This window comes from Pseudobacteriovorax antillogorgiicola (assembly GCF_900177345.1).
In the GTDB taxonomy this organism is placed as follows: Bacteria; Bdellovibrionota_B; Oligoflexia; order Oligoflexales; family Oligoflexaceae; genus Pseudobacteriovorax; species Pseudobacteriovorax antillogorgiicola.
In genome coordinates, this window is sequence record NZ_FWZT01000029.1 from 1 (window position 1) to 57671 (window position 57671).

Here is a 57671-nt window from a genome sequence, read left to right on the forward strand (position 1 = left end):
CATTGGTTAGCTTCATTGATGCCTCCTAGTTCTCGAGAGGCCTAGCATACACTAATGTTTGCCATAGTTTTTAGCATTATTGAGATCGGCTCTAGTAGCCAATTCTTAGTTTAAAATCCTATTCTTTTCTTAGATAAACGTTCCTTACTTCAGGAATCTTTTGCAAAGTTTGAAGATAAAAATACGGCATCCTCAGATTGTTATATGAGACCTACCGTATCGTATTTCTACAGTAATTCACTAGCGGATAATCGAACATGCTCGGTGTCAAATCTCTTGCTCCCATCAATTGATACTGCTAACAGCCTTCTTAAGGCACTCTTTCAGGCTAAGAAAAGTCTCGTACCAATAGAATTCAGCGTGGACTATCAGGCGCGAATGATCATCAATGATGGCAAAGAGATAGGTTTTCCTGAACCCTTTCTCTTCGTGTCGAACTGATGGTCCATGCATGACATCGCATTGCCAGATGGCATTTGGGTGATCAGCCTCATAGCGACGACGATCATTAGGATCTACCTGCCTCTGATTGAGCCCCTGATCGCGAATAAAACGATAGATCGTAGCAAAGTTCATCTTATCGTCTTTTTTGATAGTCCCTGCTGCCTCATGATATTGATCATTGCTGGAACGGTGTAGATAGGATTTTCTTCCTTGAGCGCGCGAAGGGCTAGCCTCAATCTGGCATCCAGCTTTCGGTAGTGACCCCTGTCACTGCGGGTCTTGGGTATCAAGGATTCTATCCTACAACTTGACTGCTGATAGACATTGATCCATTTGCGGATGGTCCCTGCTGATATGCGAGTTTTGGTAGAGCCTGGAATCTTATAACTGGTAGCAACTTTCTCATGAATCAGCTTCTCCTTATGCCTCGGGGCATTAGAGGGAAACGGGGCTAATTGAGCTATGACTCGTGATTTGGCTACCGCGCCCTCTCCTGACCCGAGCTAAACTCATCTTTGAGCCGGTATAGGCTTCCTTCACTGATTTTGAAGCGTCTAGCTATAGCTGAAGCTGACTCACCTCGTGTCAATAGTGCCATCACAGCTTCAACCCTTTGCGCATTGCTAATCTGCAGCTTCTTACCCATGATACCTCCTTGTAACTCGTTAAGTTTACGACAGGAAGTGAATTTTCTCACTGTAGTGAGTCCAATTAACCCCGAGCAAGACACCATACTTTCGGTTTTATAATTCTTTTGAATAATGGTGTAGACCAAGTAAATATTTAGAAATAGACTGACAGAAACTAAATAGTTTCTGTCAGTCTATTTCTAAATATTTGAGGGTGCCATGCCTGAGAGTAGTATTCTTGTTACGGGTGGTTGCGGATACATAGGAAGTCACGTTGTTCGTCAACTGTCCGAATGCGGATATCAAGTGGTTATCATAGATAATCTAAGTACAGGCTCAAAAGAAAATTTGATCTATGATGAAAAACTAGTCGTTGGCGATATATCTGATAGTAAACTGGTGGAGTCAGTATTCTCTCAGTATAGATTTGATGCTGTATTTCACTTTGCAGCATCAATTATTGTGCCTGAGTCGGTTAAAATGCCATTAAAATACTATAGAAATAATACAGTCAATAGTATCAATATTTTTGACGCTTGCATAAGGTATGGAGTAAACAAAATTGTATTTTCTTCTACTGCTGCAGTTTATGGGGAAAATGAGTTGCTTCAAGTCACTGAGGACAGCCCTTTGAACCCAACGAACCCTTATGCAAGATCGAAGCTGATGGATGAATATGTACTCTCTGATATGAGAGCTGCTTTACCAAACTTAAGTTACGTTATATTAAGGTACTTTAACGTTGCTGGTTCTGATTTACTTGGCCGTATTGGTCCAAGAAATCCAAATGCGACACATCTGATTAAAGTAGCGTGTGAAGCGGCCTTAGGCATCAGGGATAAAGTTACGATTTTTGGTACAGACTACCCTACTCATGATGGAACTTGCATTAGAGACTATATTCATGTCGAAGATTTGGCCAAGGCGCATTTGGAGTCTTACAGATACCTCAGAGATGGCGGGGATTCTATAGTACTGAATTGTGGGTATGGCCGTGGCCTTTCTGTACGAGAAGTCCTTAAAGCTGTTGAATTAGCGCACAGAAAACCTATTAAGGTGTCTGAAGGATATAGGCGAATTGGCGATGTGAGTTCAGTCATTGCAAATTCAAATAGAATTAAGAAGCTTCTTAATTGGAGACCAGTGTATGAAGACATAAGCTCTATAGTTGAATCTGCTTATCACTGGGAAAAAAAACTAATTAGGAACTCAAATAGCGAGCGAAGAATATTTTCGGTTAACCAAAGTCTAGGTAGAGAAGTTACTTGACACCCTGACTCATAAAGAGGGCATTCATCAATTGGGATAATATCAAGAAAAAATATTTGGCAGGATAAAAGGTTGGGACTATTTCCTTACTGTTTTCTCGTCCTACCACTATACCTATTTTTTTCAGACATATATAGAGTAAATGAATTTTTCGATTCTCCATTTTGGGTCATCAATAATAATCGAGTATCGTCCTCAAAGCTAGTTGAAATAGGTACGTTCAATAAAAAGATTGGATCTCTGTCACAACCCCGAGGGATGGCTGCAAATAGAAGTATTTCGTCGATTCCAAGAAGCGATATTGAAAGATATAACTTTCGAAAAAATTTTGAAGAGAGCTTCTTGGAACAAGAGTTTCGTTTTCCAAAGACATTGAACTTAAAGTACTTTAGAGAAGATAATGTTCAGTTCGCTACTCTAATTCTTGACGATAGAATTTATTCAAAGCCAACGGATCGAAGGCAATTTTTCTCGGATACCATTCAATTTCGATTCAATAAACCCATACTTCCTGGGGTATACCGAGCAAGTCTTCTAGTCCAGCCTAACAATTCAACAATTGACATAGAAACCAAAATTGACTCGGAGGGTACTGTTTGGGCAGTAACAACTAGTGGAAGATATAAAGTTGGCTATATGGACTTTCTAGCATCATTATCAAAAAAAAGCATTGAGAGATTCTTAAGTGCAGTGTTAGGGATAGTATTTCTTGCAATTAGTATCGCTTTTGTTAGAACAAAATATTTCTTCATACTATTGACTATCAGCCTTGTAATCTCAGTTTTGGCAACTACAGACTCAATGAGCGGCCATGATGAGACAGCTCACTTAGATATGATGTACAGATCATTCCATGTTGAAGGTAAGGCTCCTGTTCAACTAGGGAGTTTCTACAATCAAAGCTATGACTTTATGGAGCAGAATGATTTTTATTACCTTCATAAGCTTCACCCAGTGAGGAATACCTGTATTCATCGTATTGTTGGTCATTGTGGTATATCCAGTCAGCCGATGAATTGGTATCAAGATATTTCTCTATTCAGCAATCCCTTGACTAGCCCCCATCAGTTCGTTTTTTATCATCAGGTAATCACTTTATTGCTGTTAATTATATGTATTACTTCGGCTTATTTTTTCCTGGAAAACGGATACTTCCAGGGATTTTTGGTTGGACTGATACTGTGCGGAGGATTTTGGAGCGCTATTCCCAGTATCACCAACGATATTCCATTATTCATTGGTGGATTTATGAGTCTCATTGCATTCTCTACGGGGAGTGAAAGGTGGAAAAAGTTCTGTCGACCAATTCTATCATTTGTTCTAGTAACAATATTTATTTTAATATTGAAATATTACGATAGATCCTGGATTACTATCTTTCTTATTATTCCGTTTCTTACTATCAATGAAATGGCTAATAATAATCAATCTAGATCGGTAGGATTCGGTAGAGCTGCTTTAGAACTGGTTTCAATTGTAATCTTATCAATCTTTCTAGCATTTTTGTTGGTTAAATTTTCAGATCGCTTCGTATTTTTTGACAGAAATATCTGGGATCTAATATCCAGCAATATCGATCACAAAATTTTATCGATTCTAGATGGTCCCCAAATTCTAAGTCTAAGCTTCTTCGGAGCAATTTTGAACGGTCATATAAAGTCTGTTTTTGGGACATTCGTGTGGGGACATTCTCAGTTTTCTGAGTGGATGTATATTTTCTGTGGCATAGTAGTCACGTTTTTGTCCACCCAAGGTTGGAAGAGCTATCGAGAAAGTACCACTGTCCTTAAAGCAAGCTTCATTGGGGTTGCAATGGTCGTTTCATATACTGCTTGTATATTGATAATAACATCGATCTCTCTTCCGTATGTTGATCATAGCAAGATCCTACTGGAATCATATACTAAAATTAGGTTGGTTGGCCCCTTGATATTTCTATACTTTATGTTTGTGGTAAGAGGGTTTGGCTCACTGAAAACAGACACACACGAAGTATTTGGACTGCGATTAGGAATTTTTTGTTATGTTGCATTGGTTAATATGTACTTTTTACCCAAATTCTTTTATTATGACAAGTTTTGGTAATCTCTAGCTATGATGTTGTAACACGTGAAATATGATTTTCTATTATTGGTATGAGACTTTTTCCTTCATTTGGAATAAAATCTCTCCAGTATTTAACCGACTGACTGTTGAATCGATTTTTCTTTAGAACCTCAGTCTTTAGAAACGGGTAGTCAAAATCCTTGAGAAGTAGATCCCATGCAAAGATTGTTGAGTTAAATGGTCCTCGCTGTACCCAGTCTTGATATTGAAACTTATCACCCATCATTTTGCAATGTTCGGCAATGTGAATGAAGGGAAAGAGGGGGTTGAGAGATATAGAGTGTCTTGCTGTTCGTCCACTTAAGCCCACCTCATATCTTACGATTATCTCTTCTTTGTCATCTAGAATTCCAATTTGGTCTATAAACTTTCTAAAGTATGGGTGCATAACAATTTGTGGTGTAAAACACAGAAAGAAGGACTGGATATGACGGCAGTTTTTTTCAAAGCTATCGTTCATTCCCCATAGTCCGGAAGTTTGTTTAAGTAGGAAGTTGTAAGTATTAGATATATCCCGAAAGGGCCCGTATACACTATCATTTAGAAAGAACAAGTGATTTCTCTCTAGGGCTTCAGGGCAGCTGATCAGGGCTTGCTTCCAAGAAGCAAAGTCTAGTCCAGTATTTTTTCGACTAATAATTTTGTGGGTATACTTTTTTGCTCTATCGATCTCATAAGGGCTAAGCTTGTCTGAAGTTGATATTAGGATAGGAGCAACTCCTATTTCACAGAGGAATTTAAGGTGGTGGATGACATAATTATCAATTAGGCCGTGAGGGTCCCAGTGAGCAAATAGTGCAAAATTTCTTTCCCCTGTATTTGCAATATTTCCGTCGACAGAGAAGTTGATACTTCTTTTAATTGAGTATTGGTTAACTATTGCTAGTTTTGCTGTCTGCCGCTCAAGAAATCGACCGATCTTTTCCATCATAAATTCTCATTGTTTTGCAGTAGTTGATTGACCAATCGCTTCGTTTGGATTGCAGTACCTTCTTCGTGTTGATCGGCGATATATCTGCTAATTCCTCGTCTAATGTTATCCCACAAGTGCTTAGAGTTATAGAGCCTAATACAGTCCTCAGCAAACTTGCCAGGGTTGTCGATGGCTGCAGTAAGGCAATTGATATTATCGGACCACCCCATCTGCTTTTCTATGATAGGTGTAACTACACAAGGTAGGCCGTAGCTACATGCATCGTAGGCTTTTTGAGGAATTCCGGCGGCGAAACGCGTGGGGACTACCATAACTCGATACTTTGAAAGCTCAACTTTTAAGTTATCCACTCTCCCTGCGAATACTAGGTTTGATTCGTACTTGCGGAAAACCGAGTTTTTTACAAGTCTATTGTATCCTACAAGTACCAGTTTTATTTCCGGAAGCTCTCTTTTTATTAAGGGAAATACCTTTTCCATAAACCAGATTATGGAATCCGAGTTTGGTGTAGGATGGCCATGTATGCTCCCAAGAAAAACAAGGTGTTTCCGGTTCTCAAATGTGTTGGAAGAGAAGTTATTCACAAGGTCATGACCTATAACAAACGCGCTGTTCTGATTCGGGTTGCTCAATTGCTTCAACTCGTTTTTTGAGACCGCTGTGACAAAATCGGCAAGTTTAGCTAGCTCAAACTCGCTATACTTTCTACTCCGGTAAACACTTTTTTCTGCTTTCCCTCGAACTTTTCGCTCAAGCAACTCTCTATTTGTAAAAATTGCCTCTGCGTCATAAATAACTTTAAGGGAACTGCTTCTGATACTTGAAAGACAATGATCTGCAAAGTATGACATATTGTGGGGGCGAGACACCCAAATATACTGATAAAAGTTACTTCGATCTTCTATGAAGGACCGAAGCTTAAACATCTTTCCTGAGGAGATAATTTCTACGCAACGTGGTAATTCACTGTATATCTCATGCCATCCGCAATCATTGCCGATTGTTGGATAGATGGTGACAAAGAAATCGTTGGAAAGTTGTTTTAGAATCTGAAGAGAGCGAGGAAAACCAGCACCTAAGAACGGTACGGGAGGACTATCGTCTATAAAAAGCAGTCTTGGCTTCATCTTAGTTGGAGTTCTATTCCAAAAAGAAGGCACTCCAGGTAGAGGCTTTGATTTCAGGAAATCTTTGTGTTTATTAAGAAACTTTACCCTGTTCCTATTCATCATACTTAATGCAAAATTTGAGAGTTGCGCGCTTCCAAACTCAAAGTGGGTGATCACTGCACGAGGTTGATATACCACTTTGTAACCTTGCTTTTGAAGCTCTATGCAATAGTCAGTTTCTTCGTAATATGCGGGAGCAAACTGTTCATCAAACATTCCTAGATTGCTAAAAAGCGAACTTCGAGTAAGTAGAAAAGCCCCAGAACAGTAGTCTGTATCTCGCTCAAACATGAATTCGCCGGAGTGAGGGTGACATCCTCGACCATAAGCGTGGCAAGTACCATCTCTCCAGATGACATTGCCAGCTTCTTGCAAGGAGCCATCTGTGAGAACAACACGACCACCAACGGCTCCAATTTTTCCGTCGCTTTGAATTGTTTTGAGAGCAGCAAAGAGTGTTCCTGGATAGACAACTGTATCGTTATTAAGAAACAAGATATTTGGGGCCCGAACATGCTTAAAGGCCTGATTACATCCTTTCAAGAATCCGATGTTTTCTCTATTCCTGATTACTGTACAGTTCTTAATTCTCTTCAGAATTTCGTTGGTCGAATCTATTGAACAGTTGTCGATTATTATGATCTCAGCATTTACTTCTCCTACACATCCTAATAGAGATTGAAGGCAAAGGAAAGATAGCTCAGCTTTGTTATAGAGGATAATGACTATGGATAGACTTGGTGTCTCAAATAGTGGGAACTTCAATGTGGAATCTGAAAATAGAAATCGAGAATATTCCTTCTGTGCTTGTTTGCTAAAATGGTCTTTGGAGATTCTAGTAAAGCTTACTTTCTCTGGCCTTGAAGTAATATGACTTGGAATAAACCTAGTGAAGCCATACTTGGCAAGGCGTAGGCCAAGTCCGGACCAATCCCTTTTGATAAGAAGTCTACTTGTAGTCAATGATTTTTTTAATAGACCCACACTAAATCCTAATTTGTAATTGTATTGGCAATATTTAGTGATTGTACTGATTGGTAGGAGGATATTAGATCTTGATCGTAGTTGTCTTTGTCAAATTGATCAATGACTTCAAATATTCTTATATCATGACGAATATCTATAGTCTGGGTTAAATCGTTATTGTGTATTGCGGCAGTTACTTTATAGGTGCCGCTGGCAAGGTCCAGCCTTTCAAATTCAAATCTAACGACTTTATTTCCGGTGGATAGCCCATCGTTCGAAGAAATTTTGTCAGCGAAGATCTTTGTATTTCCTCCGAATAACCTGATGTTATGGCAATTATTGATTGCGAATCCAATTATTGGTTCTAGCTTGTGTTTTCGTGGAATTTCAACTTGAATTTCTAAAAACCAGCCTTCTCCGGTAACTAAGCTTGAGTTCTTGGTTAAGGGGCCAATTTGAACCTTAGAAATTTTTCCATCTTTACCAAGATTTTGATCTTTTTCTTTTTGAAGTTTTTCTACACGAAGAGTTTCTAGCCTTAATGCTTCTGGCATCGCATCAAGTTCACGTTTTCTTAGTAGGCTCTTATAAAATGAAATCGCACTGGATGGGTGTCCTTCATAAGCAATCTTACCTTCATCGAAAACATAGATTTTATCGGCCATCTGTTTTACTGTATCTAGGTCGTGTGATACAAGTATCAACGTCGCTCCGGAGTTTCTAATATCTTCCATGCGTTTTAGACACTTCTTCTGAAAGCTGTCATCTCCAACAGCAAGAATTTCGTCGATTAGAACGACTTGAGCGTTAATGGAGGTCGTGCACGCGAAAGCAAGCCTCATATACATACCACTACTAAAAGTCTTCACTGGTAAGTCAAAATATCCTCCTATATCAGCAAATTTGATAATCGACTCAATGATTAAGTCGACTTCAGCTGGAAGTAAACCCATGAGTGTCGAAGATAAATAGACATTTTCACGTCCCGTTAGCTCAGGGTCGAAGCCTGCTCCTAGCTCGATTAGAGGAGCCACTTTTCCACTGATTGAAATTGATCCTGTCCGTGGTTTAATGATTCCAGCGAGGCACTTTAGGAGAGTAGACTTTCCCGAACCGTTATGGCCTATAAAGGCAATACAGTCTCCATTTCTTGCTTCTATAGAGACTCCTCTAAGCGCTCTTCGTATATAAGTTCTATGTTTACCATTGATCTTGTTTATCATGAACTCTTTAAAGGTATTTGTTCTAATATTCGGCAGTTTATACTCAACTGATACACCTACACAAGAAACTGCGAGTGATTCTTTAGATATCATAGACAAACTCATCTTTTAGCTTATTAAATGTAAGGTATCCAACAACTATAGACAGCATAGAGAACGCTGTAGCAGTTAACAATGCTTCAATTTCAGGTACTACTCCTGTGAACATTACATCTCGAGTTATATCTAAATAGTAGGTTAGTGGATTTAAGTCGAGAATCATCCGAAATTTCTCAGGAATGGCAGACTTGGGGTAGATGATCGGAGTAGAGTAAAAAAGAATCGTTAGAATAGGATCTAGAAGGTGGCCAATATCACGAAAACGAACATTGAGACTGGCTAATGTCAACGAAACACCGAATATGAAAGTTGCAAAAATTCCGATACATAGGGGAAGAAATAGTATAGTCAGGGGTAGATTGCCTTTTATTGCTATAGAGATTGCTGCAAAAGGTACCAACGATAGTAAGAAGTTAATCAGAACAGAAGATACACTAGCAAAAGGAAATAGCGATGCTGGAACTTTCACTTTTTTCAATAGGGAGCCGTTAAATAGAATACTATTGACACCAATACTCAAGCTTTGTTGGAAGAAGTTCCAAATTAGAATACCCGTCAATAGAAATAGAGAGTAATTTTTTACCTCAAAACGAATTATATATGAAAACACTGCAGACAAAACAGCCATATAGAGGAGTGGATTAAGCATACTCCAAAAGTATCCTAGGAGCGATCCACGGTATCGCAGTCTTAGGTCTCTTTTAATCAGTTGGACGATTAGTGAACGAGCGATCCTAATCTTTCTCAATTTGTAGTTAATTGAGCTAGAGATGGCCAGTTTTTTTCCGATCATTCAAGAATCCTTATTGGTATATTTTTTATATGCAGAAAGAATAAACTCTTTGCTGAAATTCTATGTTTATGCCACATTTCCACGACAAATAGCCTTGACCATTGACGATCTACTGGACGTTCATAGCAGAGTGAAGGTAAGATTATCTAACTCTAAAAACTTAGTGAACACATTATTATGGAAAATATTAGCTCTCTTGGTAGCTTCAATGTTAGATACAAAACAAAAAGTTGGATATTTAATATAACTGATTTGTTATTTTCTACAAATAGGACCCTACTTTTTCTTGCTGACTACTCGATTATAGTAATTGCATATATTCTATCAACTAGTCAAAGTCCCTTTGCCTCAGTAGCTCAAAAGACTGACTTTCATATTTACATAGGGTCATTTGTATTCGCTTCAATTTTCTGTCTCTCTGCATTGGGGTTAGGTTACTACGAAAGAACTAGACGATACTCATTTTATAAAGTCATAACAAATGGCGCTCTTTCTAGCTTGATAGCCCTTATTGCAACAATTTCTATCATGTACTTTGTTTTCTATGACGTGTTCGGACGTAAAACATTCCTCTGGGGTACGTGTGGTGGATATTTAGCAGTAACCGCTTTTAGATTGCTACTTTCTGTGGTTTACCGGCGAAACCCTTACAAATTTACAATTGTTGGTGACTCACCTATTCTAAGTGAGATGAAGGCTTTTTGCAGTGATCCTAATAATAGAGAAGTCAAGTACTTTCGTTATGTAGAGTGGCCATTTAGTGGTAATCAACCTAACTTAGAGTGCCTCAGTGAAAGGTTTTGTGACATAGTTTTTAGTAAAGAAGCTTTAAGTGCAGCTCATGCAGAGAATATAGCAGTATGGGCAGTAAAGAATGGATACAGAGTTTTTAATGAGAATGACATGTACTCCAGTCTCTTTGAAAAAGTTCAGTTGGATGCGATATCTAAGTCTTGGCTGATTGAGAAAGGCTTAAATGCAAGAAATTTCTCTACGGAGATATGTATGCGCTTGATTGATATATTATTGTCGCTTGTTTCTATCGTCTTCCTCTCTCCTATTTTTCTAGTGATTGCTCTATCCATATTTATTACGGACAGAGGGCCTGTACTTTTTAATCAGACCCGTATGGGTAGATACGGTAGACCATTTAAGATGTTCAAATTTAGAACTATGTATGTAGATAGGAGTTGTATCGAGGCTAGTGAAGGTTTTACGCGAAATGGAGATAATAGAGTAACGTCAATAGGAAAGCTACTACGCCCACTTCATTTAGACGAGCTGCCGCAGTTGATTAATATATTCTTGGGTCATATGTCTATTGTCGGGCCTCGTCCTGAAGCTGTAGGATTCGCGCAAAAGATGTCGAAGGAGATTGATCTGTACGAGATGAGATATTTGGTCAGGCCAGGCTTGACAGGTCATGCTCAACTTATGGCCGGATATGCTATGGATACAGTCGACGATACCAAAGTTAAGCTTTCCTTCGATTTTTTCTTTTTAATAAACTATAATATTTTCTTTTACCTTCGAATTGTTTTACGAACTGTCTTTGTGGTGCTCAGATCTGCTCTTGGTAGGAGGTCCTTAGAATAAAGTCAAGCCTACGCTTCTCTATTATCTCACTATGAACTAAATTAGCGACGTCTTCTTTAGGAACGACAATGCCCCGATTTGCTCTACAGAAATTGATCATCTGTATATGATTGTTGTTGATAGATTGTTCCGTATTCTCAATCTGGAGTATCCAAGGTTTTAGGTCATGTGAAAGGAATATGGATTCCTGATACCCTAAGATAGTTGGAAAGCCCCACGCTAAATAGTCACGCGTTTTAAGGGGGCATGCCTCTTTAAGCCCACAGCGATGAATCGCAAGACTGGAAACAGCGATATCACATGACTCCACAGCTGCTTCTAGTGCGAGATTGGACAGAAATCCCGCATAATTTACATTGTGGAGCGTACTCTTAGCTAGAAAATTTCCAATCATCAGTAATTCGATCTCATCTTTGTAGTATTCAGCAAAATTGTAAAGCTTGTCTACGCCGTGCCATGGGTATTCTTTTGAAACCATGAATAGCAAACGGATTTTTCTACCGACATTGCCCTTTTTCCGGATGGTTGTTTGATGTATGTCAATGCTGTTATATGCAACATGAGTTGGTTTGTTGAATTTCGATATTGAAGTGTCTGATGCAATTTCGTGAGTAACAGTTACGAATTTTTCGGCCATCCTAAAGACATACGATCTAGTCATCCGGTTGTATCGTTCTACCAGGTGGGAGAGAAGGCTCCTACTTGTCAAAGATTCCCGCTCTTTCAGATCGAGCATGTTTATCTCAACGGTAACGTCAGCTTGCTTCTTTAGCTTGTATATTGCAATCATGAACGGTTTTAGAAGTTCATATCGCATGTAGATATTCGTTGGACTATATTCGGAAACCGAATCTAGTAGTTTAGGAAAGTTTAAAAACTTCGCGAACTTATATTCCGAATCAATAAACTTGACTCCACTAGGCGATGCAAAAATGTATTCATATTGAAAATCGAATTGAGGTAGCTGATTACCCTCAATGTAGGGTGGAATTAAGAAAAAAGCTTTAGTTTGTACTCCTAAGTCATTCCATGAACGGATCTGATCAATAATTTTTTTAGACAGACCATCATATTTCCATATCTCTACGGTGACTATGTAGGCAACTTTCACGTTTAGGTATCCCTTAAATTTATATTTATCTTGATGATTCCATTTTGCTTGGTCATAGTATGAACTAAGCAAACAAAATCGACAATGCGGTCGACTCTAAAGCTCTGGGAGGGTGTCTTTGTATAATGCTCTTGAAATGCGTTATATGAGCCCCATGACTATATTTCTAATAATAGGTTATTTACTGGTATTGCTACGGGGACCATTGTCATTTTGGTTCGGAGGTCTTTCGAACTTTATAGTTCTTTTAGGGTTTTTGGTACCTGCACTAGTCTTTACTATTAGAAAGCTAAATTGGAAGGTTTCACTTAATGGAACGGTTGTATCAGCATTTTTGTTCAATTTGTACATTTTGATATTAGCAGCCCTGGGAGACGAACCTATAAGATCGTTTCTTGGTTTAATGCTATTTAACTACTACTTTATTCTCTTCTACTTCATTCACCTTGCTCAGTGCAACAACCTATCAAGATTGTCAGATATCAAATACGTTATTTGGTTTATCCTAGTAGTTCTAGCAGCATTTTCCTCCGTCGAAATTATATTCGATTTTCCCTTGTCGACTTTTAGGCAATACAGGAATCCACCGCCCCTTGATCGCATATATGCCCCTTTTCGGATCTCATCTAGCATAGGATCTACTCTACCGTTTGGTGTAGTTATGTCATATGTTTGTATCTACTTTTTCAACAGGCTTTTGTATCGTTATAGTAGTGCGAATACCATAGCTCTGATCATTTCTATTTTCTTAGTCCTTGGAACATATAGCAGAGGTGCACAAGGGACTGTAATCACAGGACTAATAATAGCTTCATTTATTAGATTCATAATTGGTGTAAATTCACCTGGTCTGCTGAAATTGAAGTTGTCTGGCTTTTACCTATTTGGTGTAACTATTGGAAGTCTGTCTTTACTGGGGCATGCTTTTCTTCCAAAGGCGCTCACCCAGAGAATTTATAACATATTCAACTGGACTACTGAAACCTCTAACGTAAATCGATTTGGCTCGTGGAAAGGAGTTATTGGAACATTAGAAAATTGGCAGGATTGGCTTTTTGGAAGGTCTTTAGGAACCTATGGTAATGCACTAAGTTACTTTGATTTACCGGTTGGGGTTACGCTCAAAACCGTCACTGAATCTTACTACCTTAAAATTCTGGCTGAGACTGGTTTACTAGGTCTATTCCTTTTCATGTGTATAATTATATCTGCCGGCTATCATACTTATCGTTCATATTGCCTTTCCAACAACATAGAGACAAAAGTTCTTGCTTCATTTTGTTTCTCTGCATTATTTGCTCACGGAATAGAGTTGTTGTTCCTTCAGTCTCTTGAGTCAACAAGCGTAGGGTTCATATTTATGTATACACTTGCTATTTCTAGTTCGATTTCTTCCAAAGCTGAATATGAGGCTAAATACGGTGGATAGCTACTTAGATCTAAGGGTTCTTTTGAAATTAGCTTGGGCTAATATATTATACATAGTTTGGATAGTTCCTCTTATTTTGATCATAAGTTATAGCTATCATCTTAATAACCCTCCCCGCATTGAAAGAATCTATGACATAAAAATTATCTCATATTCACAAGAGGTGTTTAGAAAATTTCAATCTACAGAATCTGAAATTGTATCGCAGGTAGAAACTACTGTTGGGAAAAATATTTGTTCTGGAAGGTTCTGTGAGAACATGAGGTTAGATATAGTATATTCGACGAACTATGTTAGACTGAAGACATCGCACATGAGTGAATCTGAATCGGAGATTATTGCCTTTCATTTTAAGGAATTTTTAGAAAATAGAGTGCAATTCTCCGGAGTCAACGCTGTTCCTAAGCGTGATGAAAAAATCATCGAATTGGTTGGTGAATCAATCAATCTGATTTATGACCTGCAAGTAATTTACAACACACTAGTTCAAGAATTCTTGAATCGCAAGTTTTCCAATACAGATGGATTAGACTCGAAATTCTATAATAATAACTACTCTAGTATAGTCAATAAGGTTCTCTATGAGATGGAATCTGCTTCTCAAAGAGCAGCTAGAGCCTTTAGGGATTATTCACTCCACATGCCAAGTTCTTCTGTGGAGAACAAGAGATTGGAACTAAATAGTCTTCTAGAAAGAAAATACAATCTAGAAAAGGAGTTTCTCATTAAAAAAGAAAAGATAGAGAACTACTATCTATATTTCGACTCTCTGCAGGAATCACAATTAATCACTCCTGTAATGTTGAGTGATCCTAAACTTCAAAGTAAGAACGAGAGCGTCTATCAAACAATCTCGATAAGAGGTGGGATAGTTGCAACCTTAAGTTGCATTTTGCTAATTCTTACTTACCTGATATTCCTGATAGTTAAGTATAAGAGTCAGGTCTTCATATCGGTAACGAAAGTATGAATGAAAGATTCACTGTACTTTTGCCAGTATATGCTCTTGACCATCCAGAAAGGCTATCTGTCTGTCTTGAGTCAATCACAAGGCAAGTTCCAAAACCTCAAGAAATCGTAATAGTAATAGATGGTCCAATTGGCGGCAAACTTAAACAAGTTATTCACGACTATGCTTATAAAAAAAATTTGGAGATAGCTTTTAGAATAATATTGAATGAAATTAATTTAGGTCTTGGACGATCCCTGTCTAAGGGGGTTTTAGAATGTTCGAATGATCTAATTGCTCGAATGGATGCTGATGATGAAGTTGTTGATGGGAGATTCACCCGGCAAACCATGGAATTCGAGGCAAACCCTGATCTAGTCTTGGTGGGAGGACATATTTGTGAGGTTGAAGACACAATGCACAAGAATTCTACTGAACAATGTGTTCGACGCGGTATTTTGGGAGTCGAAAGAATACGGAATCAGGCACCATTCAGAAATCCTTTCAATCATATGACGGTGATGTTTCGAAAAAGTGCTGTGCTCAAAGTTGGCAACTATAGGCCAGTACCTTGCTTTGAAGATTATTACTTATGGATGAGAATGCTTAAAGCTGGTTACCATATGGATAATATAGACTCAATACTTGTCCGCGCTACAATTGGTAATGGAATGATAAAGCGCAGAAGTGGTTTTGACTATGTAGTAAACGAAATCAAATTCTTCAAGAGATTACTAGAAGAGAATCTGATTTCAAGTAGTACATATATGAAAATTGTCGCGGTGAGATTACCCTTGCGTTTACTGCCAGAACGTTTATTGAGATTTGTGTATCAGGATATATTAAGGGACAGATATGCTAGTGGAATGCCGCAATCTAGATGATGAAACATGGACTGACATTTGTATTATTGGTTCAGGGCTTGGAGGGGGGACTCTCGCGTTGCAGCTTGCAAATACTGACAGCAGAATCTTCCTAATCGAAGCTGGCAACTCTATTAGAAGCAGCTGTTCAGCTGTTCAGCATCGTAGTGTGGGCAGAGCATTTAAACTTAATCCAACCCGAGCTATTGAAGTCGGTGGAACTTCGAACCTTTGGCATGGAGTCCTTGCGCCGCTCGATGAAATAGATTTTCAATATAGAGAATGGATTCCCCACAGTGGGTGGCCGATTAAGCTCTCAGATCTAAAGCCATGGTACGACAAAGCAGGCATGTTTTTAGGTATTAAGTCGTCTCATTTGTTTGATGTGGATATACTAGAAAAAGAGCTCGGTATTAGTCGGTATGACTTGCCTATAGTGCGAGATGTCATTGATAACAAGGTTTTTCAGCAGCCACAGCCGGTGACTGATCTTAAATCTAAGTTAATGTGGGCTTCAAAAAAATATAGCAACTTCACTATAGTTTCAAATGCGGTAGCCCTAGAATTGAAATCATCTAGTGCAATAAGGGATAGGATAGACAACCTTGAAGTTGGTTGTTTATCGACCCGAATAACAAAGAAGATCAGAGCAAATATCTTTATAGTGTGTGCAGGGGCCTTAGAGTCGCCGCGTCTTCTACTAAATTCTTGCAAGTTTAAGCCTGGTTCAAAATACAATAAGTATAACAATATAGGCGCGTTCTTGATGGATCACCCTATGGGAAATCTAGTTCAGGTGAAGTTTCGTCGTCCTACGGTCGCGAGAATGTATAGTGACTTTAAAGGGGAGTCAAGTGTCAAAGTTAAATCCGGAATTGTATTCAGAGATTCGATACAGCGACTAGAGCGGCTTCCTAACCACAATTTTTATGTACGACCAAGTTTTAAGGAGGGAATCAACAATGAGACAGAGACTCTGAAATTGTACCTGTTGACTCTTAAAAGAGGAAAGCTAAGTCTATCCAAAATACTGAAAGTGATTTTTAGCATAAACTTGGTTTTACAAATCTTAGTATATAAGTTAAGTCTTCGTGTTAAGTACAGATTTGCAGATCTTTTTTTTGTTACAGAACAGGTTCCGAGCCGCGATAGTTATGTGTCTCTATCTCATGAAAAAGATGACTTTGGCTATCCTATTGCTTCCGTAAACTGGAATGTTTCTGATATTGACTTAGTATCTATGGAAAAGTCTTTAGGTTACGTAAGGCAAATATTCTCTGATAGGTATTTTGAATTTGTACACGAAGATAAAGATATTGATTGGAAAAACTCTTTTACCTCTGCTGCCCATCATGTTGGTACTCTAAGGATGGCTAAAGGACCGGAGGATGGAGTCGTCGATAAGAATCTGAAGGTTTTTGGATTAGATAACCTTTATGTCTGTGATGGTTCTGTTTTTCCTACATCAGGTAATGTTAACTCAGGTCTGACTATTGTAGCTTTGGCTTTTCGTCTGGCTCGATATCTGAGAGGTTTGAAATGACAAAGTTGTTATCTATCGGATTAACTGGTTTTATAGGAACAAACTTTCTAAGATCGTATGTGAACAATTTTGAGAAGATTCATATCTTAACTAGACATAGTAGGCCACAAGTTTTAGCTCCCAATATAGACGCTAGTACCTTGGATGAAGTGGCTTCAATCAATGACGAATTTGATTGGGGCTTGTATATGGCTCATGATCATACAGATTTATATGCAAACATTGATTTGTTCAGAAGTTTTCTTCAGGTGTGCGAGAGACTAAGTGTCAAAAGATTGATTGTGTTGAGTTCTTTTGTAGTTTACGACTTTCTTCATGAGGAACGAATATCGATAAACTCTTCATATATCAAGATTGGTGAACCGTATATTCAAGTAAAACAGAAACTGGAATTTATTGCGGAAAGATACAGCTTGGAAAAAGACGCTCAAGTTTATGTCCTTCAACCTGCAGTCGTTCTGGGGGAAGGGGGGGCATGGGATAGATTGATTAGATCTCTATCAGAATGTCATAAGATTGGTTTATATGGAAATGGTTCATATCGGTGTAACTGGGTTCATGTAGAGCAGGTTTCTGAAAAAATTATAGATATTATTATATCCCAAAGTGCAAGTACAGATACAGATAAGTTTAAGAAATATATAGTCAGTAATGGTAGTACTGATGAAACGTGGAAGGATTTACTTGTTGTTGGGGGAGAATTGGAAAAGATTGAATCTCCCAATAATAGGCGTTATCACAATAATATGATGATGAATCTGGCTTTGATTATCATCTTCGCAATACCTTCCTTGCGAATAAAATCCTATATCCTAAAAAAAGTAAGAGCAAAAGGCTCTAATTCTAAATTTCCATCAATTTGGTTTCCTATAGGTCTAACAAGAATTGTAATGAGTCGCAACTATAGTCTTAATTAGAAATCTCGATGTTTAGTTTAATGTAGAAAACTTATTATTCTTTGGCTGGTATCGCCGGCGCCAAATAAGTTAGAGCGATGCACTACATCAGAGTTAATAGCTTTTCTGTACTTGGATAAGATCATATCTAAATCAGAACCACATAAAAATGCCGAATTTTGTTCGATGAGCTCTAGCCATTCAGTTTGTTCTCTCAGAATTATCGCGGGTTTTTTTAAGAAGTAGGCTTCTTTTTGAAGTCCTCCTGAGTCTGTCATGACTAAATCACACCTTTTAACTATCTGAAGAAGCTCTATATATCCCAAAGGATTGCTAACTTGAATATTAGGGTGAAGGTTAAGCTTGAATTTCTTCAAGCTGTTTTTAGTTCGTGGGTGAATCGGAAATATCACGTTTGCTTCCTGAGCTATGCTTCCAATAGCATTGATCATAGAAGTTAGTTTGTCAGGCGAGTCGACGTTTTCTTGGCGATGTAAAGTAACGAATATATTTTTTTTGTCGCTTCGGAGTCTATTCAGAATTGTTTTGTCAAATGATTCTGAGTTACCGAACATCTTAACAGCATCATACATAATGTCGCCAGTATTTTCGACAATACATGGAATATTTTTAGATAGATTTACGCTAGGAATGCCCTCATTGGCTAGATTATAAACGGCTGTTTTAGTTGGACAGAATAGAAATTTGGATACTCTATCGGTTAAGATTCTATTGATTTCCTCAGGCATGGACATGTTGAATGATCTTAAACCGGCTTCTATATGGGCAATTGGAATACCTATTTTTGAAGCAGCGATTGCTGCTGACAACGTAGAGTTTGTATCTCCAAATACAACAACACAGTCAGGATTTTCGATTAGAAGTATATGCTCAATATGCTGGATCATTTTACCTGTCATAGAGCCATGAGAACCACCATTTATAGCAAGGTTGTATACTGGCCTTGGAATCGACATTTGTTCGAAAAATACGTCAGACATTTGAGGGTCGTAGTGTTGTCCAGTATGCACAATTACTTCGTTGATACCGTTGAAATTTTTTATTTGTTGAGATAGTGCCGCAGCTTTAATGAACTGAGGTCGTGCCCCTACGACAGTGCAGATTTTCATAGGTAAAAATTCCTAACTGTTTCACAAATTAGATTTTGGTCTTTGGTCCTGAGATAGGGGCTCATAGGCAGGCTAAGAACACTTATTATAGCTTGTTCGGCGTTTTTTAGTTCTCCACTAGTTTTCATGAAGGGCTCCATTGCTACTTGATTATGCAGAAGTATTGGGTAGTACACCATCGAGGGTATGCCGTGTTCTTTGAGATGAGAGAGTAGAAGATCTCTTCTTTCTGCAGCAATCGTATATTGACCAAATACATGTGTTTGACCAAAAGGTGTATGTGGTATGCCCACAATACCTTCTAGATAGGAATTGTATCGGTTCGCTACCTCTTGTCTGAGTTCAATTTCCTCTTTGAAGATGTCTAGCTTTTTTAAAAGGATTGCTGCTTGAATCGAATCGAGACGGCTATTTATTCCTATCTCTCTTTGGAAGTACCTTTTAGACTGTCCGTGAGTTCGTAGAATCTTTATCTTCTCAGCTATTTCGTTGTCACTTGTGAAAATAGCTCCACCGTCACCATAGCACCCCAGAGGCTTCGAAGGAAAAAAGGAAGTTGTAGCAATATGGGACAGATTGCAAGACCATCTGTTGAAATACGTTGCGCCGAAGCTCTGAGCCGCGTCTTCTATTACGACTATTTTGTATTTGGCTGCGATCTTATTGATGGCTTGAAAATTGGAGCACAATCCATAAAGGCTCACAGGGATGATCGCTTTGGTTCGATTGCTTATGGCACCCTCGATAGCTTTATGGTCGATTTGATAAGTGCGTAGATCAATATCCACAAATACAGCTGTAGCACCTAATAGAGCAATAACTTCTGAAGTAGATATGAATGAAAAAGTACTTGTAATAACTTCATCACCGGGTCCTATCCCCAATGCCATGAGCGCAAGCAATAGCGCATCAGTCCCATTTCCACAACTGACACAGTGTTGTGCTCCAGTGAACTCGGCTAATTTGAACTCTAGTTCCTGAACTTCCGGACCCATGATGTACTTTCCGTGGTTCAAAACATCGTTAATAGCTCCCTGAATCGAATCTCTGATTTTCTGTTGTTGCAAGGATAAATCAATAAATTCCATTGCGCCTTTAGGACTCCAATACTAGTGTTTCGTCGTTTTTTAGAGTATATTTTAATCCACACCGACAAAAAGCAGTGAGTTTATTGTTAAGACTCAGACGTAGTCCGCACGCGCACATCCACCCAACCTGTTTTCCAGGGTTGCCGAGTACCAGGGCAAATGGTTTGACGTTTTTTGTTATCACTGTACCGGCACCAATAAAGGCGTATTGACCAATTTCGACCCCACAGACAATAGTCGCATTTGCTCCAATCGTGGCGTGTTTGCGAACTACGGTATCACGGTATTCTGATTTACGATCAATATGGCTTCTAGGATTGATTACATTTGTGAAAACCATGCTTGGTCCACAGAAAACTCCATCCTCTAAAAAGACATTATCGTAGAGTGAAACGTTGTTCTGAACTTTAACATTGTCACCAATTCTGACATTATTGCCAACAAATACATTTTGACCTAGAGAGCAAGAAGATCCTATTTTAGCTCCACTACAGATGTGAACCCAGTGCCAGATACGTGTTCCCTCACCTATTCTTGCCCCTTTGTCTACTATTGCAGTCTCATGCTGAGTATATTCCGTCATAATCTAAGCCTTCACCAAATTACTGAATGATTTTTGATAGATTCCTCTAGTGTCTATTATTGTATTGCTATGTTTCTTAATGAGATCATAGTCGAATTTATCATGATCAGTGGCCAAGATTACTACATCGAATGAAGCAAGGGAGTCTTTCGTTATAGTGACACTTCTCAGGTTAAATTGGTGGTCTCGCATTCTGGGGAAAGTGTCAACGTGCGGATCAGAATATGAGATTAGAACACCCTTATCACGTAGCTTTTCCATGATATACACGCTTGGCGACTCTCTCATGTCATCTACATTTTTTTTGTATGCTATTCCAAGAATTAGTATTTTGCTGCCTTTTAGGGACTTACCTAGGTTGTTAAGTGCATCGGTGGTTTTTGAAACGACATAGTCAGGCATGCCATTATTTATTTCTCCAGCTAACTCTATAAATCTTGTGTGGAGTCCATATTCTCTAGCTTTCCAGGTCAGATAGAATGGGTCTATCGGTATACAGTGGCCTCCTAATCCAGGGCCGGGGTAGTAAGCGGTAAAGCCAAAAGGCTTTGTAGCAGCGGCCGCAATTACTTCGTGTATGTCTATGCTCATTCTATCAGCGAGTATCTTCATCTCATTTACTAGACCGATGTTCACTGCTCTATGAATGTTTTCTATGAGCTTTGTCATCTCAGCAGTTCTAGTCGAGCTAACTGGGACTACTTGATCAATGATTTGCTGATATAGCGTCATACCAGCTTCTAAACAATTTGGTGTTACTCCGCCACAGATTTTTGGAATTGTTTTTGTCGTAAACTTGGTGTTGCCCGGGTCTTCTCTTTCGGGGGAGAAAACGAGATGGATATCTCTGCCAACGATTAATCCTTGCTTTTCAATTCTAGGTGCGAGCTCTTCCTCAGTTGTTCCTGGGTATGTTGTACTCTCGAGGGATACTAATTGCCCCTCCCTAAGGTACGGTTGAATGCTTTCGATAGTCCCAATAACAAATCTTAAGTCAGGTTCCCTATACTTGTTTAGAGGAGTAGGAACACAAATAATGAGAACGTCACAATCTCTTGCTTTGCTAAAATCTGAAGTTGCTGTGAATCCTGATTTCTGAGCTTTTTGAATCGACTCATCTGATATATGCTCGATGTAGGACTTTCCGCTATTCAGGTTTTCTAGCTTGACGATATCAATGTCAAAACCTATTACTTTAAATCCAACCTCTGAAAATCTTATCATCAAAGGGAGGCCTACATATCCCATGCCGAAAATCCCAATAGCTGACTCTCTACTCTCGATACGGTCAATAATATTTGTAGTCATTATTATTCTCCTTGTTATAGATACCTAAGATAGCTATGGGAGCAAGGAGAAATGCCAATACTTTGTTTCTTGTATAGGTTTTCTACTATTTTGATAGCTTTCGAGGCATCTGCTAAATTGTGTCCATGACCTTTCAAGATGGAACTATATACTTTTGTATGAAGGTTGTTAAATCCAGAGGAGAATTCAATTTCGTGGTCATTGATCAATAAAGATCTATAGGTTGAAAGCCCATTTTTTACTGCTATATCTGGTAGGTGGTTTTCATTGATAGATAGAAACCAGCGTACTCTAGCTTTTTCGAGTTCAAAGTAACCCGACATTACATCTGCTTGATTCACATGAAGCTCGCTTTTTTGTACATCGCCAAATAGCCAGTAGAGTATGTCGAAAAAGTGTATTCCAATGTTAAATCCTAATCCACCAGATTTTCGATATTCAGCCTTCCAAGTGGTCTGATACCAAGGGCCACGAGATGTAATATACGTTAGGGTCACTTCGTGTTTTTCTTTTTCTGTCTCATTATTGATTTTTGTTTTTAGGTTTTGAATAGCATCGTGTTCTCTAAGTTGCAGTATCGTGTAAACCTTCTTTCCTGAGCGATGTTCACGATCTCTTAGAAGATAGATATCTTGAGAACTGAGTACTAGGGGTTTTTCACAAATTACGTTGGAACCCATCTCTAGGGAAAGTAGTATATGAGGTTTATGAAGAAAGTTTGGGGAGCAAATCGTAGTAAAATTAAGTGAGTCTTTCAGCTCTGTTGAGACATAGCAGTGATACTCCTCGAATGTCTTGAAAAAGCAGATACTTTTCGAAAAGCTATCTAGAATTCCGACAGAGTCATTTTTGTCATACGCAGCGACAACTTTGTTTCCAGTATCATATATTGCTTTGATGTGGCGTGGTGCGATATATCCCGCAGCGCCAATTATTGCAAAGTTCATAATCGTCTCGTTCTAGTAAGATTTGGATTCTCAAATAATTTTGCACAGTATACCGTATAAATAAATTAGTTTGTTCAAATAGATATATTAAGGTGGAGTGAGAGAGTTACAAGGATAAAGAGTTCCGATAGTCATATAGAAAATATGCGATTTAGCTTGAAGTAAGTTTCTATATACAGCAAGGAAATATAGTGAAATGTGTGGGATTTTTGGAGTTATTACTAAGTGTGCTTTATCAGAGCATTTTTCGCAGTTAGGCTTTAACTCGCTAGTTCATCGAGGACCCGATGGAAAGGGTTATTCGCAAAGAAGAGTTAGCTCCTTTTGGGTAGGCTTGGGTCATCTTCGTCTTGCGATAATTGACATAGATGAGAGAGCCTCACAGCCATTTAAGTCTGACGATGGAAGATATGAATTGGTATTTAATGGCGAGATTTATAATTATGTTGAACTAAAGAAGGAACTGCAATGTAAGGGCTATACATTCAAAACAGACTCAGACACTGAAGTTCTTTTGTACGCATACGTTGAATGGGGTACTGAAGTCTTTGATAAGCTTACTGGAATGTTCGCATTTGTCATTCTTGATGTCATTGAACATCGACTTGTTCTGGCTCGGGATCCAGTGGGAATAAAGCCACTGTATTATACGCTCTCTTCTGACTCCATAACATTTTCTTCGGAACTGCCCTCTCTATTAGAAATTGCCAGTGACCACTCTGTATCCATTAACGAAAAACGACTCATAGAATTTTTAGGTCGGGGCATAAGTGACGATCGGCAAGAAACTCTCATAAATGGTGTATATCAGGTAGATCCTGGCAGTTTTATTGATGTTGATATGAAAGGTGAGAGGTTACAATTTATTAAGAAGAATTACTGGCAACCTGAACCAACTATTGCCAGGTCAAGCTCCTTCAGTGAGAGGAAAAAAATACTTAGGGACCTTCTTTTTGAGACTGTTGATCTACATATGAGGTGTGATGTTCCCTATGGTATTGCGAATTCGGGAGGAATAGACTCCTCGGCTATAGTTTGTATCGCCAGGCACCTCTATCCTAGCCGGGACTTACACACATTTAGTTTCGTATCGTCAGACCCTAAACTTACTGAGGAGCGGTGGATAGATGAGATAAATTGTTTAACAGGGGCGATTTCTCATAAGGTAGTGATAGAAGCAGAAGAGCTTAACTATAGTGTTGAAAATATTGCACTTCATCAAGGTGAGCCCTTCTTATCGCCAAGTATTATTGCTCAAAATAAGGTATTTGAGCGGGCTCAGAAATCCGGTATCAAAGTTTTACTTGAGGGGCAAGGTGCCGATGAAATTTTTGGGGGGTATTCAGGGTTTCCAGGGGACATTATTGCTGAGCTTGTTGTCCACGGAAAATTGGTCGATGCTGTTAAGTTTCTTTACAATAGTTCGAAGTGGCCAGACAGATCTCTCGCATATTGTATCGCAAAAGCTGTCGAGCAATTCACGCCGGATTTTCTCTATCGACTTATGAGGCTTTTAAGTAAACGACCTGTTTTACCCAAATGGGTTGCTAGCTTCGGCGTAGAGCTGGGAGGTCATTTTCTGAATTCGAATCACCAGAATCTTACAAGATCGAAACATGGAATTGGGTTGAAGGCTAGACTTGCGCACTCGATTACCACTGATCGACTGCCACAACTTCTGAGACACGGTGATCGGAATGCAATGATGTATTCGATCGAAAATAGAACTCCATTCATCACAACTAAAATCATCGATTTTGCACTTAGTCTACCAACCCATGATCTAGTCTCCAAAGAAGGGCAAACTAAATATATATTGCGCGAGTCAATGAGAGGAGTTGTTCCAGACTCTATCTTAGACAGACGGGATAAAATTGGGTTTGAAGCATCAGAGCGTGGACTAATATCTAGTAATAGGGACTACCTGTTGAATGCTGTTCTACTCGCAGGCAAATCAAAAGTGTTAGATGAAGATTTCTTGACTCGTTCAGTGATGGATCCTAACACTGGAAGTATACCAATTTGGAGGGCTCTGTCATATTTAGCTTGGTGTAAATCTCTAAAAATTGAACCCATGTGATATCCAAGTGAGTTGTATGTATTATGAAGACGCTCTATGTTCTGACAAATAACTTTCCTTTTACCTTTAACAAGGGCGAATGCACTTTTCTTGAGAAAGAACACAAGTTTCTTGAAGAGTCATTCGACAGAGTCATCTATGTGCCCTTACACCCATTCGGAGAAAAAGCGTACGATGTTTGTTGCGACCTTAGACTTTCGAAGCTCTATCAGCGACCAAAGCTGATTGCAGCGGTTTTAGGTCTATTCAGTGGAACTGTAGCTGATTTTAAAAAATCGGTTGGTGCGCCATATGAGTATCTGAAGCTTTATCTTAACTGGTCTTGGCAGGCCAATGTAGCAGAGTTGTGGACGAACGAAATCATTTCAGCTGAGAAAGGAGAGCAACCTTTCTTTTACAGCTGGTGGTTCGTCGGAACTACTCTTGGTTGTGCCAGAGCGCTAAAGAAGATGAATCACCAAAGCCCGATTGTGACAAGAGCACATGGCTATGACTTGTATCCAGAGGACTATGGGTTGCCTGACCTTCCATTTAGAAGGCAGTCCATTGAGCTAGTAGATTTTATATCCCCTGACTCATTAGCGGGGTCCAAATATCTGATCTCAAAGTTCCCTGAATTTCGTCATAAGATTGGCGAGCATCTACTGGGAATAGAACAAAATATAGAGCGCTACTATGATCTTAGGAAAGGCAGATTTACCATTTGTTCCTGTTCTTCGATGATTGATTTAAAAAGAGTTGACTTGATAGCAGAGTCAGTAGTGAAAGTCTGCAAATCGAATTCTGAAACAAATTTCTATTGGAGGCATTTTGGGGATGGTCCGGATAGATACAAAGTGGAGAGTATTCTTAAAAAATCTACCATTAGTAATCTTGAGTGGGAACTCCAAGGGCATGTACCTTCTTCAGAAATCTTGGAATTTTACAAATCAAATGATATAGATCTATTTCTTCACTTGTCTAGAACTGAAGGTACTCCTGTGGCGTTGATCGAGGCGATTGCTCATAGTATTCCTGTTCTTTCGACCTCGGCTGGTGGGTGCCAAGAGATAGTTAATAATAAAAATGGAAAAATCATTCCAATTAATTGTTCAGCGGATCGAGTGGCGAGTGAGATATCTTCACTTCTCAGTAGGCCTGGCTATTTGCAAATGAGAATAAATGCTCATAGAACGTGGAGAACTAGTTACAACGCAGAGATAAACTATCGCAAATTTTGTTCGCTTATCCTTGGGCTATATAGACCTTCGATATAGAGGTTAATCTGTAGTAAGTATTTCGCTTATAACGGGCCTGAAGTATGGATCTCTAATCAACTGCTTAAGTCTTGAGATATCAGCCACCGAGGAGGGTATCTCATCCCTGATGACATGTATGATTTCAAAGTCATTAATTTCTTTGTATGCTTGAACTATCTGAATAAGAGAGGTAGGGGACCCACTTCCAATGTTCAGAATATCAAATTGGTGACTGTTTAGTAGACTATCTATGATAGTTGCTGCATCCTCTACATGGATGAAATCTCTTTGCGATTTTCCACTATTTGCCAAGGTGAAACCGATTTGGTTTTTGATGCAATGGTTTAACTTTGATAATACAGAAAACCTATCCTCGCCTCCAAATAAATTAAAAACTCTATAGACTTCACACTTAATTCCATTTTTTTCGCAGAAGTCGGCTATTATTTTTTCACAGAATAGCTTAGTTCTACCGTAATGATTGATGGGGCGGCAGTGTTGACTTTCGTTAGTGATGCTGGCTTTTCCATATACCGCCGACGAGCTAATATATGCAAAAAAATCAATATTTGAAGATAATGCTGCATTTAATAGTTTGCATGTTAGGCCCACGTTCGATTCGTAGTATTGATAAGGATCTACCTTTGGATCTAATTTTAAGTCGAAGGCCGCATGGAGAATCCCACTTGTATTGCTAGGTACAGCAACGGAATTCGTATCGAGATCCGTACGTCGAATCGAGATATACCTGTTTTTTCCACAGTGTCTTAGGTGGCGCCCCAAATTTCCACTTGATCCTGTCAATAGAACATTCATAATAATCTACCAATATGATTAGTTCCGTATAATTCCTTGTCGTATGTATTTAGCTAGATACTGCTCCAGTGTTATGGGTAGAAACAACAGCAAGCTTAGTTACAGAAAGTAACAGAAAAATGAAATTAAAGTTACGCAGAAATCAAATCTATGATTTGATCGTGTCTTCTTTTTCTTTACCTATGGCCACGCTGTTGTGTGGCGCGTATGAAGATTTTGATAACTACAGCGGTGTCCTGGCATTCTCTATAGCTGGTTTATGCAAACTATGCTTACTTCGATTTTACTTTATTTCAGATTCGATATGGCGATTTGTAGCCATTTTAGATATCAAAGTAATTCTGAAATTTTCAATATCCTCATCAATTGCTTGTTCTATAGTGTTGGTGTCATTCTTTTCATATTCACAAATAATTTTGCGTTTATTAGTGACAGACGGTTTATTGATTTCGTTTCTTCTCATGACAGCGAGGCTATTTTTTACTCGAAACTACAGAAATCTTCAAAGCAGCAAAGAAACATCGAAACAGCAGAGTTGTGTGATTATCGGAGCAGGTAATGCGGGACAGCAATTATATCGTGAGATAAAAAATTTTGCGCCCAAAGTCTACAATATAGTCTACTTTATTGATGACAACAAAACCCTATTTAATCGCCTGATATTCAGAACTAAGGTAATAGGTCCCATATCGAACCTTGAATCAATTATAAAAGAAAATAGGATCGATGTGGCATTTATTGCTATACCTTCTATGAGCAAAAAGAGAAGGAGTAAAATAATCCATGAGTGTATTTCACTTAATATTCAAGTTAAGACTCTTCCATCATTAAGCGATATCATCGATGATAGAGTTCATTTTAGTGAAGTAAGGCCAATAAATATTGAAGATATTTTACTGAGGGATGAAGTTTGTCTGAATAAGAATCTGGTTGAAAAAGATATAAAAGATAAAGTAATCTTGGTTACCGGTGCCGGAGGATCAATTGGTTCTCAACTTTGTCGTCAAATAGTTAAATTCAAGCCAAAGACTGTCCTATTATTTGAAATTTGCGAGTATTTTGCATACAAGCTGGAGCAAGAGCTCACTGACCTAGAAATATCGACACCATTTATTACTATTGTGGGTGATGTTAGGAATGATAGTCGAGTTAGAGACTTAATTCGGACTTACAGACCCAGTATTATATTTCATGCTGCGGCTTACAAGCATGTGCCACTTATGGAAACGAACGTTTCAGAGGCAATAAGCAATAATATTTGTGGGACTAGAGTAGTGGCTAGGGCGGCAAGTGACTACAAAGTTGAAAAGTTCATCTTAATTTCTTCTGATAAAGCTGTAAACCCAACTAATGTCATGGGTGCAAGTAAAAGAATTGCGGAAATTGTTTGCCAGCAGATAAATGAAATTAGTCAAACGAAGTTCATTGTTCTGAGATTTGGAAATGTAATTGGCAGTAATGGGTCAGTAGTCCCACTTTTTCTGAAGCAAATCAAATTAGGGGGTCCAGTTACTGTCACTCATCCAGAAGTAACGCGATATTTCATGTCTATTTCAGAAGCATGTCAATTAGTTCTGCAAGCCGCTTCTCAGGGGAATGGAGGAGAAATCTTCGTTTTGGATATGGGTGATCCGATTAAAGTGCGAGATTTAGCTTCGAAGTTGATAGAGCTTGCTGGACTCGTACCAAATGATGATATTGATATTGTCTACACAGGCCTGAGAAAAGGAGAAAAGTTGTACGAAGAACTATTAGCAGATAAAGAAACTACACTTCCTACCATTCATCCAAAAGTAAAAGTTGCTAAGGCTAGAAGTTTAGACCCATCATTGACTCCTCTTATCGATAACATCCTGAATAGTATTACAGAATCTTGCAACCGCGATGATGTCAGAGTGCAATTGCAGTCTATTGTTCCGGAATATGACTATCGCAACTTGGGAGGGGCTCTAAGGCCGACTGAAGGCTATACCGGGCCATTGACCAACCTCAACTAGTTGACGGGAGCAAGAGACTTCAATTCTATTGCATCGATGGCTTTTGGTGTCGTCTCCAGTACCACCCAAAGGCTATACCTAGGGCCGATTTGCATTTAATTTTGAGATTTCGCGAAAATATCAAGCTTAAAAGATATTTTGACATAATGTCAAGTTGATCAAGTTCCGAATCACACCGAGCTTGCTTATATGCTAAGCTGCCACGGATAAATTTTTTTTCGAACGAATTTAGGTAGGGCTCATGTAGCTTGTATAGATAGTTAATCTTGTTGAAGTCACTTTCAGTGGTGTGACTGATATTATTTGAGTCGGTCCAATATACTCCAAGTGCTTCTTTAATAGCTAAGATTTTGGCTCCACTTCGAGCGACGCGTAGCCAAAGATCGAAGTCTTCAATTGCAAAGAGCTTAGGATCTTCGTTTAGATACCTGAGGTCGACGAGAAGATCTCGTCTCATAACTACCGATGAGTTTGCGATGCAGTTGCCGTACTCTAAGAGATCAATGTAAGGTCGTTTTCCTAGCTTACGTGGCATGATCTTACCTAATCTGCCGGAGTTCGAGTTGTGATCCATTGCATGGTATATGAAATCATATTCATTACAGTAATTTAGCAGTGCACTAAGTTTGTTAGGGTACCAATAGTCATCAGAATCTAGAAAGGCAACAAACTTGCCAGATGAATTTTTGATGCCGTGATTTCGACTTGCAGCAATCACCCCGTTATTTCTGAAATTGAGTAGCTTTATCCTAGAATCTTTAAATGTCTCTACAACTGCTACTGTATTATCTGATGAATAATTATTTACAATTACAATTTCGAAGTCTTGAAAGGTTTGATTAAGAACCGATTTTATCGCTCTAGGTAGACAATACCCATGATTAAATGTCGGAATAATAATGCTGAAATGACTCATGGTAAACAAACTCATCTATACTTGTGAGCAGAACTCTAGCGTTTCACGAATACTTTTTCTGAAATCTTTTTTTAGAGAGTGTCCGGACAACTCAAGCTTTCTATTGGATAGTTGCAGGGTGAATTGATCTTTCTGTATGTCATTAGTCGTTATAGAGGGCCTAAATCCAATGTGTTTTTCACATTCATTCTGAATTAGATTTGCCAACTCTAGAATCGAGAACGAGGTAGAGCTGCAAAGATTGTAAGTCCCATTTAGAGCTGCCTCATCTTTTAAAACTTTAAGTAGCGTTAGTTCAATGTCATCAATAGGAATAAAATCACGCTGTGAGCCTGGTGACTTCAATACCATATTTTTGTTTCTAATTGCTTGTAGACATAGATCATTCGCCACTAGTGACCACCGTCCCATGTCGGAAGATACTGGAGCTCCTATAGCGTTGGATAGTCGAAATATCGTACAATTTGCGCCAGTTTGTTTTCGGATTGAATTAACAATGTCCTCAGCAGATCTCTTTGAGTATCCATATGGGTGGGTAGGGAAAGTTGGTGTGTTTTCATCGTAAAAGCCTCTTAGGGGTGAATCGTAGACATGTACCGTAGAAAAGTAAACGATTCTTGGTATATTTCTCATTGATGCGGCTTGAAGGAGCTCATAGGTGTAGAGCACGTTTGTTTTAATAGCGTCTGAGGGAGATTCAGCACATTTCAACTCATCAAGGCCCGCTAAGTGAATTAGGCAGTCAAAGCTATGATTCGAGAATAATCTAAGATAGTCAGATTCGTTCTTCGGATAGCCCAAGTTTAGGCTGTGACTCTTAAGTCTTTGGCGAGACGTAAAAAGAACATCTACGCCACTCAGTAATAGAAACCTCGTAAAGCGTTGGCCAAGATAGCCAGATCCTCCAGTGATAAGGACTTTAGTCACTAAACTTCTCTCTTATCCAAGGTGCTTTGGAATTTTTGTACATGTTATTCAGAAGCAAAAACTCCCTGTGTGTATCCATAGGTTGCCAAAATCCGTTATGTGGAAAAACTTTCATTTGATTGTCTCTTACCAAGTCGTTGATAGGATCCTTTTCAAAAACTAGGCTTTCACGATCATCAAGGTACTCAAAAATTTCTCTTTTGCAAACGAAGAAGCCGCCGGATATTCTTCCACCCGAAGACTGTGGCTTCTCATTGAAACCAATCACAGAATGGTCAGGCGTTGAAGCGATCTCTCCGAATCGGCCTGGAGGGTGGACTCCTGTCACAGTAAGAATTTTTCCATGGTATTTATGAAACTGAAGTAGCTCATCCAAATCGATATCTCCAACACCATCTCCATAGGTAAGCATGAAGTTATCGTCTTGCCCAATATACTTAGCAACCTTTTTAACACGTCCTCCTGTCATTGTGTTCAAGCCAGTTTCTGCAAGAGTAACTTTCCAGTCAATAGGTAGATTACTACCTAGATACTTAATCGCACGATTATCATCAAAATCAATCTGAAAATCGGATGTGTACACCCGATAGTTTAAAAAGAAATCTTTGATAACATGTGATTTATAGCCAAGGCATAGTACGAATTCTTTATGGGAAAAATATGAGTAGTATTTCATAATATGAAAAAGGATTGGATAAGGGCCGATGTTTATCATGGGCTTGGGGAGAGATTCCGATACGTCTCGAATTCTTGTCCCAAAACCTCCGCAAAGAATAACGGTTTTCACAATTAATTCCTTCTTAGCCGATTTCAATTTGGAATGTCTCATTATTATTGTAATCGTAGAGATATAAATCAACAATTAACTAGCTTTATCAAAATGGAGCATTATGTTTGACCACAGATATAGAGGAACAAGTGTACTTGTCACAGGACATACTGGATTTAAAGGAAGTTGGTTAAGTCAATGGTTACTGGACCTTTCAGCGCGGGTCACGGGATTTTCGCTTTATATACCAAGTCAACCATCAAATTATGAAGTACTTAATCTGCAAAATCGTATGGAAAGTGTTGAAGGGGATATTCGAAACTATAGAGACCTACTCCAGGTAGTCGAGAATACCAAGCCTGATATCATATTTCACTTAGCCGCTCAGCCAATAGTGAGTGCTTCGATTTCTGAGCCGCTGTCAACGTTCGAAACAAACATTGTCGGATCCGCTAATGTTCTTCAAGTAGCTAGAATGAGCGACTCCGTAAAGGCTGTTGTAATGGTAACAAGTGACAAATGCTATGACAATGTTGAGTGGGAGTTCGGTTATCGAGAGACAGATCGCCTTGGAGGAAAAGATCCATACTCTGCGTCAAAGGGAGCAGCTGAACTTGTTATTCACTCGATGATAAAAACTTACTTTCGCGGAGAGAGTGCGACTCGAATCGCTACTGGGCGTGCAGGAAATGTAATTGGTGGAGGAGATTGGGCTCTAGATCGAATTGTACCAGATTCAATTAGGGCTTGGAGTCAAGGATTAGAGCCAACAATTAGATCGCCAAACGCCACAAGACCTTGGCAACACGTATTAGAGCCATTGAGCGGCTATCTATGGTTAGGGGCTCAACTGCTTTCTCAAGAATGTAGAGTGCACGGTGAGTCCTTTAACTTCGGTCCGAACGCCAAAACTATTCAATCAGTTAAAGACCTGATTAAAGAAATGACCAGACATTGGGAGGGTAAATCTTGGAAAGTTAAGAGGTCTGAAGGCTTGACAGGAAAGGAAGCAGGATTGCTTAAATTATGCTGCGATAAAGCCCTAGCTAGACTAGACTGGGCTCCCGTACTGTCTTTTGGTCAGACTGTAGAGTATACCAGTAGATGGTATAAAAATTTCTATGATGCAAATTTCTGTATGGCTGAGGTGACAGAAAGTCAGATTCATGGTTACTGTGATTTGGCTAAGGAACAGAAACTGAGATGGGCTTTATAGATGATTTGGGGGGCAGATGATTGAAGGTGTAAAAATTGTTGACAAACGTGTTATTCGTGACGAGCGAGGAGCGGTCTTGCATATGCTCAGAAGAGATTCCGAAGATTATCATAGTGACTTCGGAGAGATATATTTTTCAAAAATTAGACAAGGAATAGTCAAAGGTTGGAAAAAGCATCTCATAAACATACAAAGGCTTGTTGTTCCCGTAGGTGAAGTTAAGTTTGTCTTGTTTGATACCAGGAAGGAGTCAAAGACCTTCAATGAAGTACTTACAATTTGTTTGTCTGAAGATAACTACAAGATGTTGGTCATACCCCCCAATATTACTTATGCCTTTCAAGGCATCTCGACAGGTGAATCACTGGTTGCGAATTGCTCAAATAAGGTCTTTGAGCAGGGAGAATCAGAAACGATCCCGGTTGAGTCCAATCTAATTCCATATAGATGGAAAGGGATTTAATGAAATCTTTGCCTAATCCGACCCTAGTTGGACTTCGATAACACTTTTGATTTGTAGTGGTTTGTGAAAAAAATGCGCCATATCTTCGTTGTTTTTGCGAAAGCTCTTTCTCAGAGTCTGGTAATTGTGTGCCACTTCTAGAGCACCCTCAAGACTCTTTCGATGTCGAACAGTAAAACAGTTCTCACATTGGATTGCTACCTCTAGGTTATCAAGGGAGTTGTCTAAAAGGATAACTGGAACCCCTTTTGACAAACATTCAAACATTAATGTGGTTCTTAGTGTACCAAATACAATGTAGAGATCTTGATTGAGAATTGTTGTAGGCGATATATCAGTAAATCTGTACTCTGGATACTGACGCTGGAGAATATCAGCAGTCAGCGGGTGAGCTTTAATTGCTATATTTGTCAGGCTAAGAATATTGGATTCTTTGGCTTGCTCTAAGATCAATCTAGATTCTTCAATGTAGTACGGCAAAACTAGGATGTACTCTACTTCCTTTCTCTCGCTTGTGATTGGTAAATTGTCCTCCCATAAATAGTGAAACCGATATGCTGGTATGATGGATACTTGAAGGTATGGGCAGATATTCTGAAGGTTGTCTTTAAAATACTTACCGATTGCAGCATATCGTCGTGGGCAGAGTTGAGCTTTGACTTCTTCAAAACTAGGTGCGAAGTGAAAGTCCCGACCATATACAGTTGCACCACCGTGATAACCAATGACTTTCTTCGTGATTTTGAGAGTCTTCGCTGCGATCATAAGAGATCTGTCTATGGGCTGGTTTTCAAACCAGTCGATGATAAGGTCAATTCTATCTCGATGATCAGAAAATATATTATAGTATGCTTTTTGAGCTAGTAATGCATTCCAAGTATCGAAAGATGCTGCTTCACTTATACAATATTTCCACGTTGAATTGGGGATATGTTGCGATTTGCAGAATCTGACTTCAAAAAAAAGAAACATAAATGCTTTGAAATAGTCAGATATTGAGAGAAATTGCTCTTTGTAAATAACAGTGAAAGGAGTTCTAGGGTTTTTGATATGCCTGAGAATCTTGGGCAGGTCTTTGAATCGAATTGCAGATAAATTAGCTATATAGATAATTCTATGGTCGTAGTCGTCGTGAAACCCTTCGAAGAAGTTATAATATCGATCTTCTATCTTCGATTGGTTTTTTATCATCATTGGTAGTAGAAACCAATCGACCATTATAATATTTTTAGATTGATTAATGTATCGCGGCTTAAGTTTATTAGCGAGATATAGAATTGCCAGAATAATGACTGTTTTTGCACCTATATATAGTCTTTTTACGGCATTAGAGATAAAATGGGGGTTTGTCAAACTTCTAGCTAGCTTTTCAATCTCGATATCATTGAGGTGTTGCTGCGCATTTACAAGGCTTTCGATATCTCTATAGTGAGGCGAAAGGTATCGACTTCTAGACATTGCGTTGAAGCAAGCATACCTACTATCATTTTTGACTACAGGTATTAATTTGCTGTAGTAGGCTTCGAAAATTGATTGAGCTCGAGTGACGCTATCAGTCGCCTTCTTTTGATTGTTCCTATCGATATGTACGTCTCTCTATCTAATTAAGCCCTCAATTGCAGCCAATCCCATTGCGAGGATTGCTTCTTCAGAGCTTCCCCCTATATGGGGGGTGCCAATGAAGTTGTCAAGTTTGATCAAGGGCGAATCAGTCGGTTCTATGCTAAAAACGTCACTAGCAGCACCGCGAAGCTTTCCTTCAACAAGGTGCTTATAGAGAGCATCCTCGTCGACTATCCCACCTCTTGATGTGTTGATTATATAGGAAGATTCGCAGACATAACTTAGAATACTACTTGACACCAGGTTTTTTGTCGACGAGTCTAGTGGAACATGAATAGTGATGATGTCAGATGATTTAAATAGATCTACTAAAGAAACATTCTGTATATTATATTTCTTACAGAAATCAAGATCTGGATCAATATCGTGTGCCAGGATCTTACCTGCAATCGGTTGAACTAAACGACTGACCTCTTTGCCCACATTCCCTAGGCCAAGTATTCCAATAGTTTTTCCAGAAACAAGGTTACCCGGAAGAATTTTCCAAGTTCCACTTTTTAGAAGCGAAGCATTAGAGAAAGTTTTGTTGCACAGATTTAGCATTAGTGAAAGTGTAAGCTCCGCAACACTCCTTTTATTGACGCCTTTTGTATATTGAATTGTTACATTATTTTTTTTGAGAGCTTGAAGATCTATTTTGTCTAGCCCTACTCCATATTTAGATATATGCTTTAAATTTGGGACTTTCTGTAAAAGTGTATCGTTTATTTCTTCAAGTGCGATGATTGCTTGATCTGCTTCTTTCAAGTAGTAAGCGAGGTTCTCACCTCTAAGCTTCTCACCTTGTTCGTTGTATATAATATTCGCCATAGGAAAATGCGATTCTAAATAATCCCGAAGTTTTTGATTTGCCGAGAAGGAGCGAGATGTTACTGCAATTGTATCCGTTATCATATGGATCCATACTCTTTTGATTGTTTGAGTCGCTCAATAAGGTAAGAACCCAATAAATGATCGAATATCATATGGACATCTTCAACAGGTCCATATTCGCCGGTGTTTGAGGGAACATGTAAGGAATGATTAGCAAATTTCTTCAGCTCACCACCATCGAATCCCGTTAATCCAACGGTAGTACCACCATTGATATTAGCCCAATCTATTGCCTTCAATACATTATTTGAGTTCCCGGAAGCACTTATAGCAATAACCAAATCGCCTTGGTTCATATGATTTCTTAGCTGATAAAGAAAAATATCATCATAAGTGTCATCATTTGCAATTGCTGTCATCACAGCTGCATTGTCAGTTAGTGCCAGGGCTTTGTAAGGCTTCTTATACGATCGAGTGCCTATGCTTAGATCATTCGCGAAGTGACTGGCAGTTGCAGCGCTACCACCGTTCCCAAAGAAAAAAATCTGATTGCCGCTATCTCGAGCACTATCTATTAATGCGAGAAAATTCTCCAGTTGCTTGCCATCGACAGATTCTAGAAGTGTCCCAATATAGTTGAAGTACTTTCTAGAGTAAGCATGAAAACTTTCGGATTCGCAATAAAACTTCTGCATCATAGTCATAATGACTCACCTATGGTTTCTTCATTAAGTTTATATTGATTCTTCCATTTGGGGTCTGAGCAATAAATTCGATAGACAAGCTTCATTGTTTGCATTGCTTCGAATGCTGATCCGTTGAGAATAGGTTTGTCAAAGTCAATACAATCTTGAAATTCATCGATTTCTCGTTTCCAAGATAGGTCTTTGTTATATCGAATAGTCTCTTCTAGTGGATCTCCCATGTCATCGTCATTTTTCCGTACTATTGTAATCGTTTCTGCTCCATAACTTTTTGAGCCAGAAAGGATTCCGGAAAGGATTACTGCTCCTTCAGAGAGAGAAATTTCTAGGTTAAACCTGTGCCTCCACTGAGTTGCTGAAGAATTTAGCATTCCTATAATGCCATTATTTGTTTTCATAATAGCGTAGGCATTATCTTCGACGTCATGATTCCAATACCTATTTGAGATGAATGAGTGTACTTCAGAAAATTCTCCGGCAAATAATCGGAATAAATCAACCATATGAATTCCTTGGTCTAATAGTATTCCACCTCCTGCTATAGATCTTTGTGTTCGCCAGTTACTTTTGTAATTTAATATTTTTGATTTCCCATAAACACCACGCAAGTTGATAACTTCACCAAGATCGTGCGTTGAAATAATTTCCATTGCTCTCATTATGGAGTCATGGTAGCGATGGTTGAATCCATACTTTAGTTTCTGCGACGGATGTTGATTAGAAACCTTTATGACACTGGTAATGTCTTCAACAGTTCTGCCAGGTGGTTTTTCACAAAATACGTGGCAACCTGCTTGCAAACCGAGAATCGTCGCATCTGGAGCTACATCGTTAGTTAAGCAGACGAACAGAGCATCTAGAGGCTCTTTTTCTATCATCGATTGGTAGCTAGTGTAGTGGCGAGCGCCACACTGAAGCCGTCCTTCCTCTTGGAATTTTTGGTCGCAAACACTTACCACTTCAAATCTAGGATTTAGATTTAAATAATCATGTCTACGTTTGCCAACGATCCCGTAGCCAGCGATGCCGACTCTGATCTTCATTTCCCATCCATGGTAGATTCTTGGTTACTTGGTATACTATCACTAATTGGCTGTTGAAGTATATGAGAATGTCTCTATATATTGCATATGTATTGCTCAACAATATCGCATTTTTCCATGACTTTGGATACAAATTTTAGGTCGTTGGGAGTATCAACTGGCCAGCTTTGGTCTTCAGTTAGAGGGCAGTGAATCTTATATCCATGCTGAAGAATACGATTCATGTCTATGGACTCTATTTCCTCTAGAGGGGTGGGATCCATAGATTGATAAGCTTTTAGAAACGAAGTTCGCATTGGTATTATAGCTACTTGTTTATATGACTCAGGAAGATAGTCTTTATTCATACCTAGTGCCACAGGAATAGAAGCGCGGGAGTAGTACAGAGCATAGTCATTCTTGTCACTGACAACTTTTACACAGTTTTTAGATCTATAGTCTTCTATAGTCGTTATTCTGTTTCTTAAATTCCAGATTGAAGTAGTTTTATCGTGCAAGTACGCAACGGCATCCTGAAGCATCTTGGGAGTTACTAGTGGCTCATCGCCCTGAACCAGAGTTACAATGTCGTATGAGTTGCCTTTGGCTTCAATCTTTCTGATTGCTTCTTCAACACGTTCCGTTGCTCTATCATGGGTGTTTTTGGTCATTACTGATTCTATGCCGATTGTTCTGGCGTAGTCTGCAATTTCTTGATCACAGGTTGCAATGACTACTTCATCGAAAACACCTGAGAGCTTACACCTTGCTGCTACATGACCTATCATGGGTTTTCCGGCGATTAGTTTGAGTGGCTTACCAGGAAATCGAGTACTTGCCATACGAGCTGGGATGATACAAATATTCTTCACAATATTTCACCAGTTCCTTTGAGAAAAAAATCTTCAAACTTAGACCTCATTAGAATCATATCCGTACTTAATGCTAAGAAGTTGTAACCTTGTTCAATATGTTGGTTTAGTTTATTGGAATCTAGATGAATGATATGAGCACCAATATCTAGGTTGAAATTAGTTGCTGTATTCGCGACTCGTTGAATGGCGTTTAGAAGATCGCTGTGGTTAAGTTGGCCTATTATGCCCATGGAGCCACTAAGGTCATATGGACCAATGAAAATGCCGCTCAGTCCTTCTACTGAGCAGATCTCTTCTATGTTTCGAACAGCATCTATATGTTCTATTTGCACGATCAATTCTAGATCTCGATTTTTTGAAAGATGATCGTCAAAGGCAAAGCCGTACTTATGTGCTCTGCCTAATCCCACCGGGCGCTTGCCTTTTGGAGGATAAAATGCAGCTGAAACAGCATCTTCAGCTTCCGCACGACTATTCACCATCGGAACAATGAGGCCGTCGACGCCGGTGTCTAGTGCAAACTTCATTGCACTCACTTGATTTTCGTTTACTCTAGCAAAAGCTTTTTTGCCGTTGCCTTGAATGACTGCAACACAGTCAAATAGCTCTTGTCTATCGACCGGTGAATGCTCCAAATCAATGCAGATCCATTCAAGACTGTCCAGATGTGAAATACAATCAGCAATCATAGGGTGTGGGCAAGTAATCCACCCTCCAAATCTTTGATTTCTATTGATAGCTGTCACTATATTCTCCAAGTGTCGTAATTATCGAAGAAGATATTTTCAATAGTTCCGTTAGATGCAAAAACCTCACATTTATAGGTGTTCCAATCAATTTTAATGTCAATTCTTCCTCCTGAGCGCTCTACAAGGTGGCATCCTGCTGCAATATCCCAAATGTATATATCTTTCTCGTAGTAAGCATCGATATTGCCCTTAGCAACAGCTAAAAGACTCATGGCTGCTGATCCGAACATCCTTACTTTTTTAAACGAGCGTAATGCATTTAGAAAATGGTTTCCTTGGCTAGGAGAAAAGTTGACCTCTAGGGGAAAACCAGATGCTATCACACTATTTTCTATTCTGATTTCTGATGAGACGCTGAGGTCTGACCCAAGGTATCTACTGTTACGAATATCTGTAGATAGGTAGTGCTTTCTATTTGGAAGGTCATAAATCAGTCCGAGACAAGGTACGTAGTCCTTTAACAGTGCTATTGATGTGCAGTAGATTGGAATGTTGCGAGAAAGATTGTAGCTTCCATCCAGCGGATCAATAATCCAAGTTGGACTATTGGTTACTTTGATGGGGTTACCCTCTTCAGAGAGAACAGAGTGATTAGAGGTGAGTGATAGAATAGTTGATACTATTGTGTTGATTTCCCGATCTGCAAGCATCTTTATATCGTTTTTATCACAAGATAAAATATCTTTGGGTATCTTTTGCGAATAGTCATCAAGGCTTGAAATGACTTTGGATAGAAACGCATTCTCATTTCCTTTTAGCACTTCTGCCATCCCTACCATAGTGTGATCTATCTGACCTGCGTCTGAATATATAGTTTCCAACTTGAGGACTTATTCCTGATTTGCTTGAAGTGGGGACTTCCTGAAAGCCAGACTCTTCAAGAAACTGTCGAGTTTGTCGATCATCAGGAAGGTCTAGATTAAACTCTATCAATAGAGACTTTAGATTATGGTTGTTAAGAAGAGATCGAGAGCCGGATATTATGAGGCTCTCTAGGCCATCAACATCAATCTTTATATGATTAGGGCACTCTAGACCTAGATTATCATTTAGTTCATCAAGAGTTAAAGAAAGAATTCCTTGTTTGAATTCTTGCTTAAACCTCCTTTGATTGTAGTCAATGTTCTCACCAAAGTTATGTAGTGCCGCTCCAGTTTTGAACTCGGAAAGGTAAAGGTAATCGAGCTTCTTTGTGTCGCTTATGGCAAGATTGTATGCGGTTATAAGGTGATCAAGTTTATTAGCGTAGATGTTTCGATTTAGGAGTGCAAAATTTTTTGATTCAGGTTCGAATGCATATACCTTAACACCCTTTATCCCTGCATAAAGAGAGTATAGGCCGATATTCGCGCCTATATCAAAAAGGATATCTCCATTATTGAAAGTATCTATCCAAGCTATTGTTTCTGGCTCTTTATCAAAGAATGATTCGTACCTCCAAAAAGTTAAGCTATTTTGATTTTCAAGTAGTATTTTGCCGTGTGAAGTCGTAACGGAAGTCATTGATTCTGAGTTTTCTTTTATCAAAGAGTTAATAGAATTTGCTTTCGAAAAGAAAGCTTTTGAAGTTTGTATAACTCTGTTTTTTAGAGCTTGCTTTATACCGTAAATCACTTCTCTATCCATAATTAAATTTTAAGCTGAATCAACTAAAGACTCTCTTCTCATGATCTCTTTCAATCTCCGAACTGATTCAGGCCAGGTATAACGACGAGCAACTTCTAAGCCACCTGAAGCAACAAAACTCCTAAGTTGTCTATTATCTATTAAAGTAGAGATGTTATTCACCATTGTATCTACATCGTAAGGTTCACATGTCATACTGTTCTGCATATGGATACAGTATTCTTCTGTGCCATCGATTGCAGTTGTGCACAGGGCTGAGCCAGATGCCATGGCTTGAAGAGGGGGTGTTGCAAATCCGCTATATATCTCTGGCCAGACAAAGATGTCTGCTCTTCTCAGTGCTCTAGAGTAGTCGTCACCATAGCAGAACCCAATATTCTCATCAAACAACCCTCTAAATTCCTCTGTCACATTTCCAATGGAGATAAATTTTACGGTATTTCTGCTGCTATATTTTCTACGCAGAGACTGAATAGCCTCGCAACCAAATCTTAGTCCTTTTTGAGGCTTGGGAGTGCAAAAAAGCATAACGTTTATAATAGCATTGCTACTTGTCTGTCTCTTTTTGAATTCCTCGAAGTTTATACCAGGTGGTACTAACCCTACAATTTTTAGACCTTTTCTTTCTGCTACTTGCATATTCCGCCTGCTCTCAGCGAAAACTGGGACATTGCATGTTTTCAGAATGTTGAACTCTTGAGTGAACCACTCTTTCATCAAAGGTGATGGGTCCTTTTCAACTGAGTCATAATTTAGATGAATAGAAGCTATTACTTTGCCCTTACTCTTGTCTAATTTTGTTAGGCGAGGAGTCAAGTAGTTTCCGGCAAGGAATCCTATATAGTCCGCCTCTGGCATATTGCTATTGTTTGGATAGCATAGAAACGGGTTAAAACGGATACTTGAATGGACGTTTCCTATACGTAGGCCCTGCCATTTATAGGTACCAATTAGTAGTTCAAAAAATGCTTTTAGTGTAGCGAACTTTCCTTTTGATGTAGCTATTTTATAGCAGGCCCAAAGTTTCTGAATAGTCGAGCGAGCAAGGTGGGGCTTAATGCCTCTAAACTTTTCTTTTGATTGAAATTTTATAAAATCAATATGATCAACAAGTGGGTAAGAAATGATGATAGTGTGATCTTCAATCATGAGATTTGACCACTCAAGTGCAATCCTACTTAGACTATCCACTATATTTGCTGGCAAAATAAAATTAATAGTAGGCTTATGCATAATGTTCAACAGTCTTTCTCATCCACTGAAGCGTACTCGCTAATCCGCTATGAAGTCCAGTTTTAGGCTTCCAATATGGCTCTAGTTTAGAAATATCAGCGATAAAAGTTGGTTTTTCGTCGATTCTAAGATCCCGCCAAATAGTTTTCGTGAAATCATTTTTAGTAAGATATACGATTTTTCTGACGACATCTCTCGGTGTAGTTACCAAGGATACTCCCCCTCCAACATCGAAGATATTGTTCATCATTTCTGGAGTTTTGATTTGCTTAAGAATTAGGTGCGCCGCATCTAGAACATATAGGGGGTCACGTCTTTGATCTCCATTTCCAGCCAAAGTAATAGATTTTCCCTGTAAGTTTGCTTGAATAAACCAATTTACCCAGCTTTTATCAGGTGCAGAGAAGCTGTATTGGTGGGGACCGTAGAGAGTTACAAAACGGTTAATAATGAGTGGAAGTGATAAGTTACTTTGAAACTCTTGAGCATATATGTCTGCGGCATACTTTGAAGTTCCATAGAACGATCTAGGGATGTTATCACCTAGTGGGTATATCTTCGCAGTAGAACTCAGTATGAAAGGCGTTGGTTCACCTCTACTGGCCCATTCGAGAAGGTTGAATGTTCCGATTAGATTTTGCTCGAAATCGAATCGAGGGCTTTTGTTACTTGCCGAGGCAGAAGTATTTCCGGCTAAATGGACGACAAAATCAACATGAGGTAACTTTTTTAGATCCCTAGGGTCGGAAATATCACACGAAATATATGTAAAGTAATCATGAGAGCAATAGTTGGCTAATCTAGGTGGACAACTTCGAGAGGCGCCAAAAACTTGATAAGAATTCTCAAGAAGTAGTTGAGTTAAATTGAAACCTAGGAATCCATGCCACCCTGTGACTAGTATCTTCATCATGTTAACCCTCTAATCAACTAGAGAGAAATTTCAGACTTCTCATCGAAACTGCTTTGTACTTGGGAGCTTCTAGAGCTTCCTGAACTTGCTTGCGTATCAATAAATTTCTTGAACACCTTGCACATGTAATCCAAGTCGTCCTCATCAATGCCTTGGTGTATTCCAATTAGAAAGGAATCTTTCATAACTCTATCACTGTTTTTCAATGAGTCGGCTTTTCGATACACAATATTCTTATATGCTTCATGGCGTAGAATATTTCCTGCGAATAGCAATCGAATCTGAATACCATGATTCTCTAAGTGTTCGAGTAGTTCGTATCGCTCGAATGGAATATTCTCTTTAAGTGTAATTGGCAATGAAAGTAAAGAAGGTTCAAGATGACTATCCCACTTTGGTAGTTGAAATAGCTCGCTATACTCCCTAAGAAAATTCATCATGTAGTCAACATTTCTTTTTCTAATTCTATTGAATTCAGCTAGTCTCTTTAGCTGTACTAACCCGAACGCCGCTTGTAGCTCAATAGTTTTGAAATTATAGCCTATTCTATCGTAGGTGTATTTACTGTCATAATGTATACCATCAACTTTATGCTGAAATCTCCTACTGAAGTCTTCGCCTTCTCTAGTCCAGTACTTCTGAAATTCATCTGCTCTTCCCCAGTCTTTAAGAGATCTAGCATTGTACATGATCTCGTCAGAGTCTGTAACAAGCATGCCACCACCGCCAGCGAGAGTTAGGTGATGAGTAGCATAGAAGCTAAAAGTACAGAGATCTGAGTACTTCCCAGAAAAAAAACCATTTACTGTAGTCCCTATCGTATCGGCAGAGTCTTCAACTAAGTATAGATTGTGTCGATTACAGATATCCCTAAGTGCGAAAGTATCAAGAGGGCAACCAAAGGCATGTGGGGCGAATACAGCTTTCGTTTTTGGGCCAATATATTTTTCTATACTTTTTATATCTAGATTTAAAGTCTCTATGTCGATATCGCAAACCATAGGTGTGAGTCCGCACTGTATAATCGGATTAAATGTAGTAGGAAACGTGCAAGCAGGTGTTATGACTTCGCTGCCTTTAGGGAGGTTTAACGCAGAAATTGCGGAAAGGTTTGCAGATGATCCTGAGTTAACTAAAACGCCATGCTTCTTTTTGACTAATTCTAGAAATCTATTTTCGAACTCTAGTGTATACTCTCCACAACCCAACCAGCCAGTATTTAGGCTTTCGATGACGGCTGTCTTTTCTTCGGCACCGTGAACTGGTTTAGCGAATAGGATTCTGCGAATCGGAAGGCTATTTTCCATGAGGAGCTCCAAAGTGAAACATAGACATCAAAGATTGACCCATAATAGTGGGTCTGTAAGCTATCAAAAACAGTGTTTACCGCTGGCTTAGTTTAGTAAACGCTACATTTTCTCATAATTATACTCAAGTGGAAAATCGAGATGTTTAGTTCAATTGCTGGCCTTGATTTCTGTTGTTGCATATCTAGCTCTTGAAGACGAATTCTCTAACACCTTTTTAGGGTCTGATTTCAATGTGTTCAATTTTTCTTATCTATAATCTGATTAGAATATCTTTCTAAGACGTTATGTGTATCTACTCCTCCGTACACTAATTCACTTAATAGGTTTGATTTATCTGGCAATTGCCCACCGTTTTGAACTAAGTTAACTTGATCTAGGGCTTCAGTCTCATTCTTCACAATTATTACAGCTCCAAGTTTTTCAAAAACTAGTTCATTGGTATGTAGATACTTAGGGTAGATAACCGGTTTTTGCAGCTGTATAGCATCGAGCGAAATACTTGACCCTAGATCGAGAACTATATCAGATTGCAAAACCAGGGATATTGATGGGGTATTTCTGTCAAATGTCACATCCCCTAGCATAGAGAGATGGTATTCTTCGTGTTCTTCTAACTCAGAGACACCTAGTCTCGGATGATATTTGATAATCAAGGAGATGTCCAATTTGGCTAGTTTAGCAAGGAGTGAAAGTGTAGCAGTGCGATTCACATTATTATGCCACTTTGGTGAGAAGAAGAGTACCACTGGTCTTTGATCAACTGCTGCTCCTGACTCGCCGTATATTCCTGACTTGCCGTATATTTTAGAAAGAATCCCAATCCACTCTTCAGAGAATCTTGCACTACCCCAGGTTCTAGCTACTGAAGGCTCCATTCTGGCTAGCTTGATGTAGCTGTCCATGTGCTTTCTATTTGCAAAGACATAGGTATCGAATACATTTCTATCTTGAAAAGGTAAGCTACCTCCGTTTTGTGCCATCACCGTTGCTACATGTTTGTTAACGGCAAAGTTCTCTTTAAGATTAACACCATGAGGCAAACAAATAAGTCGTATTCTTAAGTTTTTTGCAGCCCTTAAGTGTTGAGTTCTTGAAGAGTCCCAGAAGCTTCTTTTTAGCCATCTTAAAAACCGAAAAGGCGGTCTAGTAGATGGAAGCCCGTGACCCCATTCAATGACAAATGTAGAGATACTATTTAGTTTAAATATCGCCGTTAATAGCCAGCTGTTGGTAAGAAGCTTCCTTAGTTGACTACTTTGAATCTTTGATATCCAAATTAAAATCTTTATTGAAGAAAAGTTTTCGAACGTCTTGAGAAATAGAATTCGGGGGTCGTCCTCCAAGGTTACCGATTCTTGGTAGCTATACTTCACTACAGCCCCTGATAAAAGGAGCTTGTAAACTACAGGAACTAAGTGATCAACATCGACACTGTTATTGAATAGGAAAAAGATTGTTTTCGGTGCGCTTGACTCGCCCATAGAACCAGCTCAGATTGAATTTTTGACAATAAATAAGTAGTGGCTGCCTAGACCCTTGTAGTTTATCTTCTTGTTTATAGAAAAATAAAGCAGAATCAATTTGCACGAAAAGATAACGTTTGGGTATGTAATGATAGGCAACGATATATACGAATTAGCGAAAGCGCTTTGGGATGTGCCGAGGAGTATCACTGGAGATGGGGTCCGAAGGACGTTAAGTACAATCAAAGAGCTGTGCCCTGAACTAACAACCTATGAAGTACCATCAGGTCAAAAGGTATTTGATTGGGAAGTTCCGTTGGAGTGGAATATCAAAGATGCATATGTCGAGGACCCAGATGGGAATAGGATTGTTGATTTCAAACAAAACAACCTACATGTCATGGGATATTCCACACCTATAGATACATTCGTCAGTCTTGAAGAGCTTTTGCTACATACGTACACTCAGGAAGATCGGGTAAATGCTATTCCTTACGTCACTTCGTATTATGAACCTAAATGGGGCTTCTGCATGTCCGAGGTATTGAAAAGATCTCTAAAACGTGGGAAATATCGTGTATATATTGATGCCAGTCTAGAGCCTGGTTTCCTAACTTACGGTGAGATTCTCCTAGAAGGTGAAGAAAAAGAAGAAGTGTTAATATCGACTTATATCTGTCATCCTTCACTTGGGAATAACGAGTTGTCGGGTCCTTGCCTGACAGCCTTTCTGAGTAGGTGGCTATCAAATAATGTGAATAGAAGATATACATATAGAATCGTATTCCTACCGGAAACAATCGGTTCGATTGCGTATTTATCAAGAAATGTTCATCATTTGAAAAAATATGTAATCGCCGGGTTCAATGTAACGTGTGTTGGGGATGAAAACGCCTATTCCTTTTTACCCAGTAGATTGGGCAATACCTATGCAGACAAAGTCGCAAAAAATACACTAGATCATCTTGTTAAGGAGTATAGGTCGTATAGTTATCTGGATCGGGGAAGTGACGAAAGACAGTACTGCAGTCCAGGTGTCGATCTGCCTGTCGTCTCGATTATGAGATCGAAGTATGGTGAGTATCCCGAGTATCATACTTCAGATGATAATTTGGAATTTATCACACCAAAAGGTTTAGAAGGTGCCTTCAATGCAATTAGTAGCGCAATTTATACAATTGAGAACGATCATTATCCGAAGTACCGAGTCCTATGTGAGCCTCAGCTTGGTAAGAGAGGTTTGTACCCGAATACAGGACAGAAAGGTAAGTACTCAAAAGCTGAACTATTGACTCATATTCTAGCCTACTCCGATGGAAAACACTCAATTCTTGACATATCTGACATCCTAAATGTTTCGTTTAGAGAGGTTTATGAAAATTGTCAAACTCTACTAGAATCTGATTTGATCGAGTACTTAAGCTTACTTCCTCCTGTTCAGAGAGGCAAAAAATATGAGTAGGATGCAATGGGTTGTTGTTGGAGGAGGCTTTCGTGGTATGTCCGCTGCATACCTCTTTAGCAAATCAGGGAAAAGTGTCACTGTAGTAGATAAAGGGACTTCTATTGGTGGAGTACTGTCCTCGATACCATGGAACGGGTTATTCTTAGATAAGGGTTGTCATTTGTTTGATAACGACTCGGATGAGATGACGGATCATCTCTTTGAGCTTGGCGGTAATGAGTTCGACCCTGTGAACGTTGTATACGGTTCTTGGTATCGAGGAAGACTGAGCAAAGGTATTGCTATTCCAGACCTTAGATTCAATGAAGATACCAGTGGTACAATCCTTATTGACATACTGCGTTCATTCGAATCTTTGTGCGACGACTCGAATTCATTGGAAGATAAAGTTCTAGAGCGATATGGCAGAACGGTAGCTGATTATTTTTACCCTATGATAAGGAAAATATACCTGGAGGAAGCTAGCAATATATCATCCGCAATGCTTGAGGCTACATTGTTCAATAGAGTCTACTTCTTAGATGATTCTAGTGCAAAAATTCTCAAAGAATCTAAGTTACTAGATGAAAAAATAGCGGCTTCTTCATTTGACGATCCTCTGAGGTACTATCGTGAATACTGTAATCGATATCAATTTCGAAGTTTCTATCCGAGAAAAAACAACATGAGAGGTTTTTGCGATAGCGTAGAAAACACTCTTAGGGCAAATGGCGTCAATATACAATCAAATATGCTTGTCAATAGAATTGAACGAAAGAATAGTAGATACAGGGTATTCCTATCAAGTGGTACAGAACTTGTTTGTGACGGAATCTATTGGGCTGGCTCTTATGATGAATTAGAAAATCATCTTGGTGTTGATGTAGGCATATCACAATCAATAACTGGAGTGCCTATGGTGCTATACTATTTTCTTGTCGCTCCAGAACAACTTTCGCGATATAGCTACATTCATAACTTTGATTCTGATTTCAAAATATTTAGAGTCTCCTCACCGTCGAACTATAAACCTACTAATGGTGAAAAATTCTGTGATAGAGCATATGTTTGTTGCGAGGTCCCAATCAATTCAAAGTCTACGCTATTTACAAATCCAGAAGCTTCTACCGACGACATATGGACCGAGCTTAAAAAAATGGGGTTTATTAGATACGGGAGCTACCTTGATAAGGTAGCATTTAGTGTTCCAAAATCTTATTCGTATTTGCGAAGAGATTTTAGTCCTAAATGGCAAGAATTATCTGGTGTTATCTCCAAAAAAACCAATTTCTATGCCGCAAATCCTATACATTTCACTAAACTGCAGATACTTAGAGATTTAAAACTGTTGATTTCGGACGGAAGGAGTTTGAATTATGAAAGAAGTCCTAACCACAGACCCAATCTGGGAAAAGAAGTATAGCTCTAACTCCGATATCAATCGATATCCGTGGGATATTGTCGTTTCTCAGATATTTAGAAGCTGCTCAACAATGGATGCTCGTAGAAATTTTTCAATTCTAGAAGTAGGGTGTGGCACCGGAAATAACCTATGGTTTGCGAGTCGAGAAGGCTTTACGGTCACGGGAATAGATTCAAGTCAATCGGCAATATCATATGCAAAGTCTCGTTTTGAAAGAGAAGGTCTTGAGGGTGATTTTGTGGTTGGAGATGTTACGAAGTTGCCATTTGGAGATTCCTGCTTTGATATGGTTATAGATCGGGCTGCTTTAACCTGTTTAGGTAGAACAGCATTTGCTATCTCACTTAGCGAAATTCATCGCGTTCTAGTGAATAAGGGAAAATTTTTATTCAATCCGTACAGTGATCGCCATAGTAGCAAGAAGTATGGTGAGCGATTCCACGACGGATTAACCAAGGGTATTAATGCAGGTGGAGTAGCTGGGGCAGGACAAATCAGATTCTACAGCATAGGCGATATTGAAGATGCTTTCGAAGCCCATTGGGAAATAACTAAGATAGAACATCGAGAAAATATTGACATGACACACCCAGAGTATCTAGTTCACTCTGAGTGGGTAGTCGAAGCTACAAAAGTAATGAGGTAGAATTGGTTAATATGCGTCTTGATCATGCACCATTGGATGATCAATGGGATAGGTTAGTAGATAATTCTCCTAATGGTTCTATATTTTGTAAAAGCTTCTATCTTCGATCATTGTCGACCAAAGTAGGGACGTACTATTGCTTTAAGAATCGAGAGATTTATGGCCTGGTTGTAGTTCCAGAGTCAGACTGCGCTAAAACTTCAAAAGACAACGAATTCCTAATATACAGTGGTATTCTATTTCGAAAGCCAAGCCCTAATCAAAATCAATCACAAATCTATTCTGAGCGGCTAGAGGTAGCGGCATTCGTAGCATCCGAACTAGATCGACGATATCTCAAAGTTATTTTGAGATTGCACCCATCAGTAGATGATTTAAGGGCGTTTCTTTGGCATAACTACGAGTGTGGGCGACAGTACAAGTTAGACCTGAGATACACAACGTATCTTGATATTTCAAAACTTAGAGACGAGGGAGAACTATCGTTTCAATCAAACTTTTCTTCGTCAAGGCGACAGGAGATTAGAAAATTTAATAGAAGTAACTTAACTTTGGATATGACGCCATCATTAGATATATTCTCGTCACTTTTCAAAAAGACATTTGCTCGTCAGGGGGTGGATATAGACCCCCGATCGATATCAGAAATGGTTGCAATAGTCACCTCTCTCCTAGAGATGGGCTCCTGCAAAGTTTTCAATATATATGATGAACGGGAAAATATTGTATCTTCAGCAATCTTTGGCTTAGATTCTAAAATGGCATACTATCTGTATGGTGCAAGTGATCCAGAATTCAGGTCAACAAGTTGCGGAACAGCTGTAATATGGAGTGCTATAAAGTATTTTTCTGAAATGGGACTTAATACTATTGACTTGGAAGGAGTTAATAGTCCGCGGAGGGGATGGTTCAAATTATCTTTTGGGGGTGTACTACGCCCGTACTTTGAGATAAGCCTGTGATTAGCTCAGATCGATACATCTTGCCTTTCCAAATCGAAAACTCCTACCTTCCAGAGGCTATAAAATCAAAAGAGTACCTCTTTAGTTTCGACCCTAAATTGCCTTCGCATGATTCTTGGAGGTTAGAGTTTCGGGAGAAGATCAATCGACTCGAAGTTGTCGGTAAGATAAGACAAATGTATCCGATATATTTAGACTACTTGTGTAGGTACCTCAATGATTTACACAATATTGAAAGAACAAAGCGATACTGGGAGTTCATGATAGGCTATTGGCTTAGTAATTTTTTGTCAGTAGTTTATCCATGGTATAGAGTACTAGAAAGCGAAGATATGAACTATTATCGCCATGTCGGTCTAGATCGAAAGTACTTCCGTTCATTCTTAACAAGTCCGATGAGCATGATGCACTTTGCTCGAGACGATTTTTGGTATGGGATGCAAATTCATACACGTCTTCTTGAGTGCTTGAAAACCCCTCATGAGTGCATACATGGTCGAGAGGGCTTCCCTTCTCCAGTCGGCGGAGGTGAATACTCTCAGAGCTATAATTTTTTCGGTTATGAGAATCTAGTTGAGAGGCAGAGCTTCGCCAGATCAGAAATAATACTAGCTAGATTGCCGTTTAATAGGAAAGTGAAATACTTCAATACGTTTGACCTCTCGACCGCAAAATACCCCCTAAAAAGCCGTGTTTTTAGTGATATTGAATTTGAAGACTCCTCCTTCGACTGCTTTATCAGATCTAGTATACATGAATTTTTGCCGCAAGATATCGTAGAATACTATAGCGAATTATGTGATGATTCCATGAAAATTACAGGTGATCCGAAGAAGATTTTCGCTACCAATATGATGCATGGATATTGTGGTGCTTTACGTTTTTTTGTAGCTGAGAGGTTAGAGAATCAGTCTATGAAACTGATTGGTATACAGCACGGAGGCAACTACAACGTAGTGGACTTTCCAGTAAATCATGAGAGAAATATTTCTGATAAATATATTACATGGGGTTGGATCAATGGCTCAGTAGATATTCCTCTGGGGTCAATAAAATTGTCTAGCCAGATGCGACCGAAGAAGTTATCTCGAGGACAAAGAATTTTGCTCGTCGGTAGTGACGCTAACCACAACAGGTTGGGTTCACCCTACTATACTTGCTGTCACGACTACTTTCAGAGGCAAATCGATTTTCTTAATCTGCTATCAACAAGAATTAGAGCTATGACCTGTATTAGGATGAATCCAGCGAGTAGTAGTAGTCAAAGGGACTATATATCTTCATGCGTTAGCGATGCTATTTTTGATCAAGAAAAGGATATATACAAAAGCTTTAGGCTATCAGCACTGAATATTATTGATAATGTCAATACCACGTGGATAGAATCCATAAGTTTAGATATCCCAACCATACTATTGTGGGATCCGTCCAGAATTGACTTTGTCGATTCCTTCAAGGGTTACTATGAACAACTCGAAGAAGTAGGGATAGCTTACCGAAAGCCTGAACAAGTCTCTTCAGTAGTTGAAGGGCTCTTTCATAGGAAAAATATATCCGATTGGTGGTTTTCAAGTGATGTTCGGAGAGTTAGGCGTGAGATATTAGAGCAGTTTGGAAAGCAGGTTAGTTCCCAAAGACTTTGGAATGGGGTGCTTTCTAGGATGCTATCAGTTGAACCTTGACCTAATCTGCTTAAAAATAGTTAGCGAGTTTGTGTATCTCAAAGATCTAGCGGGAGCTTATGATGGATATTTGCGATGTGAAGTCTATCGATGACTTTCATACTTGTATTGAAGGAAAACTCAATAACGTAAAGTGCCTATGCGGTTCGAGTAACTTTTTTGTTTTTTGTAGGTACGATCGGTACAATCTTCCTATAAAAGTAGGACTATGCGTTAGGTGTGGACACCCATCTTCAACACGAAGATTGTCAGAAGCCGACAACACGTCGTTCTATGAAAGTTCAGTATATCGAAATCTATATAGTGGAGGGAAAGGGGTTAAGTCAAAAGAGGCTATCGATCACCGAACTGATTATAGCTCTAATCACATACTGGGAGCGGTTCGTGGCTATTGCAGAAATCTCAAAAATCCTAGAGTTTTGGAGTGGGGGTGCGGTGGAGGATGGAATCTGAAACCGTTTAAGGACGATTGTTGGAATGTATATGGTGTAGATCCGGATAAGAAATATGTTGACTATGGGCGTAAAGAATTTGGTGTCGAGATCATTTCCCTCTCTGAGTACAATAGCTCTTTTAAAAATAGTATAGGTCGATTCGACCTGATAGTCCTTAATCATGTATTAGAGCATATTGCTAACCCGTTCAAGTTGCTAGAGTCACTAGATCTTCATTTGAAAGAAACTGGTTTATTGTACATCTCGATGCCATTTTTAGAAAATATACGTAATTGGGGATACTCTAGATTTTTTCATATTGCTCATTTTCATTATCCTTCAATTATTCAATTTCAAGATGATCTCATAGCTAGAGGGTACTCTATTGTTAATCGAAATGACGAAGTGGGCTACATAATAGCTAGAAAAAGTAGTCGCCCCATACCGCCTAAGACGAACAGAAAAAACTACTTTGTTGCTAATCTGAAAATCTTGATTTTAGCGAACCTTGATGAGAAAATTCTTAGAATAGGACGAGGAATTGGAATTAAGTATCCATCTTTAAAAGTGCTCCTGCGACCAGGATACCGAATCTACAATAGGCTTAAAAAAAGCGGCCTATAGAGAGTTGTTTGAGAAAGGTTTGTTCCCTAGTTTACATTGAGTTCTAGGTTTTTGTTGGAAAGCAATAAGCTTGAATAATCCCTTGGCATCCACTATCCTTCCCTTAGTAATCAAAAAAATCTATCCAAGGGGGTCTCGCGTGATTCGAGTCGCTGTTGTAGGTTTCGGCTATTGGGGACCTAACCTGGTCAGAAATGCCATCGCGAACGACGACCTAGAGCTTGTTGTTGTTGCCGACATAGATAAAGATAAGCTATCTAGATGCAATAGACTCTATCCCAGTGTGCCAACCTCAATAGATATTGAAGAAGTGATAACAGAAAAATCTATTGATGCAATTATTATTGCTACTCCAGTGCACACTCATTTCAATCTTTGTAAGCTTTCATTGGAAGCAGGGAAGCATGTATTGGTCGAGAAGCCCTTTGCATCTAGCAGTATTGAGTGTTTGGAACTAGTTACCCTTGCAGAGGCAAAAAATCTTACCATTATGGTAGATCATACCTTTCTATATTCCCCTGCTGTCCAAGTAATAAAGGAAAAGATTCAGTCTGGAGAAATTGGTAAATTAACCTACTTTGATTCTACACGAATCAACCTTGGCCTTTTCCAAAATGATGTTAATGTCATCTGGGATCTAGCTCCTCATGATCTATCGATTCTATTTGCTATTACGCAGAAAATACCTTGTCGAGTCTTAGCAAATGGAAAGTCACATGAAGGTGAGCAAGAAAATATAGCATATATGACCTTGCAGTATGATGATGACTTCATTGCACATTTTCATTTTTCATGGATATCACCTGTGAAGGTACGAAGAACATTCATAGGTGGTAATCAGAAGATGATAGTTTACGACGATGTAGAACCAACTGAAAAAGTCAAAATTTACGATTCAAACTATAAGGTCTTAGAATCGAAAGAACAGCAAAAAGAGAAGCTCTATGAATATAGGATCGGAGATATTCATGTCCCAAAAATTAGAAACTCAGAACCCCTCGCTGCTGTGATGAGAGATTTTTCACACTCAATCAGGAATAGGTCGGAACCGGTGTCGAATAGTAAGATTGGTCTTAATGTTATAAAGGTAATAGAAGCTGCTCAAGTATCGATAGAATTGGGTGGTGCTGCAGTAGAGGTGGACTTATTGTGAAGAAAAATACTATGATTCAAGATACTGCCAAAAAAACCCTTCACAATGTCAAAATTGGAAAAGATGTAAAAATATTCGACTATGTAAATGCTTATGGCTGTAGTATCGGCGACGAAAGTAAAGTGGGAGCCTTTGTAGAGGTTCAAAAGGGTGCTACGATTGGAAGAAGATGCAAAATATCTTCACATTCATTTATTTGTGAAGGAGTAACCATTGAAGATGACGTCTTTATTGGTCATAACGTCAATTTTATAAACGACAAATTTCCACGAGCGACAAATAGTGATGGTTCTGTCCAGTGTGATAAGGACTGGGCTACGCTTGAGACTATAGTGAAGAAGGGTGCTTCGATTGGAACTGGGTCAGTAATTCTCGGTGGAATATCTATTGGGAAAGACTCTATTGTTGGGGCAGGCTCAGTTGTTACAAGAGATGTGCCAGACAATACTATCGTATGTGGAAATCCTGCTAGGTCTATTCGAAAAATAGATACTAAAGTTGAAGTCAATGAATATTCGGTCCCATTTTTTGATCTTACTAGGCAGTATAGTGATATCCAAGAAGTTATCGAGGCGAAGGTTATAGAAGTGTTGAGGTCACAGGAGTATACTGGGGGGCAATATCATAATTTATTCTGTGAATCTTTGAAGAAGTATCTTGGTGTCGATAATGCTGTACTTTGCAGTAGTGGAACATCAGCGCTTCAAGTCAGTATGCAATCACTTGGAATCTCAAGTGGTGATGAGGTTATTGTTCCTTCTAATACTTTCATCGCTACAGCTTTTGCTGTTAGTACCGTTGGTGCAAAAGTAGTTTTTTGCGATGTAAATAGACAAAGTCTGAATATGGATTGGGAGTGTCTAAAGGATAAGATCACAGAAAAGACTAAAGCGGTGATATCAGTTCATATGTATGGAAACACGTCCGATATTAGCGATATGTCTAAGAAGCTCAAGGAAAAAAATATCTACTTAATTGAAGACTGCGCTCAAGCACTTGGAACCCGCTCTAATGGTTCTCTGGTTGGAACTTTTGGTGATGTAGGATGCTTTAGCTTTTATCCTAGCAAAAATCTTGGAGCAGTGGGTGAAGGTGGAGCTATTGTAACCTCGTCTCAAGAAATAGCAAACAAATGTTCAATTATCGTAAATCAAGGAAGTTCAGTAAAGAATTTGCATACCTCGATCGGTGGTAACTATCGAATGCAAGGAATTCAAGCAGCGGTTTTGGGTATAAAAATTAAGTATCTGGACAAATGGATAGAAAAGCGTAGGTCAGTTGCAAAGCGCTATATCGAGAACCTCAAAAATGGAAGGATAGAGGTACCAATAGTATCAGATGAAAACTATCATTCTTTTCATCTATTTCCAGTGTTGGTCGACGATCGATCTAGATTCACCCACTTTTTAACGGAAAAAAATGTGGGTTACGGAACCCACTATCCGGTGCCTTGTCATCTTCAAGATGCCTATGAACATCTAGGCTATTGTCGTGGAGATCTACCCGTATCAGAGTTTATAGCAGATCATATCGTAACACTCCCAATGTTCCCAGAAATGACAGATGAAGAAGTTACAAGGGTTTTAGAGGTTGTGAATGAGTATTGATGAGACGAGTGAGCTTTTTAATCACATACCTTTAGCAAGGCCATTTATGGACCAAAAGGAGATTGAGGGAGTAGTTAAGGTAATTGAAAGCGGCTGGCTTTGTCAGGGGCCAGTGACAGAAGACTTTGAAAGGCGAATAAGCGAGTTCTGTGGAGGAGGTTTTGTAGCTACGACTAACTCATGTACTACCGCTATACACCTTGCACTAAAAAACATCGGTGTAGAATTTGGAGATGAAGTTGTAATTCCTAACTTGACATGCATGGCTAATGCAAATGCAGTTCTCATGTCAGGTGCAAAACCAGTTTTCGCGGACGTTAACCCAAATACATTTAACATTGAAGTAAGTCATATTGATAGAGTTATAACATCGAAAACAAAGGCTATAGTCTGTGTTGATCAGATAGGGCTGGCCTGTGATCTAGATTCGCTAAAGGACTTTGCGAATTCCAAGGGTATTTTTTTGATTGAAGATGCAGCGACTTCGTTAGGGGGGAAGTATAAGGGAAGATACCTCGGGAACCATGGGATACCGGCTACGTTCAGCTTTCACCCGAGGAAGATGATTGCAACAGGTGAAGGTGGTGCAATTATCAGCAATGACGAAGACTTTATTAACCGGTGTAAAGTTCAAAGGTCTACCGGTGCATCGATTTCGGATCTAGAGAGGCATAAAAATAGAGGGGCTCTACTCCAAAAATACTATACGTCAGGTTACAACTATCGGTTTACAGATCTACAGGCTGCAATTGGGATCAGGCAACTAGAGAGGCTTCCATATTTCTTGTCAGAAAGAAAAAAAATAGCAGCGAACTATGATAGCCATTTTTCGAATCATCCCAATCTTTGTATTCCTTTTGTTCCTGAAGAAGTTGATCATTCATACTCTTCTTACATGCTCAAAATTGTCGACAGTAATGTAACGCCCGAATTAGTTATAAAGAAGATGAAAGACAAAAACATATCCTGTAGGTTCGGTATCCAACCGTTACATCAAGAGCCGTTTTTTTCAGATTACAGACTGCGAAATGATGACTACCCTAATACAGTTTCTGTAGCGAAGTCTTCATTCTTTCTTCCTATCTTTCCAGGACTAACTTTAGAAGAACAAAACTATATTGTCGAGTCTGTCGGGGAGATTTTTAAATAATGGATAAATGTAAGTGGAGCTTGTCACTAGTTATACCAATCTACAATGAAGCAACGACAGCCAGTAAAAATATTCAGATTTATCTCGACTCATTGCATAGAAACTTTCAACATTTCGAATTGATTGTGGTAGACGATGGGTCTGATGATGGTACATCAAAAATATTAGAGGAGTTTAAGAATCTAGAGTCTTTCACATTACTCAAGAACTATGCAAACTTTAATGTTGGTATAGCACTTCAGAGAGGATTCGGAGCAAGTTCCTGCCACTATGTTTGTCACACGGGGATTGATATGCCGGTATCGGTTGAAGACATCAGAAGAAAGATTGAAGAACACTCGGGATCAGATGTCATTGTATTGGAGAGGTCGTCCTATCCAGGGGCTACAAGGTGGAGAAGGTTCATTTCTGGTATAAATCGAAGTATGATTAAGCTGCTCTTCCCATCTTTATCTTCTGGAATTTCAGATTTTAACTTCACTCAAATTTATCGGCATAAGATAATAAAATGTATTTGGCCAAAATCAAAGAGTCCGTCATTTACAACTCCTGAGATGATTATGAATGCGAAGCTTAATGGTCTGGTTGTTAGTGCTATCCCCTGTGCATACTCTCGTCGAGAAGAAGGTAAAGGTTCGTTGGGAAGGTTTTTCGATATAACATGGGCACTATATGATATGGCTTGTTTTCGGATGACGACATTAGCAAGCAAACGTAG

Annotated in this window: 53 protein-coding genes (1 of these 53 running past the window's edge); 24 read left to right on the forward strand and 29 right to left on the reverse strand. The window is 39.0% G+C overall.

Going from position 1 to position 57671, the window contains the following annotated elements:
- Nucleotides 1–285: 285 nt before the first annotated feature.
- The 3 genes from B9N89_RS26985 to B9N89_RS31575 form a co-directional block, all read right to left on the reverse strand.
- Nucleotides 286–576 (reverse strand): DDE-type integrase/transposase/recombinase, encoded by a 291-nt coding sequence (locus B9N89_RS26985; protein WP_132324864.1) that lies wholly within the window; start codon nucleotides 574–576, stop codon nucleotides 286–288.
- Nucleotides 573–734: a hypothetical protein gene (locus tag B9N89_RS31570; protein WP_159455666.1), complete on the reverse strand. Its 162-nt coding sequence runs from the start codon at nucleotides 732–734 to the stop codon at nucleotides 573–575. The genes B9N89_RS26985 and B9N89_RS31570 overlap by 4 nt, the downstream gene beginning before the upstream one ends.
- A gap of 188 nt (nucleotides 735–922) precedes the next feature.
- Nucleotides 923–1090 carry a helix-turn-helix domain-containing protein gene (locus B9N89_RS31575; RefSeq protein WP_159455667.1) on the reverse strand — a complete coding sequence of 56 codons (168 nt, stop codon included), beginning with the start codon at nucleotides 1088–1090 and terminating at the stop codon, nucleotides 923–925.
- Between the two features lie 202 nt (nucleotides 1091–1292).
- Here B9N89_RS31575 and galE point away from each other — a divergent pair, with 202 nt between their 5' ends.
- Together galE and B9N89_RS27000 are read left to right on the forward strand one after the other, a co-directional pair.
- Nucleotides 1293–2342, forward strand: a complete 1050-nt coding sequence (galE, locus tag B9N89_RS26995) for a UDP-glucose 4-epimerase GalE (RefSeq protein ID WP_132324858.1) — start codon at nucleotides 1293–1295, stop codon at nucleotides 2340–2342.
- A gap of 258 nt (nucleotides 2343–2600) precedes the next feature.
- The gene (locus tag B9N89_RS27000) at nucleotides 2601–4427 is read left to right on the forward strand and encodes a hypothetical protein (RefSeq protein ID WP_234996175.1); all 1827 of its coding nucleotides are present in this window, start codon (nucleotides 2601–2603) and stop codon (nucleotides 4425–4427) included.
- A 7-nt stretch (nucleotides 4428–4434) separates the two neighbouring features.
- Here the strand turns inward: B9N89_RS27000 and B9N89_RS27005 are convergent, their stop codons facing one another.
- From B9N89_RS27005 to B9N89_RS27020, 4 genes are read right to left on the reverse strand one after another with little or no spacing between them, the layout of a single operon-like run.
- The gene (locus B9N89_RS27005; protein WP_132324852.1) at nucleotides 4435–5379 is read right to left on the reverse strand and encodes a rhamnan synthesis F family protein; all 945 of its coding nucleotides are present in this window, start codon (nucleotides 5377–5379) and stop codon (nucleotides 4435–4437) included.
- On the reverse strand, nucleotides 5376–7535 hold the full coding sequence (locus tag B9N89_RS27010; RefSeq protein WP_159455668.1) for a glycosyltransferase: 2160 nt from the start codon (nucleotides 7533–7535) through the stop codon (nucleotides 5376–5378). The genes B9N89_RS27005 and B9N89_RS27010 overlap by 4 nt, the downstream gene beginning before the upstream one ends.
- A gap of 8 nt (nucleotides 7536–7543) precedes the next feature.
- A complete protein-coding gene (locus B9N89_RS27015) occupies nucleotides 7544–8833 on the reverse strand; it encodes an ABC transporter ATP-binding protein (protein ID WP_159455669.1) in 1290 nt (429 codons plus the stop codon).
- Complete coding sequence (locus tag B9N89_RS27020) at nucleotides 8823–9632, reverse strand: ABC transporter permease (RefSeq protein ID WP_132324844.1); 810 nt, start codon at nucleotides 9630–9632, stop codon at nucleotides 8823–8825. The genes B9N89_RS27015 and B9N89_RS27020 overlap by 11 nt, the downstream gene beginning before the upstream one ends.
- A gap of 177 nt (nucleotides 9633–9809) precedes the next feature.
- On the opposite strand from B9N89_RS27020, the gene B9N89_RS27025 reads away from it, so the two are divergent.
- Nucleotides 9810–11228, forward strand: coding sequence for a sugar transferase (locus tag B9N89_RS27025; protein WP_132324841.1), 1419 nt, complete (start codon nucleotides 9810–9812; stop codon nucleotides 11226–11228).
- Here B9N89_RS27025 and B9N89_RS27030 read toward each other — a convergent pair.
- Nucleotides 11194–12339, reverse strand: coding sequence for a glycosyltransferase family protein (locus B9N89_RS27030; RefSeq protein WP_132324838.1), 1146 nt, complete (start codon nucleotides 12337–12339; stop codon nucleotides 11194–11196). The two genes, B9N89_RS27025 and B9N89_RS27030, sit on opposite strands and share 35 nt — an antisense overlap.
- A 661-nt stretch (nucleotides 12340–13000) precedes the next feature.
- On the opposite strand from B9N89_RS27030, the gene B9N89_RS31580 reads away from it, so the two are divergent.
- The 5 genes from B9N89_RS31580 (at nucleotide 13001) to B9N89_RS27055 (ending at nucleotide 18040) form a co-directional block, all read left to right on the forward strand.
- Entirely contained in the window at nucleotides 13001–13768 is a 768-nt protein-coding gene (locus B9N89_RS31580) for an O-antigen ligase family protein (RefSeq protein WP_159455670.1), read from the forward strand.
- Nucleotides 13769–14081: 313 nt separating this feature from the next.
- On the forward strand, nucleotides 14082–14738 hold the full coding sequence (locus B9N89_RS27040; RefSeq protein WP_234996176.1) for a hypothetical protein: 657 nt from the start codon (nucleotides 14082–14084) through the stop codon (nucleotides 14736–14738).
- Nucleotides 14735–15601, forward strand: coding sequence for a glycosyltransferase (locus B9N89_RS27045; RefSeq protein WP_132324831.1), 867 nt, complete (start codon nucleotides 14735–14737; stop codon nucleotides 15599–15601). The genes B9N89_RS27040 and B9N89_RS27045 overlap by 4 nt, the downstream gene beginning before the upstream one ends.
- Nucleotides 15573–17123 carry a GMC oxidoreductase gene (locus B9N89_RS27050; protein WP_132324827.1) on the forward strand — a complete coding sequence of 517 codons (1551 nt, stop codon included), beginning with the start codon at nucleotides 15573–15575 and terminating at the stop codon, nucleotides 17121–17123. The genes B9N89_RS27045 and B9N89_RS27050 overlap by 29 nt, the downstream gene beginning before the upstream one ends.
- Nucleotides 17120–18040 (forward strand): NAD-dependent epimerase/dehydratase family protein, encoded by a 921-nt coding sequence (locus tag B9N89_RS27055; RefSeq protein WP_132324824.1) that lies wholly within the window; start codon nucleotides 17120–17122, stop codon nucleotides 18038–18040. The genes B9N89_RS27050 and B9N89_RS27055 overlap by 4 nt, the downstream gene beginning before the upstream one ends.
- 17 nt (nucleotides 18041–18057) lie before the next feature.
- Here B9N89_RS27055 and wecB read toward each other — a convergent pair whose 3' ends face one another.
- Genes wecB through B9N89_RS27080 form a run of 5 tightly spaced genes read right to left on the reverse strand, consistent with a single transcriptional unit; the run spans nucleotide 18058 to nucleotide 23075 of the window.
- A complete protein-coding gene (wecB, locus tag B9N89_RS27060) occupies nucleotides 18058–19149 on the reverse strand; it encodes a non-hydrolyzing UDP-N-acetylglucosamine 2-epimerase (protein WP_132324821.1) in 1092 nt (363 codons plus the stop codon).
- Nucleotides 19146–20237, reverse strand: a complete 1092-nt coding sequence (locus tag B9N89_RS27065; protein WP_132324818.1) for a DegT/DnrJ/EryC1/StrS family aminotransferase — start codon at nucleotides 20235–20237, stop codon at nucleotides 19146–19148. Before B9N89_RS27065 ends, wecB begins: the two co-directional genes overlap by 4 nt.
- Before the next feature lie 7 nt (nucleotides 20238–20244).
- Entirely contained in the window at nucleotides 20245–20820 is a 576-nt protein-coding gene (locus B9N89_RS27070) for an acyltransferase (protein ID WP_132324815.1), read from the reverse strand.
- Between the two features lie 3 nt (nucleotides 20821–20823).
- Nucleotides 20824–22128 (reverse strand): nucleotide sugar dehydrogenase, encoded by a 1305-nt coding sequence (locus B9N89_RS27075; RefSeq protein WP_132324812.1) that lies wholly within the window; start codon nucleotides 22126–22128, stop codon nucleotides 20824–20826.
- Nucleotides 22129–22142: 14 nt separating this feature from the next.
- Entirely contained in the window at nucleotides 22143–23075 is a 933-nt protein-coding gene (locus tag B9N89_RS27080; RefSeq protein WP_200820799.1) for a Gfo/Idh/MocA family oxidoreductase, read from the reverse strand.
- Nucleotides 23076–23271: 196 nt separating this feature from the next.
- Here B9N89_RS27080 and asnB point away from each other — a divergent pair, with 196 nt between their 5' ends.
- Nucleotides 23272–25155: an asparagine synthase (glutamine-hydrolyzing) gene (gene asnB / locus B9N89_RS27085; protein ID WP_132324805.1), complete on the forward strand. Its 1884-nt coding sequence runs from the start codon at nucleotides 23272–23274 to the stop codon at nucleotides 25153–25155.
- Nucleotides 25156–25178: 23 nt separating this feature from the next.
- Entirely contained in the window at nucleotides 25179–26411 is a 1233-nt protein-coding gene (locus tag B9N89_RS27090) for a glycosyltransferase (protein ID WP_132324802.1), read from the forward strand.
- 3 nt (nucleotides 26412–26414) lie between these two features.
- On the opposite strand, the gene B9N89_RS27095 is transcribed toward B9N89_RS27090, so the two are convergent.
- Entirely contained in the window at nucleotides 26415–27209 is a 795-nt protein-coding gene (locus tag B9N89_RS27095) for an NAD-dependent epimerase/dehydratase family protein (protein WP_132324799.1), read from the reverse strand.
- A gap of 68 nt (nucleotides 27210–27277) precedes the next feature.
- Between B9N89_RS27095 and B9N89_RS27100 the strand changes: the two genes are divergently transcribed.
- Nucleotides 27278–29206: a polysaccharide biosynthesis protein gene (locus tag B9N89_RS27100; RefSeq protein WP_132324796.1), complete on the forward strand. Its 1929-nt coding sequence runs from the start codon at nucleotides 27278–27280 to the stop codon at nucleotides 29204–29206.
- Nucleotides 29207–29231: 25 nt separating this feature from the next.
- On the opposite strand, the gene B9N89_RS27105 is transcribed toward B9N89_RS27100, so the two are convergent.
- From B9N89_RS27105 to rfbF, 3 genes are read right to left on the reverse strand one after another with little or no spacing between them, the layout of a single operon-like run.
- Entirely contained in the window at nucleotides 29232–30137 is a 906-nt protein-coding gene (locus tag B9N89_RS27105; protein WP_132324793.1) for a glycosyltransferase family 2 protein, read from the reverse strand.
- Entirely contained in the window at nucleotides 30138–31049 is a 912-nt protein-coding gene (locus tag B9N89_RS27110) for an NAD-dependent epimerase/dehydratase family protein (RefSeq protein ID WP_132324790.1), read from the reverse strand.
- Entirely contained in the window at nucleotides 31042–31836 is a 795-nt protein-coding gene (rfbF, locus tag B9N89_RS27115; protein WP_132324875.1) for a glucose-1-phosphate cytidylyltransferase, read from the reverse strand. Before rfbF ends, B9N89_RS27110 begins: the two co-directional genes overlap by 8 nt.
- 103 nt (nucleotides 31837–31939) lie before the next feature.
- On the opposite strand from rfbF, the gene rfbG reads away from it, so the two are divergent.
- A complete protein-coding gene (rfbG, locus tag B9N89_RS27120) occupies nucleotides 31940–33034 on the forward strand; it encodes a CDP-glucose 4,6-dehydratase (protein WP_132324787.1) in 1095 nt (364 codons plus the stop codon).
- A gap of 16 nt (nucleotides 33035–33050) precedes the next feature.
- A complete protein-coding gene (locus B9N89_RS27125) occupies nucleotides 33051–33497 on the forward strand; it encodes a dTDP-4-dehydrorhamnose 3,5-epimerase family protein (RefSeq protein WP_132324784.1) in 447 nt (148 codons plus the stop codon).
- Nucleotides 33498–33509: 12 nt separating this feature from the next.
- Here the strand turns inward: B9N89_RS27125 and B9N89_RS27130 are convergent, their stop codons facing one another.
- The 12 genes from B9N89_RS27130 to B9N89_RS27185 all read right to left on the reverse strand — a co-directional run bounded on the left by B9N89_RS27130 (nucleotide 33510) and on the right by B9N89_RS27185 (nucleotide 45738).
- Nucleotides 33510–34955: a hypothetical protein gene (locus B9N89_RS27130; protein ID WP_132324781.1), complete on the reverse strand. Its 1446-nt coding sequence runs from the start codon at nucleotides 34953–34955 to the stop codon at nucleotides 33510–33512.
- Nucleotides 34956–35093: 138 nt separating this feature from the next.
- Nucleotides 35094–36014 (reverse strand): phosphoglycerate dehydrogenase, encoded by a 921-nt coding sequence (locus B9N89_RS27135; protein WP_132324778.1) that lies wholly within the window; start codon nucleotides 36012–36014, stop codon nucleotides 35094–35096.
- Nucleotides 36011–36637 (reverse strand): D-sedoheptulose-7-phosphate isomerase, encoded by a 627-nt coding sequence (locus B9N89_RS27140; protein WP_132324775.1) that lies wholly within the window; start codon nucleotides 36635–36637, stop codon nucleotides 36011–36013. The genes B9N89_RS27135 and B9N89_RS27140 overlap by 4 nt, the downstream gene beginning before the upstream one ends.
- Complete coding sequence (locus B9N89_RS27145; protein WP_132324773.1) at nucleotides 36634–37680, reverse strand: Gfo/Idh/MocA family protein; 1047 nt, start codon at nucleotides 37678–37680, stop codon at nucleotides 36634–36636. Before B9N89_RS27145 ends, B9N89_RS27140 begins: the two co-directional genes overlap by 4 nt.
- A gap of 74 nt (nucleotides 37681–37754) precedes the next feature.
- On the reverse strand, nucleotides 37755–38531 hold the full coding sequence (kdsB, locus tag B9N89_RS27150; protein WP_132324771.1) for a 3-deoxy-manno-octulosonate cytidylyltransferase: 777 nt from the start codon (nucleotides 38529–38531) through the stop codon (nucleotides 37755–37757).
- Nucleotides 38528–39280, reverse strand: a complete 753-nt coding sequence (locus B9N89_RS27155) for an HpcH/HpaI aldolase family protein (RefSeq protein ID WP_132324769.1) — start codon at nucleotides 39278–39280, stop codon at nucleotides 38528–38530. Before B9N89_RS27155 ends, kdsB begins: the two co-directional genes overlap by 4 nt.
- A complete protein-coding gene (locus B9N89_RS27160; protein WP_159455672.1) occupies nucleotides 39280–40053 on the reverse strand; it encodes an inositol monophosphatase family protein in 774 nt (257 codons plus the stop codon). Before B9N89_RS27160 ends, B9N89_RS27155 begins: the two co-directional genes overlap by 1 nt.
- Nucleotides 40028–40909: an FkbM family methyltransferase gene (locus B9N89_RS27165; RefSeq protein ID WP_132324761.1), complete on the reverse strand. Its 882-nt coding sequence runs from the start codon at nucleotides 40907–40909 to the stop codon at nucleotides 40028–40030. Before B9N89_RS27165 ends, B9N89_RS27160 begins: the two co-directional genes overlap by 26 nt.
- A 9-nt stretch (nucleotides 40910–40918) precedes the next feature.
- Nucleotides 40919–42142 carry a glycosyltransferase family 4 protein gene (locus B9N89_RS27170; RefSeq protein WP_234996177.1) on the reverse strand — a complete coding sequence of 408 codons (1224 nt, stop codon included), beginning with the start codon at nucleotides 42140–42142 and terminating at the stop codon, nucleotides 40919–40921.
- Complete coding sequence (locus B9N89_RS27175) at nucleotides 42135–43055, reverse strand: NAD-dependent epimerase/dehydratase family protein (protein ID WP_132324757.1); 921 nt, start codon at nucleotides 43053–43055, stop codon at nucleotides 42135–42137. Before B9N89_RS27175 ends, B9N89_RS27170 begins: the two co-directional genes overlap by 8 nt.
- 17 nt (nucleotides 43056–43072) lie before the next feature.
- The gene (locus B9N89_RS27180; protein ID WP_132324755.1) at nucleotides 43073–44362 is read right to left on the reverse strand and encodes an aminotransferase class I/II-fold pyridoxal phosphate-dependent enzyme; all 1290 of its coding nucleotides are present in this window, start codon (nucleotides 44360–44362) and stop codon (nucleotides 43073–43075) included.
- A 239-nt stretch (nucleotides 44363–44601) separates the two neighbouring features.
- Nucleotides 44602–45738 carry a hypothetical protein gene (locus B9N89_RS27185; protein WP_132324753.1) on the reverse strand — a complete coding sequence of 379 codons (1137 nt, stop codon included), beginning with the start codon at nucleotides 45736–45738 and terminating at the stop codon, nucleotides 44602–44604.
- Between the two features lie 208 nt (nucleotides 45739–45946).
- On the opposite strand from B9N89_RS27185, the gene B9N89_RS27190 reads away from it, so the two are divergent.
- The 11 genes from B9N89_RS27190 to B9N89_RS27235 all read left to right on the forward strand — a co-directional run.
- The gene (locus B9N89_RS27190; protein WP_200820801.1) at nucleotides 45947–47290 is read left to right on the forward strand and encodes a DUF4910 domain-containing protein; all 1344 of its coding nucleotides are present in this window, start codon (nucleotides 45947–45949) and stop codon (nucleotides 47288–47290) included.
- Nucleotides 47283–48695, forward strand: a complete 1413-nt coding sequence (locus tag B9N89_RS27195) for a protoporphyrinogen/coproporphyrinogen oxidase (protein ID WP_132324751.1) — start codon at nucleotides 47283–47285, stop codon at nucleotides 48693–48695. The genes B9N89_RS27190 and B9N89_RS27195 overlap by 8 nt, the downstream gene beginning before the upstream one ends.
- Entirely contained in the window at nucleotides 48649–49341 is a 693-nt protein-coding gene (locus B9N89_RS27200) for a class I SAM-dependent methyltransferase (RefSeq protein WP_132324749.1), read from the forward strand. The genes B9N89_RS27195 and B9N89_RS27200 overlap by 47 nt, the downstream gene beginning before the upstream one ends.
- A gap of 11 nt (nucleotides 49342–49352) precedes the next feature.
- The gene (locus tag B9N89_RS32200; protein ID WP_268808912.1) at nucleotides 49353–50303 is read left to right on the forward strand and encodes a GNAT family N-acetyltransferase; all 951 of its coding nucleotides are present in this window, start codon (nucleotides 49353–49355) and stop codon (nucleotides 50301–50303) included.
- A gap of 20 nt (nucleotides 50304–50323) precedes the next feature.
- Entirely contained in the window at nucleotides 50324–51985 is a 1662-nt protein-coding gene (locus tag B9N89_RS27210; RefSeq protein ID WP_132324745.1) for a hypothetical protein, read from the forward strand.
- A gap of 273 nt (nucleotides 51986–52258) precedes the next feature.
- Nucleotides 52259–52438, forward strand: a complete 180-nt coding sequence (locus tag B9N89_RS32000) for a hypothetical protein (RefSeq protein ID WP_165931739.1) — start codon at nucleotides 52259–52261, stop codon at nucleotides 52436–52438.
- The gene (locus B9N89_RS32505) at nucleotides 52405–53043 is read left to right on the forward strand and encodes a class I SAM-dependent methyltransferase (RefSeq protein WP_165931738.1); all 639 of its coding nucleotides are present in this window, start codon (nucleotides 52405–52407) and stop codon (nucleotides 53041–53043) included. Before B9N89_RS32000 ends, B9N89_RS32505 begins: the two co-directional genes overlap by 34 nt.
- Nucleotides 53044–53182: 139 nt before the next feature.
- Nucleotides 53183–54196 carry a Gfo/Idh/MocA family protein gene (locus B9N89_RS27220; RefSeq protein ID WP_132324741.1) on the forward strand — a complete coding sequence of 338 codons (1014 nt, stop codon included), beginning with the start codon at nucleotides 53183–53185 and terminating at the stop codon, nucleotides 54194–54196.
- Complete coding sequence (locus tag B9N89_RS27225) at nucleotides 54193–55803, forward strand: aminotransferase class I/II-fold pyridoxal phosphate-dependent enzyme (RefSeq protein ID WP_132324739.1); 1611 nt, start codon at nucleotides 54193–54195, stop codon at nucleotides 55801–55803. The genes B9N89_RS27220 and B9N89_RS27225 overlap by 4 nt, the downstream gene beginning before the upstream one ends.
- Entirely contained in the window at nucleotides 55793–56953 is a 1161-nt protein-coding gene (locus B9N89_RS27230; protein ID WP_132324737.1) for a DegT/DnrJ/EryC1/StrS family aminotransferase, read from the forward strand. Before B9N89_RS27225 ends, B9N89_RS27230 begins: the two co-directional genes overlap by 11 nt.
- Nucleotides 56953–57671: the 5' portion of a glycosyltransferase family 2 protein gene (locus tag B9N89_RS27235; RefSeq protein WP_132324735.1), read on the forward strand. The gene runs 40 nt beyond the window's last position; 719 of the gene's 759 nt are visible here — the first part of the coding sequence; it begins with the start codon at nucleotides 56953–56955; its stop codon lies off the right edge, out of view. The genes B9N89_RS27230 and B9N89_RS27235 overlap by 1 nt, the downstream gene beginning before the upstream one ends.

Excerpts from the sequence above, each read along its gene's own strand:
- B9N89_RS27040 (WP_234996176.1), top strand. The coding sequence starts at position 14,082 with ATGAGTGAATCTGAATCGGAGATTATTGCCTTTCATTTTAAGGAATTT.
- B9N89_RS27000 (WP_234996175.1), top strand. The coding sequence starts at position 2,601 with ATGGCTGCAAATAGAAGTATTTCGTCGATTCCAAGAAGCGATATTGAA.
- B9N89_RS27130 (WP_132324781.1), bottom strand. The coding sequence starts at position 34,955 with ATGTCTAGAAGTCGATACCTTTCGCCTCACTATAGAGATATCGAAAGC.
- asnB (WP_132324805.1), top strand. The coding sequence starts at position 23,272 with ATGTGTGGGATTTTTGGAGTTATTACTAAGTGTGCTTTATCAGAGCAT.
- B9N89_RS27025 (WP_132324841.1), top strand. The coding sequence starts at position 9,810 with ATGGAAAATATTAGCTCTCTTGGTAGCTTCAATGTTAGATACAAAACA.
- B9N89_RS27200 (WP_132324749.1), top strand. The coding sequence starts at position 48,649 with ATGAAAGAAGTCCTAACCACAGACCCAATCTGGGAAAAGAAGTATAGC.
- B9N89_RS27020 (WP_132324844.1), bottom strand. The coding sequence starts at position 9,632 with ATGATCGGAAAAAAACTGGCCATCTCTAGCTCAATTAACTACAAATTG.
- B9N89_RS27175 (WP_132324757.1), bottom strand. The coding sequence starts at position 43,055 with ATGATGAAGATACTAGTCACAGGGTGGCATGGATTCCTAGGTTTCAAT.
- B9N89_RS31575 (WP_159455667.1), bottom strand. The coding sequence starts at position 1,090 with ATGGGTAAGAAGCTGCAGATTAGCAATGCGCAAAGGGTTGAAGCTGTG.
- B9N89_RS27170 (WP_234996177.1), bottom strand. The coding sequence starts at position 42,142 with ATGCATAAGCCTACTATTAATTTTATTTTGCCAGCAAATATAGTGGAT.
- B9N89_RS32000 (WP_165931739.1), top strand. The coding sequence starts at position 52,259 with ATGAAAGTTCAGTATATCGAAATCTATATAGTGGAGGGAAAGGGGTTA.
- B9N89_RS26985 (WP_132324864.1), bottom strand. The coding sequence starts at position 576 with ATGAACTTTGCTACGATCTATCGTTTTATTCGCGATCAGGGGCTCAAT.
- wecB (WP_132324821.1), bottom strand. The coding sequence starts at position 19,149 with ATGAAAATCTGCACTGTCGTAGGGGCACGACCTCAGTTCATTAAAGCT.
- galE (WP_132324858.1), top strand. The coding sequence starts at position 1,293 with ATGCCTGAGAGTAGTATTCTTGTTACGGGTGGTTGCGGATACATAGGA.
- B9N89_RS27045 (WP_132324831.1), top strand. The coding sequence starts at position 14,735 with ATGAATGAAAGATTCACTGTACTTTTGCCAGTATATGCTCTTGACCAT.
- B9N89_RS27095 (WP_132324799.1), bottom strand. The coding sequence starts at position 27,209 with ATGAATGTTCTATTGACAGGATCAAGTGGAAATTTGGGGCGCCACCTA.
- B9N89_RS32200 (WP_268808912.1), top strand. The coding sequence starts at position 49,353 with ATGCGTCTTGATCATGCACCATTGGATGATCAATGGGATAGGTTAGTA.
- B9N89_RS27080 (WP_200820799.1), bottom strand. The coding sequence starts at position 23,075 with ATGAACTTTGCAATAATTGGCGCTGCGGGATATATCGCACCACGCCAC.
- B9N89_RS27070 (WP_132324815.1), bottom strand. The coding sequence starts at position 20,820 with ATGACGGAATATACTCAGCATGAGACTGCAATAGTAGACAAAGGGGCA.
- B9N89_RS27105 (WP_132324793.1), bottom strand. The coding sequence starts at position 30,137 with ATGAGTTTGTTTACCATGAGTCATTTCAGCATTATTATTCCGACATTT.
- B9N89_RS27075 (WP_132324812.1), bottom strand. The coding sequence starts at position 22,128 with ATGACTACAAATATTATTGACCGTATCGAGAGTAGAGAGTCAGCTATT.
- B9N89_RS27145 (WP_132324773.1), bottom strand. The coding sequence starts at position 37,680 with ATGAAGATCAGAGTCGGCATCGCTGGCTACGGGATCGTTGGCAAACGT.
- rfbG (WP_132324787.1), top strand. The coding sequence starts at position 31,940 with ATGTTTGACCACAGATATAGAGGAACAAGTGTACTTGTCACAGGACAT.
- B9N89_RS27090 (WP_132324802.1), top strand. The coding sequence starts at position 25,179 with ATGAAGACGCTCTATGTTCTGACAAATAACTTTCCTTTTACCTTTAAC.
- B9N89_RS27140 (WP_132324775.1), bottom strand. The coding sequence starts at position 36,637 with ATGACTATGATGCAGAAGTTTTATTGCGAATCCGAAAGTTTTCATGCT.
- B9N89_RS27230 (WP_132324737.1), top strand. The coding sequence starts at position 55,793 with ATGAGTATTGATGAGACGAGTGAGCTTTTTAATCACATACCTTTAGCA.
- B9N89_RS27195 (WP_132324751.1), top strand. The coding sequence starts at position 47,283 with ATGAGTAGGATGCAATGGGTTGTTGTTGGAGGAGGCTTTCGTGGTATG.
- B9N89_RS27165 (WP_132324761.1), bottom strand. The coding sequence starts at position 40,909 with ATGGATAGAGAAGTGATTTACGGTATAAAGCAAGCTCTAAAAAACAGA.
- B9N89_RS27050 (WP_132324827.1), top strand. The coding sequence starts at position 15,573 with ATGCTAGTGGAATGCCGCAATCTAGATGATGAAACATGGACTGACATT.
- B9N89_RS27180 (WP_132324755.1), bottom strand. The coding sequence starts at position 44,362 with ATGGAAAATAGCCTTCCGATTCGCAGAATCCTATTCGCTAAACCAGTT.
- B9N89_RS27160 (WP_159455672.1), bottom strand. The coding sequence starts at position 40,053 with ATGGCAGAAGTGCTAAAAGGAAATGAGAATGCGTTTCTATCCAAAGTC.
- B9N89_RS27065 (WP_132324818.1), bottom strand. The coding sequence starts at position 20,237 with ATGGAATTTATTGATTTATCCTTGCAACAACAGAAAATCAGAGATTCG.
- B9N89_RS27055 (WP_132324824.1), top strand. The coding sequence starts at position 17,120 with ATGACAAAGTTGTTATCTATCGGATTAACTGGTTTTATAGGAACAAAC.
- B9N89_RS31580 (WP_159455670.1), top strand. The coding sequence starts at position 13,001 with ATGTCATATGTTTGTATCTACTTTTTCAACAGGCTTTTGTATCGTTAT.
- B9N89_RS27005 (WP_132324852.1), bottom strand. The coding sequence starts at position 5,379 with ATGATGGAAAAGATCGGTCGATTTCTTGAGCGGCAGACAGCAAAACTA.
- B9N89_RS27015 (WP_159455669.1), bottom strand. The coding sequence starts at position 8,833 with ATGATATCTAAAGAATCACTCGCAGTTTCTTGTGTAGGTGTATCAGTT.
- B9N89_RS27135 (WP_132324778.1), bottom strand. The coding sequence starts at position 36,014 with ATGATAACGGATACAATTGCAGTAACATCTCGCTCCTTCTCGGCAAAT.
- B9N89_RS27125 (WP_132324784.1), top strand. The coding sequence starts at position 33,051 with ATGATTGAAGGTGTAAAAATTGTTGACAAACGTGTTATTCGTGACGAG.